General features: G+C 55.9%; 48 protein-coding genes, 1 tRNA gene, 1 other RNA gene and 1 pseudogene (1 of these 51 only partly in view). 33 read left to right on the top strand and 18 right to left on the bottom strand.

Features of this window, described 5'->3' with window-relative positions:
• Window positions 1-127 precede the first annotated feature (127 nt).
• The 4 genes from hisD to GGE09_RS15105 all read left to right on the top strand — a co-directional run bounded on the left by hisD (window position 128) and on the right by GGE09_RS15105 (window position 3,347).
• Window positions 128-1,435 (top strand): histidinol dehydrogenase, encoded by a 1,308-nt coding sequence (gene hisD, locus GGE09_RS15120; protein WP_309746989.1) that lies wholly within the window; start codon window positions 128-130, stop codon window positions 1,433-1,435.
• Between the two features lie 3 nt (window positions 1,436-1,438).
• Entirely contained in the window at window positions 1,439-2,425 is a 987-nt protein-coding gene (locus GGE09_RS15115) for an alcohol dehydrogenase catalytic domain-containing protein (protein WP_309746988.1), read from the top strand.
• 72 nt (window positions 2,426-2,497) lie between these two features.
• Complete coding sequence (locus tag GGE09_RS15110; RefSeq protein WP_309746987.1) at window positions 2,498-2,731, top strand: hypothetical protein; 234 nt, start codon at window positions 2,498-2,500, stop codon at window positions 2,729-2,731.
• A gap of 1 nt (window position 2,732) precedes the next feature.
• Complete coding sequence (locus GGE09_RS15105; RefSeq protein WP_309746986.1) at window positions 2,733-3,347, top strand: GNAT family N-acetyltransferase; 615 nt, start codon at window positions 2,733-2,735, stop codon at window positions 3,345-3,347.
• On the opposite strand, the gene GGE09_RS15100 is transcribed toward GGE09_RS15105, so the two are convergent.
• A complete protein-coding gene (locus tag GGE09_RS15100) occupies window positions 3,344-4,105 on the bottom strand; it encodes an IclR family transcriptional regulator (RefSeq protein ID WP_309746985.1) in 762 nt (253 codons plus the stop codon). The two genes, GGE09_RS15105 and GGE09_RS15100, sit on opposite strands and share 4 nt — an antisense overlap.
• A gap of 93 nt (window positions 4,106-4,198) precedes the next feature.
• Here GGE09_RS15100 and GGE09_RS15095 point away from each other — a divergent pair, with 93 nt between their 5' ends.
• The 6 genes from GGE09_RS15095 to GGE09_RS15070 all read left to right on the top strand — a co-directional run bounded on the left by GGE09_RS15095 (window position 4,199) and on the right by GGE09_RS15070 (window position 12,010).
• On the top strand, window positions 4,199-5,800 hold the full coding sequence (locus GGE09_RS15095) for an FAD-dependent oxidoreductase (RefSeq protein ID WP_309746984.1): 1,602 nt from the start codon (window positions 4,199-4,201) through the stop codon (window positions 5,798-5,800).
• The gene (locus tag GGE09_RS15090; protein ID WP_309746983.1) at window positions 5,797-6,465 is read left to right on the top strand and encodes a TerC family protein; all 669 of its coding nucleotides are present in this window, start codon (window positions 5,797-5,799) and stop codon (window positions 6,463-6,465) included. Before GGE09_RS15095 ends, GGE09_RS15090 begins: the two co-directional genes overlap by 4 nt.
• A 130-nt stretch (window positions 6,466-6,595) precedes the next feature.
• The gene (locus GGE09_RS15085) at window positions 6,596-7,702 is read left to right on the top strand and encodes a TRAP transporter substrate-binding protein (protein ID WP_309746982.1); all 1,107 of its coding nucleotides are present in this window, start codon (window positions 6,596-6,598) and stop codon (window positions 7,700-7,702) included.
• 106 nt (window positions 7,703-7,808) lie between these two features.
• Window positions 7,809-10,064 (top strand): TRAP transporter large permease subunit, encoded by a 2,256-nt coding sequence (locus GGE09_RS15080; RefSeq protein WP_309746981.1) that lies wholly within the window; start codon window positions 7,809-7,811, stop codon window positions 10,062-10,064.
• Window positions 10,065-10,134: 70 nt separating this feature from the next.
• Window positions 10,135-11,394, top strand: a complete 1,260-nt coding sequence (locus tag GGE09_RS15075; protein WP_309746980.1) for an aminotransferase class V-fold PLP-dependent enzyme — start codon at window positions 10,135-10,137, stop codon at window positions 11,392-11,394.
• 79 nt (window positions 11,395-11,473) lie between these two features.
• The gene (locus GGE09_RS15070; protein WP_309746979.1) at window positions 11,474-12,010 is read left to right on the top strand and encodes a VOC family protein; all 537 of its coding nucleotides are present in this window, start codon (window positions 11,474-11,476) and stop codon (window positions 12,008-12,010) included.
• A 590-nt stretch (window positions 12,011-12,600) separates the two neighbouring features.
• On the opposite strand, the gene GGE09_RS15065 is transcribed toward GGE09_RS15070, so the two are convergent.
• The gene (locus GGE09_RS15065; RefSeq protein ID WP_309746978.1) at window positions 12,601-13,467 is read right to left on the bottom strand and encodes an AraC family transcriptional regulator; all 867 of its coding nucleotides are present in this window, start codon (window positions 13,465-13,467) and stop codon (window positions 12,601-12,603) included.
• A gap of 105 nt (window positions 13,468-13,572) precedes the next feature.
• Here GGE09_RS15065 and GGE09_RS15060 point away from each other — a divergent pair, with 105 nt between their 5' ends.
• The 8 genes from GGE09_RS15060 (at window position 13,573) to argE (ending at window position 22,039) form a co-directional block, all read left to right on the top strand.
• Window positions 13,573-14,349 (top strand): phytanoyl-CoA dioxygenase family protein, encoded by a 777-nt coding sequence (locus GGE09_RS15060; protein ID WP_309746977.1) that lies wholly within the window; start codon window positions 13,573-13,575, stop codon window positions 14,347-14,349.
• Window positions 14,346-15,380, top strand: a complete 1,035-nt coding sequence (locus tag GGE09_RS15055; protein ID WP_309746976.1) for an ABC transporter permease — start codon at window positions 14,346-14,348, stop codon at window positions 15,378-15,380. The genes GGE09_RS15060 and GGE09_RS15055 overlap by 4 nt, the downstream gene beginning before the upstream one ends.
• Before the next feature lie 86 nt (window positions 15,381-15,466).
• On the top strand, window positions 15,467-16,438 hold the full coding sequence (locus GGE09_RS15050) for a substrate-binding domain-containing protein (RefSeq protein ID WP_309746975.1): 972 nt from the start codon (window positions 15,467-15,469) through the stop codon (window positions 16,436-16,438).
• Window positions 16,439-16,486: 48 nt separating this feature from the next.
• Window positions 16,487-18,013 carry a sugar ABC transporter ATP-binding protein gene (locus GGE09_RS15045; protein WP_309746974.1) on the top strand — a complete coding sequence of 509 codons (1,527 nt, stop codon included), beginning with the start codon at window positions 16,487-16,489 and terminating at the stop codon, window positions 18,011-18,013.
• A 9-nt stretch (window positions 18,014-18,022) separates the two neighbouring features.
• Entirely contained in the window at window positions 18,023-18,958 is a 936-nt protein-coding gene (locus tag GGE09_RS15040) for a ribokinase (RefSeq protein WP_309746973.1), read from the top strand.
• Window positions 18,955-19,419 carry a D-ribose pyranase gene (gene rbsD, locus GGE09_RS15035; RefSeq protein ID WP_309746972.1) on the top strand — a complete coding sequence of 155 codons (465 nt, stop codon included), beginning with the start codon at window positions 18,955-18,957 and terminating at the stop codon, window positions 19,417-19,419. Before GGE09_RS15040 ends, rbsD begins: the two co-directional genes overlap by 4 nt.
• A gap of 3 nt (window positions 19,420-19,422) precedes the next feature.
• Window positions 19,423-20,253: a 3-methyl-2-oxobutanoate hydroxymethyltransferase gene (locus GGE09_RS15030; protein WP_309746971.1), complete on the top strand. Its 831-nt coding sequence runs from the start codon at window positions 19,423-19,425 to the stop codon at window positions 20,251-20,253.
• Window positions 20,254-20,884: 631 nt separating this feature from the next.
• A complete protein-coding gene (argE, locus tag GGE09_RS15025) occupies window positions 20,885-22,039 on the top strand; it encodes an acetylornithine deacetylase (protein WP_309746970.1) in 1,155 nt (384 codons plus the stop codon).
• A gap of 32 nt (window positions 22,040-22,071) precedes the next feature.
• Here argE and ggt read toward each other — a convergent pair whose 3' ends face one another.
• The 4 genes from ggt to GGE09_RS15005 all read right to left on the bottom strand — a co-directional run bounded on the left by ggt (window position 22,072) and on the right by GGE09_RS15005 (window position 28,097).
• A complete protein-coding gene (gene ggt / locus GGE09_RS15020; protein ID WP_309746969.1) occupies window positions 22,072-23,808 on the bottom strand; it encodes a gamma-glutamyltransferase in 1,737 nt (578 codons plus the stop codon).
• Window positions 23,809-23,931: 123 nt separating this feature from the next.
• Complete coding sequence (locus GGE09_RS15015) at window positions 23,932-25,668, bottom strand: BCCT family transporter (protein WP_309746968.1); 1,737 nt, start codon at window positions 25,666-25,668, stop codon at window positions 23,932-23,934.
• 391 nt (window positions 25,669-26,059) lie between these two features.
• On the bottom strand, window positions 26,060-27,472 hold the full coding sequence (locus GGE09_RS15010; protein ID WP_309746967.1) for an amidase: 1,413 nt from the start codon (window positions 27,470-27,472) through the stop codon (window positions 26,060-26,062).
• Window positions 27,459-28,097 carry an XRE family transcriptional regulator gene (locus tag GGE09_RS15005; protein ID WP_309746966.1) on the bottom strand — a complete coding sequence of 213 codons (639 nt, stop codon included), beginning with the start codon at window positions 28,095-28,097 and terminating at the stop codon, window positions 27,459-27,461. Before GGE09_RS15005 ends, GGE09_RS15010 begins: the two co-directional genes overlap by 14 nt.
• A gap of 74 nt (window positions 28,098-28,171) precedes the next feature.
• On the opposite strand from GGE09_RS15005, the gene GGE09_RS15000 reads away from it, so the two are divergent.
• From GGE09_RS15000 to GGE09_RS14985, 4 genes are read left to right on the top strand one after another with little or no spacing between them, the layout of a single operon-like run.
• Entirely contained in the window at window positions 28,172-29,491 is a 1,320-nt protein-coding gene (locus GGE09_RS15000; RefSeq protein WP_309746965.1) for a TRAP transporter large permease, read from the top strand.
• A 34-nt stretch (window positions 29,492-29,525) separates the two neighbouring features.
• Window positions 29,526-30,506: a TRAP transporter substrate-binding protein gene (locus GGE09_RS14995; protein WP_309746964.1), complete on the top strand. Its 981-nt coding sequence runs from the start codon at window positions 29,526-29,528 to the stop codon at window positions 30,504-30,506.
• On the top strand, window positions 30,503-31,039 hold the full coding sequence (locus tag GGE09_RS14990; RefSeq protein ID WP_309746963.1) for a TRAP transporter small permease subunit: 537 nt from the start codon (window positions 30,503-30,505) through the stop codon (window positions 31,037-31,039). Before GGE09_RS14995 ends, GGE09_RS14990 begins: the two co-directional genes overlap by 4 nt.
• 22 nt (window positions 31,040-31,061) lie before the next feature.
• On the top strand, window positions 31,062-32,012 hold the full coding sequence (locus GGE09_RS14985; RefSeq protein WP_309746962.1) for an ornithine cyclodeaminase family protein: 951 nt from the start codon (window positions 31,062-31,064) through the stop codon (window positions 32,010-32,012).
• Between the two features lie 91 nt (window positions 32,013-32,103).
• On the opposite strand, the gene GGE09_RS14980 is transcribed toward GGE09_RS14985, so the two are convergent.
• From GGE09_RS14980 to GGE09_RS14955, 6 genes are all read right to left on the bottom strand, one after another.
• Window positions 32,104-32,180, bottom strand: a tRNA-Arg gene (locus GGE09_RS14980).
• An 86-nt stretch (window positions 32,181-32,266) separates the two neighbouring features.
• On the bottom strand, window positions 32,267-33,868 hold the full coding sequence (locus GGE09_RS14975; protein ID WP_309746961.1) for an ABC transporter ATP-binding protein: 1,602 nt from the start codon (window positions 33,866-33,868) through the stop codon (window positions 32,267-32,269).
• Entirely contained in the window at window positions 33,865-34,974 is a 1,110-nt protein-coding gene (locus GGE09_RS14970) for an ABC transporter permease (protein ID WP_405048558.1), read from the bottom strand. The genes GGE09_RS14975 and GGE09_RS14970 overlap by 4 nt, the downstream gene beginning before the upstream one ends.
• Window positions 34,971-36,050 (bottom strand): microcin C ABC transporter permease YejB, encoded by a 1,080-nt coding sequence (locus tag GGE09_RS14965; RefSeq protein WP_309746960.1) that lies wholly within the window; start codon window positions 36,048-36,050, stop codon window positions 34,971-34,973. Before GGE09_RS14965 ends, GGE09_RS14970 begins: the two co-directional genes overlap by 4 nt.
• Window positions 36,051-37,970 (bottom strand): extracellular solute-binding protein, encoded by a 1,920-nt coding sequence (locus GGE09_RS14960; RefSeq protein WP_309746959.1) that lies wholly within the window; start codon window positions 37,968-37,970, stop codon window positions 36,051-36,053.
• Window positions 37,971-38,168: 198 nt separating this feature from the next.
• The gene (locus GGE09_RS14955) at window positions 38,169-38,687 is read right to left on the bottom strand and encodes a cytochrome c family protein (RefSeq protein ID WP_309746958.1); all 519 of its coding nucleotides are present in this window, start codon (window positions 38,685-38,687) and stop codon (window positions 38,169-38,171) included.
• 153 nt (window positions 38,688-38,840) lie between these two features.
• On the opposite strand from GGE09_RS14955, the gene GGE09_RS14950 reads away from it, so the two are divergent.
• Window positions 38,841-39,683, top strand: a complete 843-nt coding sequence (locus GGE09_RS14950) for a prephenate dehydratase (RefSeq protein WP_309746957.1) — start codon at window positions 38,841-38,843, stop codon at window positions 39,681-39,683.
• A gap of 63 nt (window positions 39,684-39,746) precedes the next feature.
• Here GGE09_RS14950 and GGE09_RS14945 read toward each other — a convergent pair whose 3' ends face one another.
• Window positions 39,747-40,217: an SRPBCC family protein gene (locus GGE09_RS14945; RefSeq protein ID WP_309746956.1), complete on the bottom strand. Its 471-nt coding sequence runs from the start codon at window positions 40,215-40,217 to the stop codon at window positions 39,747-39,749.
• 48 nt (window positions 40,218-40,265) lie between these two features.
• A complete protein-coding gene (gene nudC, locus GGE09_RS14940; RefSeq protein ID WP_309746955.1) occupies window positions 40,266-41,228 on the bottom strand; it encodes an NAD(+) diphosphatase in 963 nt (320 codons plus the stop codon).
• Window positions 41,229-41,327: 99 nt separating this feature from the next.
• Between nudC and ffs the strand changes: the two genes are divergently transcribed.
• Window positions 41,328-41,426, top strand: an RNA gene (ffs, locus tag GGE09_RS14935) — signal recognition particle sRNA small type.
• A 95-nt stretch (window positions 41,427-41,521) separates the two neighbouring features.
• Here ffs and GGE09_RS14930 read toward each other — a convergent pair.
• Entirely contained in the window at window positions 41,522-42,007 is a 486-nt protein-coding gene (locus GGE09_RS14930) for a protein phosphatase (protein ID WP_309746954.1), read from the bottom strand.
• 50 nt (window positions 42,008-42,057) lie between these two features.
• Between GGE09_RS14930 and GGE09_RS14925 the strand changes: the two genes are divergently transcribed.
• Window positions 42,058-43,851, top strand: coding sequence for a DNA polymerase III subunit gamma/tau (locus GGE09_RS14925; RefSeq protein WP_309746953.1), 1,794 nt, complete (start codon window positions 42,058-42,060; stop codon window positions 43,849-43,851).
• 2 nt (window positions 43,852-43,853) lie between these two features.
• On the opposite strand, the gene GGE09_RS14920 is transcribed toward GGE09_RS14925, so the two are convergent.
• Window positions 43,854-44,846: a hypothetical protein gene (locus GGE09_RS14920; protein WP_309746952.1), complete on the bottom strand. Its 993-nt coding sequence runs from the start codon at window positions 44,844-44,846 to the stop codon at window positions 43,854-43,856.
• 65 nt (window positions 44,847-44,911) lie between these two features.
• A complete protein-coding gene (locus GGE09_RS14915) occupies window positions 44,912-45,880 on the bottom strand; it encodes an endonuclease/exonuclease/phosphatase family protein (RefSeq protein ID WP_309746951.1) in 969 nt (322 codons plus the stop codon).
• A gap of 507 nt (window positions 45,881-46,387) precedes the next feature.
• Between GGE09_RS14915 and GGE09_RS14910 the strand changes: the two genes are divergently transcribed.
• The 3 genes from GGE09_RS14910 to GGE09_RS14900 all read left to right on the top strand — a co-directional run bounded on the left by GGE09_RS14910 (window position 46,388) and on the right by GGE09_RS14900 (window position 49,138).
• Entirely contained in the window at window positions 46,388-46,537 is a 150-nt protein-coding gene (locus GGE09_RS14910; protein ID WP_309746950.1) for a hypothetical protein, read from the top strand.
• A gap of 492 nt (window positions 46,538-47,029) precedes the next feature.
• Window positions 47,030-47,986, top strand: a complete 957-nt coding sequence (gene rocF, locus GGE09_RS14905; RefSeq protein ID WP_309746949.1) for an arginase — start codon at window positions 47,030-47,032, stop codon at window positions 47,984-47,986.
• Between the two features lie 102 nt (window positions 47,987-48,088).
• Window positions 48,089-49,138 carry an ornithine cyclodeaminase gene (locus GGE09_RS14900; RefSeq protein ID WP_309746948.1) on the top strand — a complete coding sequence of 350 codons (1,050 nt, stop codon included), beginning with the start codon at window positions 48,089-48,091 and terminating at the stop codon, window positions 49,136-49,138.
• A 78-nt stretch (window positions 49,139-49,216) separates the two neighbouring features.
• Here the strand turns inward: GGE09_RS14900 and putA are convergent, their stop codons facing one another.
• Window positions 49,217-52,687 (bottom strand): bifunctional proline dehydrogenase/L-glutamate gamma-semialdehyde dehydrogenase PutA, encoded by a 3,471-nt coding sequence (putA, locus tag GGE09_RS14895; RefSeq protein ID WP_309746947.1) that lies wholly within the window; start codon window positions 52,685-52,687, stop codon window positions 49,217-49,219.
• Window positions 52,688-52,824: 137 nt separating this feature from the next.
• Between putA and GGE09_RS14890 the strand changes: the two genes are divergently transcribed.
• The 5 genes and pseudogenes from GGE09_RS14890 to pstB form a co-directional block, all read left to right on the top strand.
• On the top strand, window positions 52,825-53,295 hold the full coding sequence (locus tag GGE09_RS14890; protein ID WP_309746946.1) for an Lrp/AsnC ligand binding domain-containing protein: 471 nt from the start codon (window positions 52,825-52,827) through the stop codon (window positions 53,293-53,295).
• 160 nt (window positions 53,296-53,455) lie between these two features.
• A complete protein-coding gene (locus tag GGE09_RS14885) occupies window positions 53,456-54,490 on the top strand; it encodes a substrate-binding domain-containing protein (protein ID WP_309746945.1) in 1,035 nt (344 codons plus the stop codon).
• A gap of 129 nt (window positions 54,491-54,619) precedes the next feature.
• A pseudogene (pstC, locus tag GGE09_RS14880) lies at window positions 54,620-55,519 on the top strand (phosphate ABC transporter permease subunit PstC); the annotation flags it as partial.
• Entirely contained in the window at window positions 55,512-56,768 is a 1,257-nt protein-coding gene (gene pstA, locus GGE09_RS14875) for a phosphate ABC transporter permease PstA (RefSeq protein ID WP_309746944.1), read from the top strand. The pseudogene pstC and the gene pstA, both read left to right, overlap by 8 nt.
• Window positions 56,769-56,771: 3 nt before the next feature.
• Window positions 56,772-57,395: the 5' portion of a phosphate ABC transporter ATP-binding protein PstB gene (gene pstB, locus GGE09_RS14870; protein ID WP_309746943.1), read on the top strand. It continues 141 nt past the right edge of the window; the window shows 624 of its 765 coding nt (coding positions 1-624); the start codon lies at window positions 56,772-56,774; its stop codon lies off the right edge, out of view.

Below are 57,395 nucleotides of genomic sequence, written 5' to 3'. Positions count from 1 at the left end.
GGCAAAGGAAATCAGCACCAAAACGCAAAAGCCAGTTTCGTATTTACCTAAACTTCTGATGGCTGCTTGTATGACCTGCGCCGCATCGGCACTGATGGAGCAGCAACAAAGAGCAAGGACCCCCGAAATGGCGCGTGTATACCTGAAACAGGCCGAGAAAACTGCGAAAACGGACAGTGCGGCGGTGCATGATACGGTTTTGGGGATTCTGAACGATATCGAAGAGGGCGGCGAAGCTGCGGCGCAATCTTATGCGCAAAAGTTTGATCGCTATGACGGTCCGCTGTTGCTGGATGCAGCAATGATTGCAGCAGCCGTCGAAAAAGTGCCGCAAAAACTTAAAGACGACATCGCCTTTGCCCATGAAAACATTCGCAAATTCGCCGAGGCGCAAAAGGCATCCATGCAGGATTTCGAGCTGGAGGTTCGCCCCGGATTGATTGAGGGTCAGCGTACCATCCCAGTGCGCGCGGCGGGGTGTTACGTGCCGGGGGGGCGCTATTCCCACATCGCCAGCGCGATGATGACCGTCACCACCGCTAAGGTTGCAGGCGTGCAAAACATCACCGCCTGTTCGCCGCCCCAAGGTGCGGACGGTGTTTCACCCGCGATTATCTATGCGGCCCATTTGTGTGGCGCGGATCAGATCCTGTCTATGGGCGGGGTGCAGGGCGTGGCGTCAATGACGTTCGGGCTGTTCGGGTTGCCCAAGGCGGATATTATCGTAGGCCCTGGCAACCAGTTTGTGGCCGAGGCCAAGCGCATCCTGTTCGGACGGGTGGGCATCGACATGATCGCAGGGCCGACCGACAGTTTGATTCTGGCCGACGGGTCAGCGGACGCAGAAATCGTTGCGGTGGATTTGGTCAGTCAGGCAGAACACGGCTATAATTCCCCCGTTTGGCTGGTGACAGACGACAGGGCATTGGCTGAAACCGTGATGGCGCGGGTGCCGGAACTGATCGCCGATCTGCCCGAGTTGAACCGCGAAAACGCCACCGCCGCGTGGCGCGATTATGCCGAAGTGATCGTTTGCGCCGACCGTGAAGAGATGGCCGCAACGTCCGATGATTACGCCCCAGAACACCTGACGGTGCAGGCTGCTGATCTGGAATGGTGGCTGGACCGCCTGCAATGTTATGGCTCGTTGTTTCTGGGCGAAGAAACCACAGTATCCTACGGGGATAAGGCGTCAGGCACCAACCACGTGCTGCCCACATCAGGGGCTGCACGCTATACGGGCGGGTTGTCGGTACATAAATATATGAAGATCGTCACATGGCAGCGGGCCACCCGCGACGGGGCCAAACGGGTGGCAGAGGCCACAGCGCGAATTTCCCGACTGGAAGGCATGGAAGGCCACGCCCGCGCCGCCGATGTGCGGCTGCACAAATACTACCCGACTGAGAATTTCGATCTGTCGGTTGAAGGGTAAACCATGCAAGCGCTGGTTTACACGGGGCCAAAAACGCTGAAAATTCAGACCTGTGACGACTTGCAGGCATCAGGTGATGACAATTTGATCCGCGTGGATGCGGTGGGGATTTGCGGCTCGGACATGCACGCCTATCTCGGCCACGATGACCGCCGCCCCGCGCCGCTGATCCTTGGGCATGAGGCGGCGGGTCTGGTGCAGGACGGGCCGATGAAGGGCCAGCGGGTGACGGTTAATCCGCTTGTCACCTGCGGCCATTGCGATTTTTGCCGCGAGGGTCGCGAGAATATTTGCCAATCCCGCCAGATTATTTCCATGCCGCCCCGTCAGGGCGCTTTCGCACAACAGTTGGTGATGCCGACCCGCAATCTGGTTGCTGTACCCGATCACGTGGCCATCGAACATGCGGCTTTGGCGGAACCTTTGGCGGTTTGCTGGCACGCCGTGCGTCTGGGGGCGCAGGCGCTTTTTGGCCCGCTCGATCAGGCCCGCTGTCTGGTGCAAGGCGGCGGCGCGATCGGGGTTGGATCGGCGCTTAGCCTGTTGGCTATGGGCGCGCGGGATGTGACCATCGCAGAGCCGAACACCCTGCGCCACGGGATTCTGAACGCACTTGGGGCGTTTTCTGTCTGCGATCCAGAGCAGGTTTCAGGTGCGTTTGACCTGATCATAGATTGCGTTGGCATCAGCCACACCCGCCGTGCGGCCAGTGCGCTGGCGCGGTCGGGCGGGGTGATTGTACATGTGGGCTTGGGCGATTCAGATGCAGGTCTGGACACCCGTCGCCTGACCTTGCAGGAAATCACGTTCATCGGCACCTACACCTATACCGCCCAAGATTTCCGCGATACAGCGCAGGGGATTTTTGACGGGGTGTTCGGGCCGCTGGACTGGATTGAACAGCGCCCGTTGACGCAAGGCGCTGCCGCCTTTGCGCAGATATTAGCCGGGCAGGTGGCTGCGCCAAAACTGGTTCTGCGCCCCAATTGACAGGCTGTCGTTGCCCATTGCTGTAAGCCTCGTTAATGAATTGGCCTGACAGTACAGGCAATAGGCAGCAGCATGACCAAACAACGGTGGATTACAGTATTTGAAGTAGGCGGATCGGTGCTGGCCATGGTCTATGCGCTGCTGATCGCATCCAACACAGGAAACGAGATTTTGGGGTTCTCCCTGTTGCTTGTTTCCGCCCTGTTATTCGCGGCCTGGGGCTTTATGGACAAGCGCTGGGCGTTCTTTGCCTTGCAGTTTTTCTACGCGGCTTCGGCGATTATCGGGTTGATCCGTTGGGCCTAGTATGATCATCACCACAGGCACAGCAGATCAATACACCCCCGAAATTGCAGAATTAATCTGGGCCGAAGATCCCGCATTACTGGCTTGCGAGTTCGGCGCTCTGCCCCCTTTCGATGCAATTTTGCGTCAGGAATGGGCGTCGAAAGGTGCGGCTAATTCCCATGATACCATGCTGCTGGCTAGGGATGACACAGGGGTGGCGGGATTGATGACAGGGTATCCTGTCGATCAGATGGAGGCCCGCTTTGAAGCCACATGGCACCTGCGCCGCGACCAGATCGCCCGCAAGGACTGGCAGGACTGGGAAGCACGATCCGCCCTGATAGAGCGGCTGTTTCCACCCCCGCAGGCAGGTGATTTCTATGTGCTGGACTTGTCCATTGCACCGCGCAGTCAGGGCACGGGCCTTGGGCGGCGCCTGATCGGGATCGCTTTGGAAAATGCCCGCGCGGCAGGGTGCAAACGGCTGTGTCTGGATGTGAATGCGGATAATGACGCCGTCGGGTTTTACCGGCGGATCGGCTTGGACATCCAGATTGAATCCCGTGTGCCCTTGTTAAATGAACGCTATGGCGTCGGGCTGCACTATCACATGGTCATGCCCGTAACGGCCTAAGAAAACAGGATGCCCTGCAGCTTAAGCGCCCCGTCCTGTAAGGTGTCTTTCTGGGAAATAGCCTGTTCCACCGTCAAACGCGGCGCGGGGCCGTGAAAGGCCAGTGACGCCACATACCGCCCTTGCGGATCTGTGACAGGAACGGCCAAAGCGACCATGCCATCCATAAATTCTTCGTTGTCGATGGCATAGCCCCGTTTGCGGATTTCGGCCAGTTCGTCGAGCAAAGTGTTGGGCGACACATGGGTTTTCTCCGTCAACGGCTGCAAATCAAGTGCGGCCACAAAAGCCCGCCGTGCCGCAGGGGGCAGCGAAGCCATATAGGTTTTGCCACTGGCGGTGCAGTGAAACGGAACGTTTGATCCCACAGGCAGTTGGATGCGAAACGGCCAATCGGTATCCACGCGATCCAGATAATGCATGCCGCTTTCTTGGGGCACCACATAATTCACCGCCTCTTTCACCGCGCGGGCGATCTGTTCCAGCACTTGGTGGCGGCTGTAAAAATCCCGCCCCGATTGCAGCAATCCCGCACCCATATCCAGCAGGCGTCGCGCGGGTTTCATCCGTTTGCCGTCTTCGCTGCGGGTCAGGAAGCCTTCTTCTTCAAGGGTGGTGCACAGGCGGTGGACGGTTTGTTTGGGTAGGCCAAGAGAGTCGTTGATTTGTGTTGGCGTCAGGGGCTGATCGGCGCGGGCCAGAACCTCTAGGATCAGAAGCGTGCGTAGGTTGGTTGGAATACGGTCCTCGGATGCCATGTTTTTCCTTTGCAATCGCGCTGATTCTCTGTTTACCTCACTTTATACTAAAAACAAGACTATAAGTCTCATTTTTAATCAAAAGAGGTGGTTTTGGAGTTTGATTACCTTGTCATTGGCGCTGGTTCTGCTGGCTGTGCCACGGCTGCGCGGGTGTCCGAAAGCGGGCGCTACACGGTTGCGCTGATCGAGGCAGGGGGCAAAGACAGCAATCCGTGGATTCACGTGCCGGTCGGATACTTCAAGACCATGGGCAATCCCGAACTGGACTGGATGTATCGCACGCAGGCGGACCCGGGCCTGAACGGGCGCGATATTCCATGGCCACGGGGCAAAGTGTTGGGCGGGTCTTCGTCCATCAACGGTTTGCTTTATGTGCGTGGTCAGGCCGAAGATTTTGACGGCTGGCGTCAGTTGGGAAACGAAGGCTGGGGCTGGGACGATGTACTGCCCTATTTTAAAAAGGCGGAAACCTGGAAGGGGACGGCCCAGTCTGAAAACCGTGGCGCTGATGGGCCTTTGTCGGTGTCCCCGACGCGGTTAAAGCGGGATGTGGTGGATCACTGGATTACTGCGGCGGTGGCTGCGGGGTATAAACACAACCCCGATTATAATAGCGGCGATCAAGAAGGGGTCGGGTATTTCCAGCTGACACTTGATGGCGGGCGGCGCTGTTCTGCGGCCAAAGCCTATTTGAAACCCGCGCGGGGGCGTAAAAACCTAAGCGTGTTCACCCATGCCCAGACCGAACGGATTGTGATAACAGACGGGCGGGCCACTGGCGCGGTGGTGAACCAGAACGGCACCCCCAAAACCTTTACCGCACGGCGCGAGGTGATCTTATGCGCGGGGGCCATCGGGTCTCCGCAAATCCTAATGCTGTCTGGTATTGGCGCGGCCGAGGATCTGGCCACAAAAGGCATTCAAATAGTGAAACATCTGCCCGGTGTCGGTCAGAACCTGCAAGACCATCTGCAAGCGCGACCCGTGTTCAAAACAACACTTGGCACCATCAATGTGGAAATCAACAGCCTGTTCAAACAGGGGCTGATCGGGCTGCAATATCTTCTGTCCCAGACAGGCCCGATGACCATGGCGGCCAGTCTTGGAACGGGGTTTATAAAATCCGATGAACGGCTCGCGACCCCTGACATCCAGTTCCACATTCAACCGTGGAGCGCGGATAAACCCGCAGACGGGCCGCATCGGTTTTCCGGTTTTACCGCCTCGGTTCTGCAAATGCGCCCTGAAAGCACGGGGCATTTGAAACTGGCCAGTGCAGATTACCGTGACCACCCTGAAATACACCCCAATTATCTGGCTACAGACACCGATCAGCGCACGTTGGTCAAAGGTATCCAGATCGCCCGCCAAATCGCCAGAACCGACCCGCTGGCAGGTTATATTACAGAAGAACATGCCCCCGGCGCGGGTGTTGCCTTTGACGATTACGATGCCACGCTAAACTGGGCGCGCGACACGGCGGTGACCATTTATCATCCCACCGGCACTTGTAAAATGGGCCGTGATCCACTGGCAGTTGTTGATCCGCGCCTGCGGGTTCATGGCGTGTTGGGGTTGCGTGTGGCGGATGCTTCCATCATGCCCGTCATCACAAGCGGCAACACAAACGCCCCGTGCATAATGATCGGGGAAAAGGTCGCGGCAATGGTTTTAGAGGATGCAGGCACATGATGGATATGGTTTTGGATTTCGGCAAGATTATCATCGCAGATTTAATTCTGTCCGGTGATAACGCGCTGATTATCGGGATGGCAGCGGCGGGTCTGGCACCCGAGTTGCGCAAAAAAGCGATCCTTTATGGCATGATTATTGCTGCGGTTTTGCGGATCGTCTTTGCGGTGGCGGCCACTAAATTGCTGGGCATTCCGGGGATCCTTTTTGTCGGTTCCCTGCTGTTGTTCTGGGTCTGCTGGCGACTGTATCAGGAAATCCGCGAGGGGATGGACGCACAGGCAGAGCAATCGCTGCTGGATGCCAACAACCCTGATGCGGGTTATACGGGCGCGCCCCGTCGCACGCTGTTTGCTGCGCTGATTTCCATCACCATCGCGGATGTGTCCATGTCGCTGGACAATGTGCTGGCGGTTGCGGCCATTGCGGATGGCAACACCGAGATGCTGGTCTTTGGTTTGGGGTTGGCGATCGTTCTGATGGCCTTTGCTGCCACGCTGATCATGCATCTGCTGACGAAATTCCCGTGGATTTCATGGCTGGGCCTGATCGTGCTGGTCTATGTGGCCGCAGAAATGATGTATCGTGGATTTTTTGACGCCAGCACAGGGCTGGGGCCTATGCTCGGCCTGATTGACGGGTGGAGTTTAAGCAAGGGGCATTAGCCCCGTCACAAGGAATCTGTCCAACAGATGAGGGAGGGTCGCAGGATCACATCTGTTGGGCAAAAGCCGGATCAACTGCCTTCGCGGTTCGGTGCCAAGACGAGAAGGCTAAACTTTGGGAGGACATTTTATGTTCAATTTAAAAACCTTTACCAAGGGGGCTGCCGCCACTTTCGTCGGTGCCTCTTTATTTGCGTCTTCGGCATTTGCCGAAACAGTGATCCGCGTGCAGACGGTTATTTCTGCAAAAGCTGACGAAGTGGTGATGCTGCAAGATTTTGCTGATGATGTGACCGCGCTGACCAACGGCGAGGTGCGTTTTGAAATCATGCCTGCGGGGTCTGTTGTGGGCGTTGCCGAAACACTGGACGCAGTGGATGCGGGGTTGATTGATGGCGGCTTTGCCTGGACCCACTACTGGTCTGGCAAACACCCTGCCGCCATGCTGTTCGGTTCCCCCGTAGCAGGGGCTGGCGTTGGCATCGACAATATCGCCTTCTTGTCGTGGTTCCAGTTTGGCGGCGGCAAGGAACTTTATGACCAGCTTTGGGATGAAATGGGCATGAACGTGAAAGGCTTCATGCTGCAACCCGTCGGCCCCGAGGCTTTGGGCTGGTTCAAGGAACCCATCGAATCCATGGATGATTTCCGCAAATACCGCTTCCGGACACCTCCGGGTATTCCGGGTCAAACCTATAAGGATATTGGTGTCGCCTCAGTCGCCATGGGGGGCGGGGATATTCTGCCCGCGTTGGAAAAAGGCACAATTGATGCCGCGGAATGGTGCTGCCCCAAGCCGGATTCGGTCTTTGGGTTTCAAAAGGTGCTGAAACATTACTATCTGCAAGGCCTGCACCAAGTGGTGGTGAATGCCGATCTGTATCTGAACAAAGATGTCTACGACGGCCTGACCCCTTTGCAGCAAAAAGCGATTGAAGTGGCGGCAAATGCGTCCCTGTCAAAATCCATGTCTTATCGGATTTATGAAAACGGTAAAGCGTTGAAAGATTTGACGGAAAACCACGGGGTAATCCTGCATGACACCCCTGCGGATTACTTTCCAGCCTATATGAATGCGGCCAAAGCCTCGCTTGAAAAAAACGCGGCTGAGAATGAATTCTTTGCCAAAGTCTGGCAGTCCCAAAAGGATTTCGCCGCCATTGCCGTGCCCTATTGGGCAGGATCACAGGCGTCCAATGCGGCGCTGGGCAAAGCCTTTGCCGATCAGGTGAAATAACCCCTTCGAGGCGCGGACCCCCGCGCCTCGATTTGAAGTCTCGCTTTGATTATGTGCAAGCACCCCTAAGAGCGGGTGTTTTCACATAACCACGGGGGACAGCCGAATGGCCGACGAAGTAATTCCGGGTAAACTGGAAATCACCGATGAATTGATCGCGGAACGGAATGATTTCATTCCAGGGCAAACGCCTGACGATATGACCCCGTGGATGCGCCCGATTGTGGCTGGCATTGATGTGTTAAACCTGTGGGTCGGGCGGTTTGCCTGCCTGCTGGTGATCCCGATCATCGCGGTGATGGTGATCGAAGTGGTCAGCCGTAAACTGTTTCTGGCGCCCACCGATTATTCTTTTGAATACAGCCGCATGTTCGCGGGGGCCATGTTCATGCTGGGGGCGGGCTATGCCCTGATGCGCGGCGTGCATATTCGTGCGGATTTCATCTATCGCAACTGGTCAAAGGAAACCCAAATGACGGTGGACGGGCTGCTGTATCTGGCGTTTTACTTCCCTGCGATGATCTTTTTCCTATGGGTGTCTTATGAATATACCGCCAAGGCGTGGGTGACGTGGGAACGGTCTATGGACACGGCAATGATGGCGCCTTTGGCCCCTGCGCGTACCGCCATGCCGCTGTGTGCCCTGTTGCTGTTATTGCAAGGTATTTCAGAGCTATTAAAGACGCTGTACGAAATGACCGCCCCCCGCCGTCGCCTGTTTTTGCGCGTTCTGCCGGTCTATATCATCGGGCTGGCTGTGGTATTCGCCGCAACGGTTTATCCCAATGCCATACCGCTTGGGGATTGGTGGCGCGGGCTTGTTGGCGGCGTCGGTTTGGGCGGCGTATCCCAAGAAGCGATCGGTCTGATTATGATCGCGGTGATGCTGTTTTCGATCTTTGTGGGCTTTCCCATATCCTTCACCCTGATCTTTCTGGCCTTTGTCTTTGGCGCTTGGGGGTTCAAGGCCAAGATGGCGTTTTATTTGCAGACCTTCCAGTTCAATTCCACCATGATGGATGAACAACTGGTGGCGGTGCCGCTGTTTGTGTTCATGGGCATCCTGATGGAAAAAGCCGGCCTGATGGAACGCCTGTTCACCGCGATCCAGTTGATGTTTTCACGCACGCGCGGGGCGCTTTTTGTGGCGGTGCTGTTTGTGTCGATGATCTTTGCGGCAGCGACAGGGATTGTGGGGGCTTCGGTTACGATCCTTGGCATTATGGCAGAGCGCACCATGAATAAATCGGGCTATGATGTGCGGCTGGCGGCTGGCACGATCACCGCTGGCGGCACGCTTGGCATCCTGATCCCGCCGTCCATCATGTTGGTGGTGATGGGCCCTGTGCTAGAGGTCCCCGTGACCGAGCTGTTTCAGGCTGCCATAATTCCGGGCATCATGCTGGCGGTGCTTTATATGCTCTATGCGCTGATCCGCTGCTGGATCAATCCTGACCTTGGCCCGATCCTGCCAGTGGATGAACAGCCCGAAACCTCGCCCTATTACGCGATGGAATTTACATCGGTTTTTGCATCACTGGTGGTGATGATCTGGCTGATCACGCTGGGGATCAACGGCAGCCTTGCGGGGCTGTTTCCGCTGGCAGGGTTGATCGTGCCACTGGCTTGGGTCGGGCTGATGTGGGGCGTTTACACATGGGCGCGCAGGGTGCGGCCGGGCGGGTTTTATTATTCTGATCTATGGTATGAATTCTTTATGGGGCTGGTGCCGCCCACCACGCTGATCGCCTTTGCTCTTGGCTCGATCCTTGCGGGATGGGCCACCCCTGCCGAGGCTGCGGCCTGTGGTGCATTCGGCGCGCTGCTGCTGTCTTTGGCCTATAACAAGCTGACACTGGCCAGTTTCTACGATGCTTTGATCAAGACGCTGGAAATCACCGTGCTGATCATGTTCCTTGTGGCGGCATCCAACTTTTTCGGCGCTGTGTTCAGCCGTCTTGGCACACCCACCATGCTGACCGAGCTGTTGCTGGCGTGGGAACTGGCGCCTTCGATGATCCTGATCATCATTATGGCGCTGATCTTTCTGCTGGGCTGGCCGCTGGAATGGGTGCCAATTGTGTTGATTATCGTGCCCATTCTGGTTCCCACTCTTGAAGCGTTGGAAATCAACCTGACCTGGTTTGCCATTCTGGTGGCGGTGAACCTGCAAACCGCCTGGCTGTCGCCGCCCGTGGCCCTGTCGGCCTATTTCCTGAAAGGGGTGGTGCCGGAATGGGATCTGAAGGACATCTATTTCGGGATGATGCAGTTCATGTGTATCCAGTTGCTGGGACTGATCCTGATTTTCAGCTTCCCGCAGATTGCCCTGTGGTTACCCGCCTATTTCAACGGGCAATAACCCGCTGAATGGACTTGCGCTTGCGGCTCTGATCGGGTTTGAAATAGCCAACCCAACCAGAGGCGCAGCTATGTTTACTAAAGACGGTTTGATCGACGATATTCGCGGGCATTTCGCCCATGTGGACACCTGTCCGTTCCAGGGACCACGGGTGTTCTTTGAAAACGCAGGCGGGGCGCTGACCTTGAAATCGGCGGTTGAAACATCGACGTTTTATGCCTCGATTCCGGACAATCAGGGCCGTGACAACGTGGCCAGCGCAGAATTGATGCGGGTGATCGCCAAGGCCAAAGACGACATGGCGGTGTTTTTCAACGCGCCAAGCGGCCAGTTCTTTGTGGGGGAAAGCGGCACCGAACTGCTGTTCCGCATGATCCGCACGGCCGTTGTCGAAAGCGGCGCGGGCAAGGTTCTGGGCAGCACGCTGGAACACCCTGCCAGCCGTTCCGCTGCGATCCGCTGGGCTGGTATTGCGGGCAAAGACTATGTCTCCGTGCCCCATAACGACGAAACAGGGTCGGTCAGCGCGGATGATTATGCCCCCCATGTGACGCCAGATACGGTTGTGGCAACAATCCTGCACACCTCGCCCGTGACAGGGATGGCGGTGGATGTAAAAGGCATCGTCGAAGTGATCCGCGCCACAGCGCCTGACTGTTTGATCATCGTTGACGGCATCCAACATGCGGCCCACGGGCGGCTGGATATTGCGGGTTATGATGTGGATGGCTATGCGGTTTCCCCTTACAAAGTATTCTCGCGCCACGGCTACGGGGTAGCTTGGGTGTCTGATCGTTTGGGAAATATGAACCACGACATGCTGATTAATGGCCCGACGGACAATTGGGAATTTGGCACGCGCGACACAGGCGCCTATGCCACGTTTTCAGATGTGGTGGATTATTTTGACTGGCTGGGCGCGCAGGTTTGCGACAGCACAGATCGCCGCGAACGAATAGAGGCTGCGGGTGCGGCCATACATTCCCATGAAAAAGACCTTACAGATGCCATGTTGCACGGCGTCGGCAATCAGAAAGGTCTGGTTGAACTGGACGGGATCGGCATCATCGGTGGGGTGGACAATCCCTTGCGCGAAGGTCTGGTGTCTTTGACCGTTGAAGGCATGTCCGGCGCAGATGTTGTAACCGCACTGAACGCACAAAACATCCGCACCCATTTGCGCAAGGCAGATCACTATTCGGGCAATGTGCTGACCCCGCTGGGCCTGGACAGTTGCGTGCGCGTGTCCATGTGCCACTATAATACCGAACAAGAGGTCTCGCAGTTTCTGAGTGCGATGCAGGGTATTGTGGACGGTCGTTCGGCCTGAACGAACACTGAAGTGCGGTGCCGCGCGGTGACAAACTGCTGTCTTGGGCCTATGTTCAAGACAGCAAAAGGAGGCACCCATGACACCCGTACAAGTCCAAGGCATTCACCACATCACGCTGAACGGCGCAGACCGCCAGACCTCGGTTGATTTCTGGCAGGGCGTTTTGGGGATGCCGCTGATCTTTGAACAACCCAATCTGGATGCGCCCGAAATCAATCACCTGTATTTTGATACAGGCGACGGGCGCACCCTGACCGTGTTCACCGAGGAAGGCCGTCAGCCCCCAACCCAAAGGCTGGCCCAGCAACCCGGATCGCTGCACCACATCGCGTTTTGGGTGTCCCAAGCCACCATCCGTCTGGCAGAAGACCGGTTGAAAGACCAAGAGTTCGGATCCAGCGGGATTAAGGACCGCGGCTTCATGGACAGCCTCTATTTCCGCGACCCACTGGGGCTTCTGGTGGAACTGGCCAGCTATAAATTTGATCCACCACAGGGCAAAACCCACGGCGATGTACTAAACCTCGCCCATCAGATCCGGCTGGAACGGGACGGCTTGGCGATAGAAACGGCAGATGTAGCCGATGCACTGGCGCGGTTGTCAGAGCGGTGAGGCGACGGGAACTGTGCTTGCAACAGATAGTGCCGATGGAGGGTTCCAGCCCGAAGTGGACTCGTTCAGCCGACACATTTGGCGGTACAATCTTTCGATGTAAGCTGTAACGGCACCCCTTAATGTTGGTAAGCGGTGGCTCAAAAAGATGTTCGTAAAAATGACATGAACGTTCAAGTGGGGTTCACTGCTCGAACAATGAACATTTATGGCTATTGAGGTTAGAGCAACCAAACTTATCGTTCGTAATCGCGTATCGTTGTAAAAAATCCGTTCTGTTGAATTTTAGGCAGCATTCTCTTGTAGTGCGCTCATTCTCTAACAAAAAAGATAATTAAGATAAAAAAGGTGTCGGGCATTAAACCAGAAGAAGGCTTCAACGATAGGACAAAGGCCTCGATAAGGATCAGCCAAGAAATAGCTGACGTCCCGGTCCTATCGGTCGGGTTTGTGGCTTTTGATGGGCATAGTGGAAGCGCAAGAAGTGAACGCTGAATAAGCCTTGGGTCGAAATCGGTCAAAAAACCTGAAGGCACTGTTTTAGTGTGGGCCTTTTTCCGACTTTGCCAAAAATAACGGCGCGGTCTGTTTCAGACACCGATCTCCATCTCGCGCCATTCTTTTGGTGAACGCCCCACGAAACGTCGAAAGTCGCGGCTTAGATGATAGGCATCGAAAAAACCACATGTCTGTGCAATTTCGTACAACGGAGCTGTGCTTTCCAACATGATTGACTGTGCCATTGTGATCCTTTCTTGGCGCAAGAAATTTCGGGGAGTGGAAGCCATATGTTGCTGGAAAAGTCTGCGAATCTGCGATGCAGATATTTGGGCAGACTGAACCATTTCTTGCTCGGACCAAGGAAGATGCGGCGCGGCGCGAATCGCTTCCGTCAGCCTAAGCAAGGAAGGTGGAAGGCTTGAGCCTCCGGTTGGGGCGTTTTCGGAACTGATCAACTGCAAGAACCGTGCGACAGCCGAATGCAAATGCAGGTCAGTGTCGATTTCCCGTGAAGCCATGATGTCGAACACGTGTTGAAACCAGCCGATCAAATCCGAAGCTTGGCTGACTTCAATTCGTAATTGGCCTTCGCCCATTGCCCTGCTGCGAAATCCTGTAGCATCGCGGCACGCCAACCGAAACCACATGACCGACCAAGGATCTTCGCCATCTGAAAGGTGCCCATGTGGTTGGCTCCCGTCAATCCAGATCAACTGACCGGCCTTAACGCTATAGGTTTTGCCAGCAGTTTCCACTTGGCCGCGCCCTGACAGGCAGTAAAGCACGTCATCTCCTGGGCAGGTGTCGCGCCGGATACCACGGCGGGGGGAGGCTTCGACCCAACCTGCACGCAGGATTGAAGCAAGGCCGACACTGGCTTTCGGCCCCGGCGTGTAGTGCTGGGAAATGCGGACAACCGAAGATGAGCGAAGAGATGGCATGCGTGTTTTATACATGCTGCTGCTTGGTATGTACATTGAGAAAGCAACGTATTCTATGACAGATTGCCATAAGAGGAGGCTGGCGCGCTACGTCAGTCGCGGGAAATCGAGGAGGAATACATGCTGGTCCCCACCAAGGAAGAAATGCGTGCGTATGAGGCTGACGGCTATTTCATTCGCAAAGGTTTTTTGAAACCGGAAGAAGTCACAGACTTTCGTGAAAGCTCGCGTCGTCAGCTTGAAGAAGAAAGTAAAGGTGACAGTGTCATGAAAAAGGGCGACAAGGCGGGCAATGCCACCTTGTTGAAGCTTTGGAACACGGCTGGCGATGACAAATACGGTATGCTTGCGCGCGATGAACGTATGGTGCGTATCTCCGAAGCGCTCATCGGTGAAGAAATTTATCTTTACAGTCACAAGATGACAATGAAGCAACCGCGTGAAGGGGGTGCTTGGGAATGGCATCAGGACTATGGTTATTGGTATAACAACGGCTGTCTAAGCCCGGAAATGCTGTCAATCTATGTATCCCTTGATCCTGCAAACAAGGAAAACGGGTGCTTGCAGGTTCTTAAGGGCAGCCACATTGCGGGGCGTATCGAACACATCCGCGAAGACGGGCAAACCAATGTCGACAAACCTTATCTGGATGCTGCTATCGAGCGTTTCGAGCACGTTTATGTTGAGATGGAACCAGGCGATGCGTTGATCTTTCATTGCAACCTGTTGCACCGTTCAGACGCAAACAATAGCGATACCTACAGGTGGGGTTATATCTGTTCGTATAATGCTGTGCACAACGCGCCCTTTGTAAAGAACCGTGACTACGGTCATTTTCAAAAGCTGGAAACTGTGCCCGCTGGCAGCTTTATGACGGCCAAAGTGGCTGCGGAATGAGCGGACAGGTTGTCGGAACCGAAACCATGAGGCGGCGGGAGTTTTCCCGCCCCTCGTTGTGGTCTCGTGTCACTGCCCGCAAGGAGCTGGGGGTTTTTCTGGCCCTTGTTGTAATGTGCCTGTTTTTAGCCTTTGCAACGAACAGCTTTTTGAGTCCGCTTAACCTTTTGAACGTCGGACGGCAGGTATCTTTGTTAGGTATCATGGCCGTGGGTATGACTTTTGTTCTGATTTCAGGCGAAATCGACCTGTCTGTCGGGTCGACCTATGCGTTGTCTGGTCTTGGAAGCGGAATGTTGATTGTCATGGGGTGGGGGCTTCTTCCCGCGCTGACGGCGGGGCTGTTGCTGGGGGCCAGTATCGGTTTGATCAACGGATTGCTGTCAACTTACGGTCGCTTGCCCTCGTTGATTGCAACGTTGGGAATGTTGTCGATTGTGCGTGGCGTAGCGCTGCTTATGACGGACGGGCAACCGGTTACGGTAAACACCCGAAACGGCGCTTTGGAACAGGTTCTGGACCGGTTTGAATTCATGGGCCAGGGCTATCTGTTCGGAGCGATCCCGATGCAGCTTGTGTTTTTCGCTATTGTGGCGCTGCTGGGGTGGATCGTTTTGTCGGGCACCGCGTTCGGCTTTCGTGTCTTTGCTGTCGGCGGTAGCGCCAAGGCGGCGCGGGTTTCTGGCATTCACGCCGAAAGTGTAAAGATCTGGACCTTCGTTATCATGGGCGTTCTGGCTGCACTGGCGGGTATACTGTCTATGGCCTTTCTGCCTTCGGGGCAGGCGGGGCGAACCGGTTTGGGGCTGGAATTGGATGTGATCGCTGCGGTTGTTGTGGGCGGTGCTTCGTTATCCGGCGGGGTCGGTACTGTATTGGGTACGGTTCTCGGTGTGCTGATCATCGGTGTTCTGCGCAATGGTCTGGTCCTGATGGGCGTATCGCCATTCACCCAAGAAGTCATGATCGGCCTAGTGATCATCGTCGCAGTTGCCATCGACAAATGGAGTACTCGAAACCGGACGACGTAATCTACGACCAAACCCTGTTGCTTGAATTGAGGAGTTCCACAGCGGGGTGAAATTTTAAGACGAAAACCTAAAGGGAGGACTACACTATGTTTCGTACTATAACCGCCTTAGCTGGCGTTAGCTTTATCGCCTTCGCACCGATAGGTGTCACTGCCGAACCTGTAAATGTTTCGGATTTCAATCTTGCGCCGCGCATTGCGGAAAAGGTTGCTTCGGGTGAAGCGCTTAACATCATGGTAAGCTACCACGATGTATCAAACGAGTTTGCGCCGTTTGTGAAACAAGGTGTCGCAAAAGCAGATGCTGAGCTGAATGCAAATGCGCGTTTTATCGGACCCGTGGGGGCCGATGCTGACGGGCAAATCTCTGAAATCGAAACCTTGCTGGGTGAAATCGACGGTCTGGCAATCTCGGCTGTTTCGACCGATGCACTGTCACCTTTGATTGATCGCGTGATTGATGCAGGCATTCCGGTCATCAGTTATAACACAGACAACCCGGACTCTAAGCGTCTGGTGTTCGCAGGGCAGGACCTTGTGCAATCGGGCCGTGACGCGGGCGAACAGATGGTTAAGGTTTTGGGCGGTGAAGGCCGTGTTATGATCACAACCATAGATGCCGCAGCTCAATGGTCGCTTGATCGCGAAGGTGGCGCACGTGAAGTGTTGGAAGCCAGCGACGGGATCGAAGTTGTGCGTACGCTAAACACGGGCACGGACCCGCAAGAAATCTATGCAGCAATCGAAAACGCAATGCTTGCGGATCCGGGCATCACTGGCATCTTGTCTCTGGAATGCTGTTCGACGCCTGCCGCTGGTGAGTGGGTTAAGCGGAACGGACAAGCTGGCAAAATCAAAGTCGTTGGCTTCGATTTATTGGACCAAACTGTTGATCTGGTTGCAGATGAGGTGGTGCAGGTCACCATCGATCAAGCTCCTGCACGTCAAGGGTATGAGGCCGTAAACCTTTTGGTGCAGTTTCTGAATGGTGAAACGATTGACGATCTGGATACAGGCGTCGGTATCTTTACACCAGAAAACATCGACAGCGCGATGTAATGCCAGTGGGTTGGCCCGAATGGGCCAACCCCAGTATCAGGATCAACTATGACTCAGAAACCGTTTGTCGAATTGGTCGAAGTGACCAAAAACTATCCCGGTGTGGTTGCGATGGATGCGGTATCCATCCAATTTTTCCCTGGCGAGGTGCATGCCGTCATCGGAGAAAACGGTGCGGGCAAAAGCACTATGATGAATGTGCTGGCAGGGGAAATCCAGCCAAACGGCGGCCGTTTACGTCTGGATGATGTCGACAAGACGTTTCCAACTCCGCTGGCCAGCCAAGCGGCTGGTATTCGTGTGGTTTATCAAGAATTATCGCTGTGCTGGAACTTATCCGTAGGCGAAAACGTGATTTTGCCGGAGCTGGCCGGACGTAAAGCCCTGTCTCCTTTGGCCAGCTTGCGTGAAGGACGTGCAGCTGTCCCTGTACTAGAGCGATTGGGGCTGGGCAACCTTAGCCCGGAATCGCCAGTCGAAAAGTTGTCGGTTGCACAACAGCAGATGGTCGAGATTGCCCGGGCAGTTAACCAAAACGCGCGGATGTTGGTCTTGGATGAACCCAATTCGGCATTGTCGCCCGACGAGAGCGAAAAATTGTTTGAAGTTGTACGCAGCCTGCGTGCAGAGGGCGTTTCAGTTGTTTACGTGTCTCATCACCTAGAAGAAGTTCTGGCACTGGCCGATCAGATCAGCGTGATGCGCGACGGTAAACTGGTGAGCAGTTTCAAAAACACCCCGGATGTAACAACCGACACGTTGGTTGCACATATGGTGGGGCGGGATGTGTCCGCATCAGATCAATATTCGACCCGAGAAGGCGTAAATGTCCGAACCGGACCGGCGGTGTTGGAATTGCACAATCTGAACGTGCAAAACGTATTTGAGAATGTCACCTTTGACGTTTCCGCAGGTGAAATTCTTGGTGTTTCGGGCTTGCCGGACAGCGGCAAAGACCTGTTGGCAGATGCCATCTTTGGCATCGTCAGTCGCTCAGGAGAGGTGCAGATGAAGGGCATTCGCATCGCCCCGAACCGTCCTCGTCATGCCATAGCTTCTGGTATGGCCTATATCCCCGCAGACCGGCGCGGCGCAGGCGCGCTTTTGTCGATGTCGGTGGCAGAAAATACTGTGGCTTCCGCCCTTGGGAAATTCCTGCGACGGGGTTTCCTGAATGGCGGGTCGGTTCGCAAAACAACCGAAGAATACATCGCAAAATTCGACACAAAAGTTTCGGCGCTGGGGCAGGCGATTGCGACCCTGTCGGGGGGGAATCAGCAAAAGATCATTCTGTCACGCGGTCTTGTCACCGCGCCGGATCTTTTGATTTTGCACGAACCCACCCGCGGTATCGACGTTGGGGCAAAGGCGGAAATATACGATATTCTCAAGGATCTGGCATCTGACGGAATGGCTATCCTGATGATTTCATCAGAGCTGCCCGAGATTGTACTGCACACTTCGCGGGTACTGGTGATGGCAGATGGGCTGGTCACCGGGCAACTCTCCGGGGCAGAGATCACCGAGGAAAACATTATGGCGCTGGCAACGCGATCACGCCATCATGCTGCATGAGGAGATAGAATGACAAAAATTACAGTGGTCGGCAGTTTTGCTGTTGGCCTGACAATTCGGACTGGCACCATGCCGGTTTTTGGTGAAACACTTCGGGGCAGCGATTTCAACTTCGGCCCGGGTGGGAAGGGTTCAAATCAAGCGGTTGGCACTGCGCGGTTGGGCGCAAAATCTTCATTGGTTACATGTCTGGGGCAGGACCATCTGGCGGCTGTGGCGGATGATTTGTACAAAAGCGAAGGCGTTGACGGGTCAGGTATTCGCCGCACGGAACACAAAGCGACGGGTGCTGGTGTTATCGTGTTGAACGATGCTGGCGAGAATTTCATTATCCTTGATATGGGTGCGAATGATTTGATGGATGCGGCTTTTGTCGATGATCAGCAAGAGCGCATCGCCAACAGCGATATAGTTATGACCGTTTTGGAAATCCCTGTTGAAGCTGCAACCCGCGCAATGGAATTGGGGAAACGCGGCGGCGCACGAACGATTTTGAATCCAGCACCTGCCACGGCTTTGCCTGACAGCTTGTTTGCACATGTCGACTATCTAACCCCGAATGAAACAGAACTGCGCATTTTGATGGGCCTGTCACCAGATGATGCCACGCCAACGCGCGAACTGGCGGGGCGTTTGCGGGATCGCGGTATCGGGACTGTTATCGTGACAATGGGGCCAGGCGGTGCGCTGGTCCTGACGGACGAGATTGACGCGATGGTACGGACACCGCGCGTGGATGTGGTTGATACAACTGGCGCAGGGGATGCGTTTAACTCGGGGCTGGCGGTGGCGTTAGGAGAAGGGCGTGACTTGCTTGACGCTGTGCGCTTCGCGACCTGCTGTGGCGCCCACGCCTGCACGAAACTTGGGGTTATTCCCTCGCTCCCGTCTCGCGAACAGGCGGATGCGCTTTTCGACACTCATTGGACAAAGGAAAAATTATGAAACGCGGTGCTTTGCTGAACTCCGAACTGAACCACGCCATTGCCTCGATGGGGCATGGTGATTTGATGATTGTCTGCGATGCGGGCTTTCCGATTCCAAAAGATGCGTGGCGTGTAGATCTGGCACTTGCCAAAGACCTGCCGGACCTAAAAACAGTTCTGAGTCTAATCGCTCAGGAATTCATAACCGAAAAAGTGGCTTATGCTGACGATCTAACCGAACACAATCCTTTGCTTCTTGAAACAGTTCGGTCTTTGTTTGCAGAAGCTGATCATGAATTTGTGTCGCATGACACTATCTTGAGCGAGATGGCAGCAAAGGCAAAAGTTATCGTGCGCACAGGGGCATTCGATCCTTGGGGCAACGTATTGCTGTATTCTGGTGTCGACCCGAAACAATGGTTCAACAAGCCAGGTGTGAAACCGACCGACTATTATGCCGAGAAGATGAAAAAGGCCTGATTGATGTCAGAACGGATATTTAGTTTTGGGGCCAAGCCAGTCCGCCGGATGGCCACAGTTGCAAGTTTACAAGCGGCTAAGGGGCGTCACAGTGCCTTTGCACAAGTGACGGCGGAAACGCCCGAAGAGGCAGCCGCAGCCCAGGCTGCTGGAATCGAGATGATCACCTGTCGTGCAGCTAATGTCAGGCAAGTGCGGCAAGGGTCTGAAGGCGTATTCGTCACCGCCGCACTCGGGTTTGCCGAAGCGATCACCGACGATGAGATTATGCGTACAGCGTTTCAGGCACTGACCGACGGTGCGGATGCTGTCATCACAGGGCGCCGTTTGGAAATCGTGTCGCTGCTGGCTTCCGAGGATATTCCGGTAATGGGGCATCTTGGGTTCGTTCCACGCAAATCCACTTGGGTCGGAAAAGTGCGCGGTGTCGGCCGTACTGTGGAGGAAGCAGAAATGCTTTTTCACCGATTTCGCAGATTAGAGGAGGCAGGTGCATTTGCTGTAGAGGCAGAATTGGTTGCTGCGCCGCTCATGGCGGAAATTTCCGCACGTTCCAAACTTGTTACCGTGTCACTTGGTTCAGGACCTGCGGCAGAGGTGCAATTTCTTTTTACCGCCGATATTTGCGGTGATGGTGATTATAAACCCCGGCACGCAAGACGTTACGGTGACATTGGGCGTTTACGAAAGCAAATCGAAGTTGAAAGGCTTGCGGCATTAAAGGCTTTTCGCTCGGATGTGTCCGGGGCTAATTTTCCGGCTCGGAATGAAACTATAAATATTGACGACGCATTGGTAACAGATTTGCGCAGTCGTATTGAATATAATCGTTAAGTAGTCTGAAGAGGTCTTTCTAGCGCAGGAACCTGCTCAGGCAGAAAAAAGCAGCCAGTGCGGAAATAGCCGCGAGCTTTTAACAGCAAACCCCAAAGTCGGTCTTCAATCATCCTCGGCGGCGCTGTGGTGCGGCACGGCACATCAGACTGCACTTACAGTTGGTAGCGATCGCTGCAACTATGGTAGTCCGCCCATTGGAATTACATTAAGGCTTGAAGGAGTTTCCAAAGATAGAGATTGATCGACACGTGAACCAATCTACCAAGCTAAAAGCTATCGTGGCCAGCCAATTATTCGCTTTGATCAATTCACTTGTGATTGCAGTTATTGCGAACTGGGCCGCCGGCTTTTGGGAGCGACCGCTCTGGACCCTGAAAACCGGACCAATTTGAGTTAGAGTTTCCGACTGCTACTTTCCTGGCAGCAACGCAGCATTTGTAGTTATCGGTGAACCGCAGCTCAGGGCCGTTCACGTGAAACTGCAGAGCACACTCCTGTGCAAAGCTGTGGTTTTTCCTTTCTGGGGTATCTTCCCAAAACAGGCCGTAGCAGAAACCACCCTCCCATAATTCCCCCACTTTCCATTACCTTCCATTCCGCGTAGCGTTTCATCCATAAGGAGCCCCTGATGGACCGCATGGAAAAGACACTGGACATACTGGAACGGCTGATCGCCTTTCCGACCATTTCAAGCGAAAGCAATCGTGATTGTATCGACTGGATTGCCGACTATCTGAAACCCTTGGGCGCGCGCTGCCAGATCACCAGTGACACCGAGGGCAAGGCGAATATTTTTGCCACCATCGGGCCGGATGTGGACGGCGGTTTGATCCTGTCGGGCCATTTGGATGTGGTGCCTGTGGCGGGGCAAAACTGGTCGTCAGACCCGTTTATCCTGCGCGAGGATGCGGGGTTGTTATACGGGCGGGGCACCTGTGACATGAAGGGGTTTATCGCGGCCTGTCTGGCGCTGGCCCCTGAATTTGCTGCAGCCGACCTGTCACGCCCTGTGCATTTTGCCTTTACCTATGACGAAGAAGTCGGCTGTCTTGGGGCGCGGGTTCTGGTGGATGAAATGGTCAAGGCTGGGCTGAAACCCGGTGCGGCGATCATTGGGGAGCCGACCTCTATGCGGATCATCGAAGGGCATAAGGGCTGTTGCGAATACACCACCGAATTCACGGGCGTTGAGGGCCATTCCAGCCTGCCTGATCTGGGGGTGAACGCGCTGGAATATGCCACGCGCTACGTCACACGGCTGATGGAAATCCGGCAGGATTTGCCCGATTTCGCGCCCGTAGGATCACGGTTTGACCCGCCACATACCACGTTGCAGGTCTGTGAATTACATTCGGGCGTGGCCCATAATGTGATCCCCAACAAGGCCGCCGTGGGCTGGGAAATGCGCCCGATCCAGCAAAGCGATCGGGATTATGTGCGCGACCAGATCGACGCCTTTACCCGCGATGTCTTGTTGCCCGAAATGAAGGCAAAATCCCCGCTGGCTGATATTCAAGAGGTGTTTGCCAGCGAGGTTGCTGGTCTGGAACCCGATCCCCAAAGCGAAGCGGTGGCGATTGTGCGCGCCCTGACGGGGGGCAATGAAACCGATGTGGTGTCTTTTGGCACCGAGGCGGGTTTGTTCCAGCAAGGTGGCGTCAGTGCGGTGATTTGCGGGCCGGGGTCCATTGAGCAGGCCCATAAACCCGATGAATACGTCAGCCGCGACCAGCTTGCCGCCTGTCTGGATATGCTGGGGCGGGTTGCGGGGCAACTGGCGTAATCAGGTATTTAGGCTCTAAAGAAGCGATGGTGTTATTCGCCGAGAACGATGCCTTCCCGTCTGGGGTCTGCGCCGCCTTTCAGTACATCTGTGATGGCGATGCCATGCAGGCCTGATGTGATCTCGCGGCGCTTCACCTCAAATCCCATGTCGGTCAGGGGTTGGGCCAGGGGCTCTGATGCGGCGGTGTCCTCAATTTCATAGGTGCCAAAGCGATTGACCAGTCGCGGCATGGAAATGGCGGCTTGGACGTCCATGCCCCAATCCAATACGGCGATGATGGTTTGCGCGGTAAACCCGATAATGCGGCTGCCGCCCGGCGATCCGATCACCAGTACAGGTTTGCCGTCTTTTAGCACAATGGTTGGCGACATGGACGAACGGGGCCGTTTGCCCGGTTCTACACGGTTGGCGATAGGGATGCCGTCTGTGTGGCTGCGAAATGAAAAATCGGTCAGCTCATTATTCAGGATAAACCCACCCGCCATCAGGCGCGAGCCGAAGGTGTTTTCCACTGTGGTGGTCATAGACAGGGCATTGCCGTAGCTATCAACGATCGAAAAATGGCTGGTAGAAGGGAATTCGATCGCTATGTCATCCGCAAGGTTCAGCGCGTGATCAAACGTGGGATCGCCTGCGCTGACGGTTTCAAGGGCCGTGTCAGTGTCCAGCATCTTGGCGCGCTCGGCTGTGTATTTCGGATCCAGCAGGCCTTTGGTTGGGACTGGCACGAAATCACTGTCGGCCATATAGCGGCCCCGATCTGCAAAAGCGAGCCGTGAGGCATCGCCGATCAAGCGCCAGCTTTGCGGGCTTTCGGGGCCAAGGGCGGCGATGTCATAGGGTTCCAGCAGTTGCAGGATTTGCCCGACAGTCAGCCCGCCTGATGATGGTGGACCCATGCCGCAAACATCATATCCGCGGTAGCTGGCACAGGTCGGGGCGCGTTCTTTGACACGGTAAATGGCAAGATCCACAAGCGAAAGACCACCGGGGTTTCCCGTTGCCCCTTGGACGGTGGACACAATTTCCTGCGCCAGCGGGCCTGTGTAAAACACCGATGCACCGTTTTCCGTCATGGCCGTCAGGGTCTTGGCATAGGCGGGGTTTTTCAGCAGGTGGCCTGCGGGCAGCGGGGTGTCTTGGTCAAAGAAATAGGCTTTGGTTGTGGGGGCCGTGGCCAGTCGGTTCCCGTCTGCGGCTATGGAATTGGCAAGGCGGTCCGACACGGTGAACCCCTCTTGGGCGAGGGTCAGCGCGGGTTTTAAAAGGTCGCCCCAAGCTTGGTTGCCCCAGCGTTTATGGGCGGCTTCCATCAGGGCAGGGGTTGCAGGCACGCCCACAGAGCGCCCGCCGACCACAGCGTCAAAGAATTTAAGCGGCGCGCCGGTGTCGTCCTGAAACAGGGTAGGGGTGGCGGCCAAAGGGGCTGTCTCGCGTCCATCCAGTGTCGTGACAGAGCCTGTGTCGGCGTCATACCAGACCAGAAATGCCCCGCCACCAAGACCAGAGGATTGCGGTTCCACCAGACCTAGAACCGCTTGGACGGCGACCATTGCATCTGCGGCAGTGCCCCCCGCGCGCAGCACGTCAGCGCCTGCTTGAACCGCCAGCGGGTTGGCGGCGCTGATCATCCAGTTTTCGGATTGCACCGATTGGCCGGCATCCCTTGCAGCCAATGCCTGTTTGATTTCGGGCGCGTGATCCTGGGCGGCAACGGCTGTTGCCGTCAGGAACAGAGCGGTGGTGAGTTTGGTTAGGAAAGTCATGTGGCAGCCTTTCAAAAGTTTGCCCCACGATACGCAGCGGCGGGCCAGTTTCAAGGGGCGGAAACGCAAAAGGGCAACGCCGTGGTGCGGCGCTGCCCTTTGTGTTTGGTTTTGATATGCGGTTTATTCGGCAGGTTTGCCTTCCTGTACCACAACCGCCCGCTCGCTTTGCAGGCCTTTCCAGATGCAGACGCACAGCAACAACAGGACGACAGCAAAGGGCAGTCCGGTTGAAATCACCATGGATTGCAGCGATGCCAGACCGCCGACGGAAAGCAGCAGAACGATGGCAACCGCGCCTTCAAAAGTACACCAGAACACACGCTGGGGCATCGGTGCATCGACCTTGCCGCCTGCAGTAATCGTGTCAATTACCAACGAGCCAGAGTCAGACGAGGTGACAAAGAACACGATGACCAGAACGATCCCCACCAGTGAGGTGATTGCCGTCAGGGGCAGGGCCTCTAGCATGCGGAACAATTTCAGTTCCAGCGGCGCGTTTTGCACCATTTGGTAGCCGTCTTGTACAACTTGCTGGATCGCTGTGCCGCCAAAAACGCTCATCCATAGGACGCAGACAAGGGACGGGATCAACAGAACGCAGATCATGAATTCCCGCACGGTGCGGCCCCGGCTGACGCGGGCGATGAACATGCCAACGAAAGGCGACCAGCTGATCCACCACGCCCAATAAAAGGCGGTCCAGCCTTGTACAAAGTTGGTGTCTTCGCGGCCAAAGGGCATGGACAGTTGGGGCAGGTATTCGAAATAGGCCCCCAAGGCGCTGACAAACCCCGCCAGAATATCCATCGTTGGGGCGACAGCCAGAACAAACAGCACCAGCACGATGGCCAGTCCCATGTTGATTTCCGACAGGATTTTCACGCCACCATCAAGGCCGCGCAATACCGAAACCAAGGCGATCCCTGTGATGATCGTGATCAGCAATACCAGCAAGCTGCCAGAATTCGCCACGCCACTTTCGGCTGTATTGCCAAAGGACATGCCCATCAGGTTGCGGGTGCCTTCTTCGGCGACACCGCTGCCAAACAACAGGGTCAAACCACTTGCGGCTTGGGTTGCGCCAAAGCCAAGCGAGGTGGCAAGGCCGAACAGTGTGGCAAACACTGCAAGAATATCGATGATATGGCCGGTCCAGCCCCAGACACGTTCCCCGAACAGCGGGTAAAACGCGGATCGGATCGTCAGGGGCAGGCCCTTGTTATAGGAAAACAGCGCCAGCGCCAGTGCGACAACCGCATACATGGCCCAAGGGTGCAGACCCCAGTGATAGATGGTTGCAGCCATGCCCAGACGCACAGCTTCGGCTTGATCCCCCGCAGCGCCATTCAGCGGTGCCCAGTCGGTGCGCAACCCGTTTTCAAGGATTGGCCCGCCAAGAGAGCTGGAAAAATGGCTCATAGGTTCGGAAACGCCGTAGAACATCAAGCCGATGCCCATGCCAGCGGCGAACAGCATGGCGAACCAGCCGATATACCCGTAATCAGGGGTGGCATCTGCCCCGCCCAAACGCACGGACCCGATGGGCAGAACAATCAGCAGCAGGCAGAACAGCACAAAGATGTTGCCCGACAGCAAAAAGAACCAGTCAAAGTTCTTGGTGACCACACTGAACATGGTGGAAAACAGCGTCCCGGCCTGTTCGGGCAGGGCGAGTGTGTAAAAAACAAAGGCAATCACGGCCAGACCCGAGATTGCGAAAACCGGATTGTGGATGTCAAAGCCAAAGCGCCCGATGGAGCCGTCTACGTTGTTCTCCCCAATCTCGTAATTGGTATCAATAGGATGGTGTAAACCGTCCGGGTCTGGGATGCCCTGATCGTTGCTTACGTCCGTCATAGGAGTCTCCTTGGTTAAAGTTATCGTATTAGGAGACGCAATTCCTCCCGCTACATGGCAGGCAGCGGTTGGATTGCATCAAAAAACGACAATATTGTGATAATACGTGCCTAACAAATGGGCAGTAAATTCACAACAGCCGCTAGGTTTGACAGATTTTAGCAATAAATACCGCTGCGCGCCAGAAAACTGCGATTAGGCGGTGGCTGGCGGCAGTTATGGCCCGTGTGTGTTGGGATTTCGTAGGTCTGGCAGGCTGGGGCAGGCATCGCGCTGTGCCTGCAGCACTGTCGCATGAATGTCACGTTGGCCCCCCGATTGAACGGGGGACACGCTGCGGTGCGTTCTGTCGGTTGCCATTTGCAAAAGCAGGGTTCGCCTGTAACGGCTTTTAGGGTGCTACGGATTTCCAGGCAGATGCCTGTTCCATCTGTGCCGCCAGTTGCAACAGCAAACCGTCCTGCGCAAAGCCGCTGACAAGCTGCACGCCGATGGGCAACCCGTCTGCGGTCTGATGCACAGGCAGGGTGATTGCAGGCTGACCAGAGGCATTGAACGGCACGGAAAACGGGCTCATGTCCAGCACCAGATCAACGAAATCATCAAAAGGGATGTCCTGATCCAGATGCACTTTGCCAAGGGTATGGGCGGGGCCGTTGGTGGCTGCTGTCAGCAGGATATCGTATTGATCGAAAAAGCCGCTCATCTTACGAACTTCGGCGTTCACAATCGCTGCACGTTGCAAATACTGGTGCAGACCAACACCCGCCGCATAGCGCATTGTGGTCTGGGTCATGGGTTCAAACCCGTCCATCGGGCCTTGGCTGAACTCTGGCGGGAAGAACCCCGCAAGGGAGGCAACCAACAGGCGGAACGCGTTAGAACTGAGGGCGGCAAAATCGAAATCGGGGCGGGCCTCGGTTACAGTATGGCCAAGGTCGGCCAGCAATTTGGCTGTGGCTGTCACAGCGGCGGCACTGTCGGGGTCAATGGCGATGCCGTCAAAGCGATCGGTGATAAACCCGATCCGCAACGGAGCGGGTGCGCGTTTGATCAGCGCCTCAAAGCCCTCGGCGGGGGTAGGGGTAAAATAGGGGCAGCCTGCGTCCGGCCCTGCGGTGATGTCCAGCAAGGCGGCGCAATCGCGCACGCTTCGGGTGACGGCGTGTTCATGGCTCATGCCGTAGTTCGGATCGCCGCGATGGGGGCCTAATGCGTTCACACCGCGGGTCGGTTTCAGGCCGATCAAACCGTTATAGGCGGCAGGGATACGAATGGACCCTGCGCTGTCGGTGGCATGGGCGGCGGGCAGCATACCGCTGGCCACCGCAGCGCCTGCACCGCCACTGGACCCGCCAGCACTTCGCGCGTGATCCCAAGGGTTGCGGGTCACCCCCCAAGCGCGGCTTTCCGTGGTCATGGTCAGCCCGAATTCAGGCGAGGCCGTGCGCCCCAGCAACCCCAGCCCAGCCCCGCGCAGCCGCGAAACGGTAGTGGAATCAAACCCCATATCTGTACCGCGAAACTTTTCGCTGCCATTGGACAAGGGCATGCCTTTGACCGGCGCATGCAGGTCTTTCATCAGATAGGGCATACCGGTGAAGCGGTTGATTTCAGTGGTTTTATCCAGACTGTCCAAGGCGTCTTCAAAGCGGGTCAGGACCACGGCATTGATCGCCGGATTTTGGGTTTCGATTTCGCGGATCGCCGTTTGCAGAATTTCACGGCGCGAGATATCGCCTTTGGCGGCCAGTTCGGCGAGTCCCACAAGATCATGGGACAGCCATTCATCACGATTCAACATTCAAAAATTCCTTCTCCATAGAGGCACCTGATACGATGTTCAAAATAACCGCGTCCTCGTCGCTGACAGACACATAACAATGGGCCATCACCGCGTCGTAATATACGCTATCCCCCTGCTCGAGCCGGATCGGTTCATAGAGGTCGGAATGTAATTCGACCGCACCACTCAGCACGATCACCAGTTCCTCGCCAGCATGGCGGATCGGGGCTTCGAATTCGGTGACATGGCGGGCGCGCACGGTGGCGTAGGTCGCGTCGATCAGGCGGTTTTTCAGCTGGGTTGCAATGGGTTGGAACAGATAGTTCTTGGCGTCCAACTGTGGCAGATCGCCTTTGCGACAGACCGCCAGCCGCCCCGCTGGCGTGGGTTTGGGCTCCAGCGCCGAGGCCCCGTCCAGAATAGATACGATGTCGGTTCCCAAACCCTGCGCCAGTTTTAACATCACATCATAAGTCGGCGAGAGATGGGAGTTTTCGATTTTGGAAATGGTGGAAACCGCAAGGCCACAGGCCTCGGACACTTGTTGCAGGGTCAGACTTTGGGTGCGGCGCAGGTTTTGCACCATGGCACCAAAGGCCGCGCGTTTGTTTTCGAGCGCGCTGGTCGGGGCGGTTTTTGCCATTTGTTGTTTTTCCGATACGAAAATTTCTTGACATTTTTCCTATCGTAAAACCAACTGGTGCGCAAGGAGCGGATATGGGCTGGATCATTTTACTACTTTTTGCGCTGGGGGCTATCTTTTCGGGGGTGGCGATCAGCTATGTGGCTGGGGCGGCGGCGGTGCTGGCCTTTGTGCTGACCGATCATGGCGCCTATCTGGGGATTTTACCCCAGCGGATTTTCAGCCAGATTGACGTGTTTACCTTTCTGGCCATGCCCCTGTTCATTCTTGCAGGCGAGGCGATGACCAAAGGCGGTGTGACCCGCGTTTTGATTGATCTGGCCATGCTGGTGGTGGGGCGTCTGCAAGGCGGACTTGGCTATGTAAATATAGCGTCCAGCGTGTTTCTGGCGGGGATTTCAGGATCGGCTGTTGCGGATGCGGCGGCGACCACGAATACTTTGGTGCCTGCCATGGTGGACAAAGGGTATAAGGCGGATTTTGCTGCGGCGCTGACGGCGGCCAGTTGTGTGATCGGGCCGATCATTCCGCCCAGCATCGTTTTCATCTTTTACGGGGCCTTGATGAATGTGTCTGTCGCGGCTTTGTTCGCGGGGGGGATTGTGCCCGGTTTGCTGATGGCGCTGTTTCTATGTGCCTATAACTTTTACATCGCCCGCAAAGAGAATCACCCAGGCGGGGCCACGGATACCTTGCCCCCCGCAGGCCCCACAATGTTGCGCGCCCTGCCTGCGCTGCTGATCCCTGTGACCATTGTGTCGGGCATCGTGTTCGGTGTTGTCACCCCGACCGAGGCCGCAGGCATTGCCGTGGCGATCACGCTGGTTCTGGTGTTTTTCTATGCCCTGCTGGACCGTGATGGCATCGCAAAGGCGACGGGCAAAACCTTGCGCCTGACATCAGAGTCCATTGAACGCACAGTGATGCTGACAGGCTCGATCTTTATGATCCTGTTTGCAGCGGCGGTTTTCGGCTATCTTATGGGCATCCTGCGGGTGCCAGACCAGATCGCGTCACTGGTGCAAACAGCGGGTCTGAACAGCACCTCCTATTTTCTGCTGGCCAGTGGCATCATGTTTCTGGCGGGGATGGTGATGGATGTGTCCATGGCGCTGGTGCTGTTGGTGCCGGTGCTGATTCCTGCTGCAATCGCTGGTGGCGCAGACCCTGTGCATGTGGGGGTGGTCAGTTGCCTGAACCTGACGCTGGGGCTGATTTCGCCGCCATTCGGGGGCTGCTTGATGGTGATCTCAACTGCCAGCGGCGTAAATTACATGCGCCTTAGCCTTGCGATTCTGCCGTTTCTGGCGGTGCAACTGTTGTTACTGGTCTTGCTGATCCTTGTACCCGAATTAACCCTGATGCTGCCCCGCGCATTGGGACTCGTCCATTAACGAAACTAAAAATAGTCCAACTTAGGAGAACACGATGAAACATACCCTTATTGCTGCGGCCACCCTGCTTTTGACGGCGGCGCCGTCTTTTGCACAAGAAATCAAAATCGCCGTGGGCTGCCCGCCGGTGAACGCCTGTTCCGATTATGTCTACGCCGAAGATCTGGCGGCCAGCCTGAAAGAACAGGGCCTTGAGGCCAATGTTTTTGCAGGTGGTGCACTGGGCAAAGACCCCGAAGTTGTAGACCAGTTGAGCCAGGGTTTGCTGCAATTCGGTCTGACCAATTTTGTGATGATCAACGAAGTGGATAAAAACATTCTGGGCTTTCTGGCGCCCTATATGTTTGACGACATGGAACATTTCTTTCGCGCCACCCAAGATACTGACAGTGAATTGTTAACGGGTATCAAGGCATCAATGGAAGCCCAGGGCATCCGCATTGCGGGCCTGCCGGGTTTGGGCGGCACCATGGGTGTGTTCAATTCCAGCAAGCCGATCACCACAGTCGAAGACATGGCCGATCTGCGCCTGCGTGCGATTGATTCAACGCAAGTGGAACTGTTTAAAAAATGGGGTGTTCAGGGCGTTGTGGTAGACATGCCGGAATTCGCAGGTGCTGTGCAGCAGGGTATTGTAGACGGCTATTTCAACCCGCCCGTGGTGGCGTTGATCTTTCGTCACACGGAATTCCTGAAACACTACACTAACATCGGCGCAGGCACGCCGTTCCGGTCTGCTTTGATGTCGGCGGATTGGTATGCCGATCTGGATGCTGAAACCAAAGCCAAGGTGGATACCGCAGTGGATACCGCCAACACAAAGAACCGCGAATGGACCCTGAAAGCCGCTGCCAGCGAAGTGGAGGGTCTGAAAAAAGCGGGCGTGACCGTGTCTGTTTTAGCACCGGACGCTTATGCAGACCTGAAAAAGCGTAGCTCTGAAGCCTATGAGGCCTTGATGCCCGCAGGATCGGTTGACGCCTTTCGGGCCTTGGCCGAAGCGACCCGCAAATGAAGGCAATAGCCACGGCAAGCGCGGGGGTTGACCGCGCTTGTCTCTTTGGGGCGAAACTGGCGTTAGGCGGGATGGTCTTGACCGTCCTGCTGCAAATCTGGGCCCGTTACGGGTTTGATTTCCCGCTCACCTGGACCGAGGAACTGGCCCGCTATCTGATGATCTGGGCAGGCCTTCTGGGGGCCACTTGCGCGTTCAAGCGACGTCTCGACCCCACAGTTGTAGCCCCTGCTGCTGACAGCCAAGGCGTGCAAAGAATAGCTAAAATGACCTTCCTTGCGTTGACTGTTCTGATCTTTCTGATCCCGATCCTGTATTATTCATTTTATGGGCCGAATATGAACTTTGAACGGGGATTCATGTGGCGCAGCAGCAACCGCTTTTCGCCGGGGATGGGGGTGAATATGGCCATTGTGGGCAGCGTCGTTCCGTTTAGCTGTGCGACCATCCTGCTGCATCTGGCGGCGCAAATCACTGAGCGCAAGTCATCTAGCGTAAATCCAAAACCACAGACGAACGAACAGACGAATTAACAGCCGAAAGAAGCCCAGTTTAATGCCCGAGCCATTGTTCCTAAACGCGCAAGACATTGCACAAACCATCACCTTTCAAGACCTGTTCGAACCGCTGGAACGGGCAATGATTGCTGTGTCCAAAGGGGCCGCCACCCACCCCCCAAGGTTTGCCGCCCCGATTAACCCAGAGGGCCGTTTGGGGGTGATGTACGGCAGTCTTAGTGATCCCGCGATCCATGGTGCGAAAATCCTCAGCCTGTTTCCGGGCGCGCCTGCCATGGGCCTGTCCAGCCACCAGGGGTTTGTGATGCTTTTTGACAGCACCACAGGCAGCCCGCTGGTGATTTGCGATGCGGATCGGATCACCGCCTTGCGCACGGCTGCAATGTCGATGGTGGCCACAAAAGCGCTGGCCCGTCCGAATCCGAAAACCATCACCGTTTGTGGTGCCGGAGAGCAAGCCGAATGGCACACGCGCATGTCACTGTTCTGTTTTGAACAGGCAGAGGTCCGTCTGTGGGCCCGCCGCCCCGAGGCCAGCCACGCCCTTCGCGACAGATTTGGCGCGGAAAAAGAGAGGATTCTGGTGGTCGAGGACTTACCCGCAGCAATTTCCGGCGCGGACATCATCCACACCACAACCGCCGCCAAACAGGCGTTTTTGTCGGGGGCTTTGTTGGAACCGGGACAGCACATCAATCTGGCGGGGGCCAGCCTTGCCGACAGTCGTGAAATTGACAATGAAGCCGTTGCAAAAATCTGCGCCTTCACCGATTCACGCGAAAGTGCCAGCCGCGAAGCCGGAGAGTTCCTCGGTGCCCAAAAAGCGGGTGTTATCACCGCAGATTACCCACTGACTGAAATCGGAGAAGTGCTTGCTGGCACCAAAACCGGCCGTCGCAGCGATCAAGACATCACCGCCTATAAATCCCACGGCCTGATCGTTCAGGATCTGGTCACTGCCTATGAAACCTATCGACGGTACAAGTGAATTTTATCAGGCGTCCCGCAACAGTCTAAGCGACTTGGAACGCCAGCCATCAGGCGGCAAAGTAACTAGAAATACCAGTAAAAGGGGGAAGTGGCGGACCGAGGAGGATTCGAACCCCCGACCCCCTGATTCGTAGTCAGGTACTCTATCCAGCTGAGCTATCGGTCCGTGAGGGGCGGTTTAGCGGTGGGGCTGGGTGATTGCAAGGGGCAAAATGCAAGGTTTCGGGGTTAATCTGCTTTTGGGCTAAAGTGCTACAAAGCAACGCCTTCCAGGCTGGCGGCATCAAAGGCGGCGGCGATCAGGGCTTTGGCGTAATCGGTCTTGGGCGAGTCGAATATCTGCTGACCTGTGCCGGATTCCACGATGTCGCCCTGACGCATCACCAGTACCTTATGGCTAAGCGCGCGCACGACTTTCAAATCATGGCTGATGAACAGGAATGCCAGTTTATATTTCTGTTGCAGGTCACGCAGCAGGTTCACGATTTGCACTTGCACCGTCATATCCAGCGCGGATGTGGGTTCATCCAAAACCACCAGACGGGGCTTTAGGATCATGGCGCGGGCGATGGCGATGCGCTGGCGCTGACCACCGGAAAATTCATGGGGGTAGCGGTCGATGGTCGCCGGGTCCAGCCCGACCTCGACCATGATATCCTTGACCATTTGACGGGTGTCCATGCCACGGGTTGACCCGTGAACGCCCAAACCCTCGGCGATTATATGTTCAACGGTCATGCGCGGCGAAAGAGAGCCGTAGGGGTCTTGGAACACCATTTGCATATCGCGGCGAATGGGTTGCAGGGCTTTGTTTTTCAACCCTTGCACGTTTTGGCCCAGAAAGACCACGGGACCGTCCGATGAAATCAACCGCATGACCCCAAGGGCAAGGGTGGTTTTGCCCGAGCCGCTTTCGCCCACAACGCCAAGGGTCTCGCCCTCGCGGATGGAAAAGCTGGCGTCGTTCACGGCTTTGACGTGATCCACAGTGCGCCGCATCAACCCGCGTTTGACGGGAAACCAGACGCGGAAATTCTGGGTGGACAGGATTTCCGGGGCGTCCTCGGGAACGGGATCAGGGGTGCCTGTGGGTTCAGCTGCCAGCAGGGTTTTGGTGTAGCTGTGCTGGGGGTTGCCAAAAATCTCGGCTGTGGGGCCGCTTTCGACGATTTTACCGTGCTGCATGACACAGACTTTATCGGCGATTTTGCGCACGATGGTCAGGTCGTGGGTGATGAACAACATGCCCATACCCTCGGCTTTTTGCACATCGGCCAGCAGGTCTAGAATCTGCGCCTGGATCGTCACATCCAGCGCGGTTGTGGGTTCATCGGCAATCAGCAGATCAGGGCCGTTGGCCAGTGCCATGGCGATCATCACCCGCTGACGTTGGCCGCCTGACAGGGTGTGCGGGTAATCATTGAGGCGGGTTTCTGCATCACGAATTCCGACCTTGTTCAACAGATCCAAGATCCGTGTCCGCGCCGCCTTGCCTGACAGCCCTTGATGCAGGGCGAGACTTTCGGACAGTTGCTTTTCAATGGTGTGCAGCGGGTTCAGGGATGTCATCGGTTCCTGAAAGATGAAGCTGATGTCATTGCCGCGCACACGGCGCAGGGTGGGTTCATCGGCGTTAATCATTTCCGTGCCACGATAGGTGATTGACCCCGTGACCTTGGCGCTGGCGGGCAGCAGTTTGACCGACGACAGGGCGGTGACGGATTTACCCGATCCGCTTTCCCCCACAAGGGCCACGGTTTCGCCTGCGTGGACGGTAAAGCTGACATTATCCACCGCGGGGGTGTTGCTGCCAAAGGCGATGGTCAGGTTTTTGACGTTCAGGACTTGTTTCATTTGAACGTCTTTCTTGGGTCAAATGCGTCGCGGATGCCTTCAAAGACGAAGACCAACAAGGACAGCATTATGGAAATGCTGGCAAAGGCGGAAAAGGCCAGCCACGGGGCTTGGAGGTTGTTTTTAGCTTGCAGCGCCAACTCGCCCAAAGACGGATAGGTGGGGGGCAGGCCAAAGCCCAAGAAATCAAGGCCGGTCAGTGCGCCGATGGCCCCTGTAACCTGAAACGGCAGAAAGGTCAGGGTGGCGACCATGGCGTTGGGCAGCAAGTGACGGAACATGATTTTCCAATCGGTAACCCCAAGCGCACGGGCGGCGCGAACATATTCAAAGTTGCGCGCGCGCAGGAATTCGGCGCGCACTAACCCCACCAGCCCCATCCACGAAAACAGGATAATCAGCCCTGTCAGGATCAGGAAATTCATGGTGAAAATCGCCGACAGGATGATGATCACATAGAGCATCGGGGTTGAAGACCAGATTTCCAGAATACGCTGGAACACCAAATCCACCCAGCCGCCGAAATAGCCCATAACAGCCCCCGCCGCGATGCCGATGGTGGATGATACCACCACCACAATCAGCGCGAAAACGGTTGAAATGCGAAAGCCGTAGATGACCCGTGCCACCACGTCGCGGGTTTGATCGTCAGTGCCCAGCCAGTGGTTTGCATCCGGTGCGGACGGTGCGGTTTCCACGTCATAGTTGATGGTGTTGAAACTGTATTTGATCGGGGCCCAGATTAGCCAGCCCTTTTGGATCGCTTCCCCGTCAACCATGCCATCTGCGGCGTCGGCGTAGGTATCCTCGGGGGTGTCAAAACAGACCTCCAGCCCGCCGGATCGGATCAGGCAGGGGACGACGGGGTCCAGGTAATCGGCCTCGGTTTCATAATCGCCACCGAATTTTGTTTCGGGGTAGAATTGAAACGCAGGGGTGTGGAGTTCGCCCTGATAGGACACCAGCAGGGGTTTGTCATTTGCGATGAGTTCGGCAAAGAGGCACAGAATAAACACCACGCCGAAAATCCACGCAGACCAGACAGCGCGGCGGTTGGCGCGAAAGTTTGCAATGCGGCGCTGCGCGATGGAAGATTTGAAAATCATGTGTTGCGGCTTTCAAAATCAATGCGCGGATCGACGACCACATACATCAGATCGGAAATCAGCCCGACGAACAGCCCCATCAGGCCAAAGATATAAAGTGTGCCAAAGAACACCGGATAATCGCGGTTCAGCGCGGCCTCAAACCCCAGCCGACCCAGCCCATCGAGCGAGAAGACGATTTCAATGATCAGCGATGATCCGAAGAACACGCCGATAAAGGCACCCGGAAAGCCTGCGATGATGATCAGCATGGCGTTGCGGAACACATGGCCGTAAAACACGCGCCGTTCCGTCAGGCCTTTGGCCCGCGCGGTCATCACATATTGTTTGTTGATCTCATCCAGAAACGAGTTTTTGGTCAACAGCGTCAAGGTGGCAAAGGCCCCGATGGTAGATGCTGTGACAGGCAGAACGATGTGCCACAGGTAATCCATCGCCTGCGCGTACCAGCTGAGTTGGGCGAAATTGTCTGATGTCAGACCGCGCAAGGGGAACCATTGCACATAAGATCCGCCCGCAAACAGCACCAGCAGCAGGATCGCGAACAGGAAGCTGGGGATGGCATAGGCGGCGATGATGATGCCAGACGACCAAGTATCAAACCGAGACCCGTCCCTGACAGCCTTGCGAATACCAAGCGGGATGGAAATCAGATAGGCCAGTACCGTTGACCAAAGCCCCAGCGTAATCGACACGGGCATTTTTTCGAGGATCAGGTCCAGCACGGCGATGGATCGGAAATAGCTTTCGCCAAAATCAAACCTTGCGTAATTGCCCATCATCAACAGGAAACGTTCCAGCGGCGGCTTGTCGAAACCGAACTGTTTTTCCAAATCCTTGATGAAATCCTCGGGCAGGCCGCGCGCGCCTTGGTAGTTGTCATTCTGCCCGCCACTCGCCACCTCGGCACCGCCACCGGTGATCCGGTCTGTGGCGGATCCCTCTTGGGACATCTGCGCGATGATCTGTTCCACAGGGCCGCCCGGCACGAACTGGATCAGCGTGAAGTTGATAATCATGATCCCGATCAGCGTCGGAATCATCAGCAACAGTCGTCTTAGGATATACGCGCCCATTTAACGTAGCGCGCCTTTAGCTTTCAGGCTGTCCAGTTTTTCCTGATCCATCCACCACGTATCCATCACCCCGCGGCTGTATAGCGGTTTGGTGTCGGGGCGGCCAAACACATCCCAATAGGCTAGGTTGTGTTCCGGCTTGAACCAGTTCGGCACCCAGATGTGCAAGCTGCGCAAGACACGATCAAGCGCACGCACGGCGGTTTCCATTTCCGCACGGGATTTGGCCTGTGCCACCTTTACAATCAGCGCATCGACCACAGGGTTGGAAATGCCCGAGAAGTTAGAGCTGCCCGCTGAATTCGCGCCTGCGGTGCCAAAGGTGGTGGCCAGTTCTTCACCCGGAGACAAGGACATCACCAGTCGGCCCGGGATAATGTCAAAGTCGAAATCTTCCTGGCGTTGTTGGTATTGTGCCTGATCTATCAACGCGTATTTCGCATCAATGCCCAGCCGTTTCAGGTTTTCCACATAGGGGTTGATGATCCGTTCAAACGCGGGGCTGTCGTCCAGCAGTTCCAGCGACAGAACCTCACCCTTGTCATTGGTGCGCTTGCCGTTCACCACTTTCCAACCCGCATCATCCAGCAGTTTACCTGCCGCGCGCAGGGCTTTGCGGTCGGCCTGATCTATGCGGGAAATGGTCGGTGTGAAGGGCGGCTCGGTGAACAGGGTTTCAGGCAGTTGATCACGAAACGGTTCCAAAAGCGCCAGTTCTGCGCCCTGTGGCAGACCCTCGGCCTGCATGGGGGAGTTTTCCCAGAAGGAATCCGTGCGTTCATAGATGCCGTAAAACAGGGTTTTATTGGACCATTCAAAGTTGAACACCATGCCGATGGCTTGACGCACCCGCGGGTCGGCGAATTTTGCCTTGCGCATGTTGATCCAGAAACCCTGCGTGCCTGTGGGGCGGTTGTCAGGGATGCTTTCCTTGATTACCCAACCCTTGCTGAGCGCAGGAAAATCATAGCCCGTGGCCCAGATTTTTGAGAAGAATTCTTCGTGAAACAGGAACGCGCCTGCTTTGAAGGCTTCAAATGCCACTGTGCTGTCCGAGAAATATTCGTAGCGGTAGCAGTCGAAATTTCCTGTGCCCACATTGTGGGGCAGGTCTTTGGCCCAGTAATCCGCGATCTTGCAGTAAGTGATGGATTTGCCGGGTTTGATGTCTGATGCGGTATAGCCACCCGATGTGACGGGCACATCAATGGTGCTTTCGCCAAAGTCGCGGTCTTGGTAATAATGCTTCGCTAGGATGGTCAACCCGCCTGCTACGATGGGCAGATCACGGGTGTTTGCGCCTTCTTTGAAGGTGAATTTCACCCGATTGGGGGACAGGGCCTCGACCGATTCAATGTCTTTGTAGATTATCTTGTAAACGGGATGGCCCTTTTCCATCAGGATGTCGTAGGAAAAGACCACATCATCGGCGGTGATCGGAACCCCGTCGGAAAACGTCGCTTCGGGGCGCATGTTAAAGATCACCCATTGGCGGTCTGCGGGGTATTCAAGGGTTTCGGCGATATAGCCATAGGCGCTGTCGGGTTCGTCGCTGGAGCCGACCAGCAGGCTGTCATACATCATCCCCAAACCCTGTGCAGGTTCCCCTTTCAGGATAAAGGGGTTCAAGCTGTCAAAGGTGCCAGAGGCCCCTGTGCCGCGCAGGGAAATTGTGCCACCTTTCGGGGCGTCAGGGTTCACGTAATCCCAATGTTTGAAATCGGCGGGGTATTTCAATTCGCCAAAGGTGGAAATGCCATGGGATTTAGTGACAGTATCTGGGGAGGTTTCCTGCGCATTGGCCAATGTGGTCCATAGGGCCAGCAACAGGATGCTAAGGCTGGCCAGAAAAAGCGTCCGCGTCCCTGTCTGCCTGTCAGTCTGTGCCGCTGTAATTGCCCTGACCTGCGATTTACCCATTGTTCGACCCTCACTGTGAAGCACCTGTTGCCGTGCGTTATACACAGTAAATAGGTAAAATCCGCCATAGGTAAACAGCAACACGCAATAGTGTGAGGAATTGTTACGGAATAATGCCGAGCACAGTGTCGCGGTTGCTTATCACAATAAAAAAGGCCGCCCCGAAGGCGGCCTTTGAATTTCAAATCGCTGTCGCGCTTACTGAAGCGTTTGCAGATAGGCGATGACATTCGCGCGGTCTGTGGCTTTCTTCAGGCCGGCAAAGCTCATCTTTGTGCCGTTCACATAAGCGGATGGTTTGGTCAGGAAACCGTTCAGGTGTTCAACAGTCCAGTCGCCCCCATGGGACGCCATCGCGCTGGAAAATTCAAATCCGGCTTCTGTACCAATCGCACGGCCCACAACGGCGTGCAGGGTCGGGCCTGTGCTGTTCGCGCCAGCTTCGACTTTGTGACAGGCTTTACACTTTGAAAAGACTTTCGCGCCTTTTTCTGCGTCAGCCGATGCCATCAGTTCTTCGATGGTGACTTCGGGTTCGTCGCTGGTCGCGTCGGATGCTTCGGCTACTTCGATTGGATAGCCTGATGTGTGTTCACCGTCGCCATGTTCACTGGCACCGACGTGATACAGGGAATCACCAGCCCAGCCTAAAAGAAGAAAAACGAGCAAAGCACCACATGCGCCGCCTACAATCTTGGTTGTTTCCATTGTGTCCATGGTTTTACCTACCTTGAGGAGCGGGAGGGGACTCCCGCACATTCTTTTCCGCGCCTCTTCTAGCGCCTTCCCCTATCCACTTGCAAGGTGTACAAGCCGCGACGAAACGCCCTTGGGCCGGAAAAATGATGCTTTTCAGGGAGTAATTGCAAAATGGTACGAAAAGCAGGCAAAATTGCCTTTCAAGGAGAGTTGGGTGCCTATTCCCATCAGGCCTGTCAAGCGGTCTATCCAAAGGCCGAGGCTGTGGCCTGTAAGACCTTTGAAAGCGCTATTGCGACAGTAAAACGCGGCGATGCGGATGTGGCGATGCTGCCGGTGGAAAATTCCACCTACGGGCGGGTTGCGGATATTCACTATCTGTTGCCGGAAAGCGGGCTGCACATCATCGGGGAACATTTTGAGCGGGTGCATATCAATTTAATGGGTGTGCCCGGGGCCAAGCTGGAGGACGTGAAATCCGCCAAAAGCCATACGGTCCTGCTGGGCCAGTGCCGCAAGTTCCTCAAGGAACACAAACTGACCCCGATAACCGGCGCAGATACCGCAGGGGCGGCTAAAGATATCGCAGCGCTGGGCGACAAAAGCCAAGGGGCGCTGGCAGGCGATCTGGCGGGGGAAATCTACGGCCTAGAGGTTCTGGCCCATCACATTGAGGACAACCAGAACAACACCACACGCTTTTTGATCATGTCCCCCGAACCGGTGGAAACGCCGCAATCTGACGAGGAACTGATCACCACATTTGTGTTCCGCGTGCGGAACATTCCTGCGGCTTTGTACAAAGCCATGGGCGGGTTTGCCACCAACGGGGTCAATATGGTCAAGCTGGAAAGCTATATGATCGGCGGCTCGTTCACTGCGACGCAGTTTTATGCGGATATTGTCGGCCACCCCGATGATGCACCCGTGCGCCGTGCGCTGGATGAATTGGGCTATTTCACAACCCATCTGGAAATTCTGGGGGTCTATGCCGCAGATCGCTCGCGCGGGTAAACCGCGCGGGGGTAGGGCGTTAGATCAGCGCAACAGCCCAAAAACACCACGCAAAGCGGCGCCTTAGCGGGCCGCTTTGTTGTAGTTGTTTTCAATATAATTCGCATAGGTCCAAAAGCGATGGTTGTACTTGCGGTTCATACTGCTTTTCGCCAGTTTCGCAGATTGCAGGATCAACCGCGCGGAAATGCTTTTGGGGGTCAGGACGGTGGTCACTTTGATGCGCGATTGTTTGCGCGTCAGGGCCATAGCCTCCATGCTGGCGGTTGCTTCGATGCCAGAAGCGATCACAATGAATTTCAACAGGTTATCGGGGCGATATTCTGTCAGTTGGATGTCAAACTTGCGCTTCTTGCCGCGAAAATCACCGTCAATGCTCCATCGCAGGCCCGCGCCTTTTTGGGTCAGCTGGTCCGTACGTTTGACGTCCGCGCCAATCCGCATGGCATAAGACTCGTAGCTGTCAAAGTCTGACAGTTGCTGGAACACAAAGTCTAAAGGCGCATTGACGTCTTGGACACTGGAAAACTGCATGGGGTTCTGCCTGTTTATAGTTTTTGCGGTTTCTCGAATCGATGGGCGTCAATCTAATGTGTCTGACAGCCAGTTGTGAATTAGAAAATGGGCGATCGAGCCTTTACGTGCAGGTTTAAGGTTCGGATTTTCACCATGTGTTGCTGCAAAGACCTCTTCGCGGGTGAACCAACGGGCGTCTTCTATCTCTTTGGGATCAATGATGATTTCGGTGTTTTCAGCTTCGGCAGCGCAGCCGATCATCAGGCTGGATGGAAAGGGCCAAGGCTGTGACGACAGGTAGCGTACGGCCCCAAGGCGGATGCCGCTTTCCTCGAAGACTTCGCGCCGTGCGGCGGCTTCCATGGTTTCGCCGGGTTCCATAAACCCCGCCAGCAGGGAGTACATGCCGTCCGGCCAGCCATGAGAACGCCCCATCAGGACCGAATTTCCCTTTGTTGCCAGCACGATAACCACCGGATCAGTGCGCGGAAAATGAGAGGCTTTGCAGCTGGGGCAATCCCGCTGCCAGCCCGCCTGCGCCAGTTCCGAGCGTGCCCCGCATTTCGCGCAATGTTTGTGATGACGGTGCCATTCAAACATGCCCCGCGCGGTTGCGGCCAGCTCTGCGTCCCGTGGCGACATTTTGGCCATGATTCCCCGCAGCTCGGTAAAAACCTGACTGTCTTCAAAGCCGGGGTAGTGATTTTGCGATGGATCAAAGAAATTCGCCAGCGCCGCGGCGTCCAGTGCCGGGTCTTTCCAAGGGGAAACATCATGGGCGAACAGGGCAGTGCCGTCGTCCTCGACACCAAGGAAAATCGTTGGGTCGGTGGCTTCGGATAGAACAGGGTGATCGGGGTTTAGACGCATCAACTGTTTGGTTTTGAAGTCAAAAAGTGGTTTTCCCCGCCAGAGGGCAATGGCCTGACCTGCAACGCGCAGCTGTTCCAGTTTGTCGGCATCCCCGCGATGTTCAGCGGTGCGGTTTAGGCCAGAGCCCCCGAAAGTAACCTGTTCTGCGTTCAACATAGTGCGTCCCGTTCTTTGTTTGCGGGTTTTGTGGCATGGCAGACAAAGGGTTGCAATCGTGACCTTGGCAAACGAGGGAATAGACCCTATATAGCCGTTCGAGAGGTTGGCGCGGGCAAGCGCCTCGCCAACCCGGCCAGGTCCGGAAGGAAGCAACCGTAACGAGCCCCGTTTGGGTCGATGTCCAGCCTCTCACCTTTCCCTCCCCCCGATTTGTCCAGTTCCTTTTACCTTGACAGTTCCGCCAGTAGGGGCGGTTTTTCAGGTATTTATGCTCGAAAGAAGCTGTAGGGTCAGAGCGCGCGGCTGGCCCATTTTTGTTGTTCGGCGGTTTCCACGGCATGGGGGCGTATGGCGCGGATTCGGCTGAGGGCGTCTTTGGGGGGATAGCCCAGTTCGACCATAATGCGCATCACCGCCATGCCAGAGCGCCCTTGACCACCGTAACAATGGGCCAGCACGCGGCCACCGTTTTGCAGGATGTCGCGGGCGGTTTGGCTGGCGTTGGCCCAGTTAGCGGCGGTTTCGCCGTCAGGTGCGCCAAAGTCGGGGATTGGCAGGTGCAGCCATTTGGTGCCTGCATCCTGCAATCTGGTCGGCAGGTCACTGGCTTTGGCGTGGTGCAACTCTTCGGTTGTGGTCATGGTCAGAACCAGATCGGGGTTCCAGCGCAGCAGGGTATTGAGGTCGGCGTCAAATCTGCCGCCCCGCCCGGGGATCGGCGCAATCGCCAGAGTTCCGCTGGAAAGGGGGATTGGGTATATGGCGAAGTCGGGCATGATGCTTTAGGGTTTATCTGGGATACGAATCTAACGGGTGCAGGCAGTTTATGACGCAAGAGGCAAAAACAGGCTATCAGGTTCTGGCGCGAAAGTATCGCCCTGCCACCTTTGAAGATCTGATTGGTCAGGATGCCATGGTGCGCACCCTGAAAAACGCCTTTGCCGCGGACCGGATTGCCCATGCCTTTGTACTGACGGGGATTCGCGGCACGGGTAAAACCACCACGGCGCGGATTGTGGCCAAGGGGATGAATTGCATTGGTCCATACGGGCAGGGCGGGCCGACAACCGAGCCCTGCGGTGTGTGTGATATGTGTGTTTCAATTTCCGAAGGGCGTCATGTTGATGTGATGGAAATGGACGCCGCATCCAACACTGGCGTGGCGAATATCCGCGAGATTATCGACAGTGTGCATTACCGTGCGGCCTCGGCGCGGTTCAAGATTTACATCATCGACGAGGTGCACATGCTGTCAAACGGGGCGTTTAACGCACTGTTGAAGACGCTGGAAGAACCCCCCGAGCATGTGAAATTCATCTTTGCCACCACGGAAATTCGTAAAATTCCGGTTACGGTTCTTAGCCGTTGCCAGCGGTTCGATCTGCGCCGGATTGAACCCGAAGTGATGATCACCCATCTGGAAAAAATCGCCGGGCTGGAAGATGCACAGGTGGCCGATGATGCGCTGGCGCTGATTGCGCGGGCGGCAGAAGGGTCTGTTCGGGATGCCATGTCGCTGCTGGATCAGGCGATTGCCCACGGGGTCGGGGAAACCAGCGCGGATCAGGTGCGGGCCATGTTGGGGCTGGCGGATCGCGGGCGGGTGTTGGACCTGTTTGATCTGATCATGAAAGGCGATGCAGCGGGCGCTTTGAACGAATTGTCGGGGCAATATGCCGAAGGGGCTGATCCCCTTGCGGTGCTGCGCGATCTGGCTGAAGTGACCCATTGGGTATCGGTTATCAAGATTTCCCCAGAAGCCGCGGATGACCCGACTGTTTCGCCCGATGAACGCACGCGCGGCATCACAGCGGCAGAGGCCCTGCCCATGCGGGCGCTGACCCGTATGTGGCAGATGTTGTTGAAAGCATTAGAAGAAGTCTCTGCTGCGCCAAACGGGATGATGGCGGCAGAGATGGCGATTATTCGTTTGACCCATGTGTCCGAACTGCCCAGCCCCGAGGAATTGGTCCGTCGGTTACACGCCAATCCGCCGCAACTGCCAAGCGGTGGTGGCGGCAGTGGTGGTGGGGACGGCCCACCGATGCCAGGTGGCGCCGTGTCCCAAGGTGGGAATATGGGTGGAAGTATGGGTGGGGGAGCACCTTCGGGTGGGCCTGTTGCAATGATCGCGGGGGGCGGCGCGGTGCATGCGGGGCAGCCTGACAGTGCGCAAGCATTGGCGCGGTTTGTGCGATTCGATCAGGTGGTCGATCTGATCCGTGCACGGCGCGACATGAAGTTGCTGGTTGAAGTGGAACACCATCTAAGGCTGGCCAAATACACTCCCGGTCGGATTGAATTCCAACCCACGGATGATGCGCCAGCGGATCTTGCCTCGCGTTTGGCGTCACGCTTGCAGACATGGACAGGTGTGCGCTGGGGTGTTTCGGTTGTGTCGACAGGCGGGGCTGAAACGGTCACCGAACAAAAAGCCGCCCATCGCAGTGATTTGCAAGGACGTGCCTTGCAGCATCCGCTGGTGGTTGCCGCAATGGCGCGGTTTCCGGGGTCAGAAATCCGCGATATTCGTTCGCTTGAAGACATCACCGCTGATCCAGAGGACGAACTGGAAGCGCAAATGCTGGAAGACGACTGGGACCCGTTTGAGGACGATTAATCCTAGCTTGATTTCCAACGGGTAATGATCTGTTCTACGATCGGGTTCGGGGCCATGTGGCTGACGATTTCAACGTCAAGGCCGCTGAATTCGACTTGGAGCAGAGCGCGCAACAGGGCTTGGACGATCCATTCCCGATCATTCCCAAAAGCACCGCCGCCCAGCAGGGTGAGGTAGGTTTTGCGGTTTCCCGTGGTTTGTGCGTTGATTACGGCGGCCCGCAAAGTTGCCTCATATGCGGCCTCTAGCACCAGTGTGGCGATGGGCTGCCAGAGTGGTTTTGACCCTTCTCCATAGGCGACAGGCATTGCGCTGCAATAGATTTGCGTGACGCAGTGGCCTCCCGCTGGCAGGGTGACTTCGGTGTGGGATTGCACGCCGATTTGCAGCAGTCCGCGAAGGTGATCCAGTTGTTCTGGCGATTTTGCGGCCAGCACTGTGTTCAGTCGAATGAAACCGTCGTCGGTGGGCAGCGCGTAGCCGTTTTTCATTTCCCAGTAGCGGTGTGTGGAATTGTCCAGCGCCTTTGCCAGCGCGCTAAGGCAGTCAATTTGACGATGTTCGGTCTGACCAGAACTGCCGCCAACGGGTGCGAAATAGTTGCGATAAATCGTGCCAGCGCCGCAAGCGATGGCACAGGCGGGGCCTTGGGTATGGTCGTTTTCGTAAATCCCGACACCCTGTTCAGGTGTGACGTTGGGCGCGACCATTTCAAGAAGGTTAAACTGCGAGGCGACCTGAAACACCGCCCCTGCATTGCTTGGATCAAGGTGCAAATCCTGCACATCTGCAACTCTTTCGCGCAGGGTCGTCCTTGGCCCATTCGGTACGGCGTGCGCGCGCAGGTCTTGCAACTGGGGCAGGGTCAGGGTGCCGATCTGCGGGCGATTTAACGCGTGTTTTGAAACCAGCCGCGCCCCTTGCACGGAGAGCCCGCGCGCCACGTTTTGGGGCGTTTCAGGGGCAATGCCTGTGAGATCGGAAAACCATGTCATACTGGGAGTGTACTGTTCCAGAAAAACAACGCAATTGGCATGTTATTAAACGTTTGTGGATTGCGTTAAGGGTCGATGAACAGTGTCGCCATCATGGGGAAATGATCAGAGCCAACGTTCGGACCGCGGCCAAAAGACACCAGTCTGGCACCTTTGGTCACATACATCTGATCAATCGGAAAGCGCAGCAGCGGATGGGTGGCGTCAAAGCTGGAAAAGAAACCCCGCCCGACCCGGGGATCCGAAAATTGCCCCCTCTTTTTCACCATCTTGGACGTGCGCGACCAAGCCACATCATTGAAGTCGCCCATGCAGACCACCGGTCGATTCAGTTTGTGTGCTATGGTGGCCGAGGTGTGGATTTGCTCGTCCCGATCCGTGGTGTCCACACCTGGCACAGGGGGGCGTGGGTGCAGGCCGATAAAGCTGAAATCCGCGCCATTTGGGGCGATTAGTCTGGCCACAGCGGTGGGGGTGTCGTCATCGCTGAAGTGCTTGAAATCAAAGGCCACGACTTCAAGATTTGTGGCAAAAATCATCCCGTAATGATCCTCTCTCGGGGAGGATTTCACGGTTTTAAAGGTGGCAAGCGCGGTTTCTAGTGCGGCATCCCATGACCTGTCAGTCTCCATCAAAAGCAGGATTTCCGGTTTTTTGCTTAGGATCAGGTCGGAAATTTTGCTGGGATCTTCGTTTTCTTTTAACACATTTGCGGCAAGGATCAGGAAGCTGGCATTTTCAGGAGGGGTCGGGTCTAGGGTGATTTCTGTGGGATAAAGCGGCGTGTAGGGCAGGATCTTAGTTGTTTGGAAAGCTAAGAACCCCGCGCTGATGATTGTGATCCACAAATATGCAGGTGGTGTAAACCAAAGCGCCAAGCCGCAGCAGACGACGCATAGGACAGCGATATGGACGCGGGGAAAATCCCAGCAGCGAATCCACCATGCCTCGGTTCGGGTAAAGGGCATGAGGGTTGTGAAGGCTAAAAGAAAGAATAACAGCCAGATAAAGGAATTGAGGAAAATATCCAACATTTCAGGCCCCTGCGGCAGCTGTAGCGGTGCGTTTGTAGGAAATATCTAATCTAGGTCCGCGCCTTTGGGAAGGCTGGTTCTAGAAAAACGCAGACTGTAGCGGCATGGCGATGGTCAGTCTGCCGTCGACAGTTTTGTATTGCCCGTTGATAATCACCGCTTGGGTCGAGACAAGCTGAAGCACCGTATCGGCGAGGTCTTGGGCTTGGCCAAAGCGGCCTGAAGGGTGCAGGCAAAGGCGTCTTTTTGTGCGGCCTCGGGGGCTTGGGTGGCTATGGTCTAGCCGGGGTTTGAGGGCGCTGCAGCAAATCTTAGAGCCGTGATCCACTGCGATAAATCGGGTCGGCCTGTGAACGAAGGATTTGGCCTGTTGTCGTCCTGACGGCCAGCGCGATCTATGCGGCCCATCTAATGGCGTGCAACGTGTTGTTAGGGGGCGGGTCAACTAAGATATTAAAGAAGCCGCAATCATGTCGGTAGGGCACTTGCACGCAACAAATGTTTTTGATGGAATTACCCAACGCCTTGTCGCAAATCATGGTTGGCGTGAACCAGTGCCTGATGCCGGCCTATACATCCGGCCTATACATGGTGATCATCGCCGCTGTAATTGGAACCACGCCGCAGTGGTTGGAACCACATGGCGGCTTCATCTAAATCCCTTTGGGCCATTCGCTTGGCTTGTAATCAAAATGCGCCCCGCTGTCTAAGCAACGCGAAACCCTTTGCGAAGAAGGACGGCGGGGCGGCTTCTTTGTCGACGGTCATCGGCTCCTCAGCCTGTACCGCGCTTTGGATTAAACGCTAAAATCGTTTCTTTTGAGTTAAAATACCTGAAATCCAACGCCACCAAAGCCACAACGCCCCAAAATACTCGGTTTAACAGAGTGTTTACTTGAAAGCCTATTCCTATATAGAGACCTCAGGAACAGCGATTGCGTGCACGGCATGGGCGTTGGTTCCCGACGGGGGATGGCCCTCGACCATGAGCGAAGACGGGATGACACGGGCTGTTAATACAGCTGCTGAAGCCTCTCTCCAGAACCGCCGCCCACAAGATGGGGGGTAAATCGGATCAGATGTTTGCGGCCCTGACGAACCAGTCGGGAGAGCGGGGCATCTAGAACACGTTTATGAAAGGACCATTTTATGGAAAGCAAATCGTGTATTTTGATCGGCGCGCCAGTGGATTCAGGCAAGCGCCGTCAGGGATGTTTGATGGGGCCGGACGCCTATCGGGTGGCTGGCTTGGCCAAAACCCTTGGCGAGTTGGGCTTTGAAGTCGAAGACCGTGGCAATGTGCCAATGGGGCCAGTTGAACCCGCCCACAGCAGCAACCCCGAGGTCTATGCGCTTGGCGAAACAATCGCTTGGACAAAATCCCTGTCACAGGCGGCACAATCCGCTATGGCGGATGGAATGCCGATTTTTATGGGGGGTGATCACAGCCTGTCCCTTGGTACGGTTTCAGGGGTGGCAAATTATGCACAGGCGCAGGATCGGCCTTTGTTTGTGCTGTGGCTTGATGCCCATTCGGATTATCATTCCCCATTGACCACCGCGTCAGGCAATTTGCACGGCACGCCCGTGGCTTATGTGTGCGGGCGCGACGGGTTTGACGGCTTTCCCGAATTGAAGGCGCCTGTCCCCACGGATCAGGTTTGCATGATCGGCCTGCGCTCTGTTGACGGGGCAGAAAAGGCAGAACTGGCCCGCCAGAAATTTATCCTGCACGACATGCGCGCCATTGACGAAAACGGGATTGCCCCCTTGCTGCGTGGGTTCTTGCAAAAAGTTGCGGATCAGAACGGGCTTCTGCATGTCAGTCTGGACGTGGATTTCCTTGACCCGTCGATTGCGCCCGCTGTGGGCACCACTGTGCCGGGCGGTGCCACGTTTCGTGAGGCCCATCTGGTAATGGAGATGCTTTGTGACAGTGGCTTGCTGAGTTCGCTTGATCTGGTGGAACTGAACCCGATTCTGGACGAGCGGGGCAAAACCGCCAGTCTGATGGTGGATCTTGTGGCCAGCCTGATGGGGCGGCGGGTGTTTGATCGCCCCACCGAAAGTTTCTCTGGTCTGGACACAGGTCCGGGTGTGCATTGAGGACTCCGCTATGATTTTGAACACCACAGGCTCGCCCCGATGCGCTGGGCCGGTGATCGCTGGCATCCATCTTAATAAACGTATCAATGAGGGAGAAAACTCATGACGAAACCGAACCCATCCACCTTGGCCATGGTGCCTTTTGTCAGCGTCCATAACATGATGCGGCTGATCCATTTTGTCGGGCTGGAAACCATGCTGACCGAGATCGCCCAATATATCGAAGAAGATTTCCGCCGTTGGGAATTGTTTGACAAGACGCCCCGCGTGGCCAGCCATTCGTCCGAAGGGGTGATCGAGTTGATGCCCACATCTGACGGGGAAGTCTATGGTTTTAAATATGTAAACGGTCATCCAAAGAACACCAAAGAGGGGCTGCAAACCGTGACGGCTTTTGGTTTGCTGGCCAATGTGGGCAACGGTTATCCGGTGTTATTGTCTGAAATGACTATCCTGACCGCCCTGCGCACTGCGGCTACCAGTGCCATGGTCGCGAAATTTCTGGCCCCCAAGGGCGCGAAAACCATGGCGATGATCGGCAATGGGGCGCAATCCGAATTTCAGGCGCTGGCGATGAAGGCTATTGTCGGGATCGAGCGTTTGCAAATGTACGATATCGACAGCGCGGCCACCGCCAAAGCTATGAAAAACCTTGAGGGCATGGGGCTGGAATTGGTCGCCTGTAAAACGCCGGAAGAGGCGATAGAGGGTGCGCAGATCATCACCACCTGCACAGCAGACAAGCAATGCGCGACGATTTTGACCGATAACATGGTTGGCGCAGGCGTGCATATCAACGCGATTGGCGGAGATTGTCCGGGTAAAACGGAACTGCACGGTGATATTCTGAAACGATCTGACGTCTTTGTGGAATACCCGCCACAAACCCGCGTCGAGGGTGAAATCCAGCAGATGCCCGAAGATTTTGCCGTGACCGAGATGTGGCAGGTGATCAACGGCACTGCCAAAGGCCGCGTGAATGAGCGCCAGATCACCCTGTTTGACGGGGTCGGTTTCGCAATCGAGGATTTCTCGGCGCTGCGTTACGTTCGGGACCGCTTGAAAAACACCATGTTTTATCAGGATCTTGATATGTTGGCAGACCCTGATGATCCACGGGATCTATTTGGTATGGTTTTACGGGCTGGCTAAGGAAAATCCCCCTCTGATCAGAGGGGGATGCCTGCGGCGCGGATATTTCTAGAAAATGGATGTGGGGCAGATCCGAGATTACCCTTCAACCGAAGCGAGTAGGGCGGCGTTGCCGCCTGCGGCGGTGGTGTCGATGCAGATGTGGCGTTCCATTGTGCAGCGTTCGGCCAGATCGTCGCCAGTGACCAGCGGGATCAGGCGGCCTGTGCGTTTGGCGAGGGCTTGGCGCGCTGTGCGTTGATCCTCGGGTGTGGACCAGAGTGCGACGAGGTCGAAATTTTCCAGTGTTTCCAAGGCGGCTATCGGCAGGGTTCCGTCGATACCGTTTGTCACATTCGGAGCGACCTCTAGGGCGGCGCAGCCGTTTTGGCGGGCGGTGCGGGCTTGCTCTGCTGCGGCTGCGGCGGTGGGGCCAAGGCACAGGACTGTGCCGCGCCCGAAGGTGGACAGTTGGTTGCTTTCGCCTGTGGGACCAGGCAGCAGTTCAGAGGACAGGCGCGGGCGGCGGGTGGCCGTCATGGTGTCGAGTGCGGATTGCACGGCAACCACATCCGCTGGCGTGCCAGTGTCAGCCGCATGGGTTTGGGCTGTGGTGGCAGTAAAGCGTTTCACGTAGTTCGGGCCGCCCGCCTTGGGGCCGGTGCCGGACAAGCCTTCGCCGCCAAAGGGTTGCGAGCCTACAATCGCGCCGATCTGGTTGCGGTTGATATACATGTTGCCCACGTTCAGCCGCGCGGTCACCTGATCAATCCGGTCATCAATGCGCGAATGCATGCCAAAGGTCAGGCCGAACCCCGTGGCGTTGATGTCATCGACAATCTGATCCAACTGACTGGCGCGGTAGGTGGCGATATGCACCACCGGCCCAAAGATTTCGCGGGTCAGGTCAGCGATGCCGTTCACTTTGATCACTGTCGGGGCGATGAAAGTGCCTGTGTCAGGGGTGCGCAGTTCTTTTAGCACGCGGCGTTCCTTGCGGGCCTTGGCGATATGGTCGCGGATACCTTGGGCGGCGGATTCATTGATCACGGGGCCGACATCCGTGGTGTAGTCCCACGGGTTGCCGAGCACCAATTCATCCATCGCACCGAACAACATTTCAAGGAAGGGTTCGGCCACGTCCTCTTGGACGTAGAGCAAGCGCAGGGCGGAGCAGCGTTGGCCTGCGGATTGAAAACCCGAAGCGATAATGTCGCGCACGGCCTGTTCTGGCAGGGCGGTGCTGTCTACGATCATGGCGTTCAGGCCGCCGGTTTCGGCGATCAGCGGTGCATCGGGGCTGGCGTGATCGGCCAGTGCGGTGTTGATGGTTTGCGCCGTTGCGGTGGAGCCTGTGAAGCAGGTGCCGTTGATTTGCGGGCTGCTGGTCAGTGCCGTGCCGATCACGCGGCCTGCACCCGGCAACAGTTGCAATGCGGCGGCGGGCACGCCGGCTTTATGCAGGAGTTCCGTGGCGATGCAGGCAGTAAGGGAGGTCGGCTCGGCCGGTTTGGCCAGCACGGCGTTGCCAGCGGCCAATGCGGCTGCGATCTGGCCTGAAAAGATCGCCAGCGGGAAATTCCACGGCGAGATGCAGGTGAAAATGCCGCGCGGGGCGGTGTCTGACAAGCGCTCGGCTTCATCTGCATAAAAGCGTAGGAAATCGACAGCCTCGCGCAGTTCGGCGATGGCATCCATTGGGGTTTTGCCTGCTTCGCGGGTCAGCACGGCGAAAAGTTCACCGAAATTGTCTTCATACAAATCAGCCGCTTTGCGCAGGGTGGCAGCGCGGGTGGTGGCGGGTGCGTCCCAGATGGTTGCATTTTGGATTGCGGTTTCGGCATCCGCTTTTGTGGCTTGCAGCACGGTGCCCACGGCGTCACTGGGCAAGGCCGGATTGATGACATCCAGTGTTTCTGTGCCAGTTGGGGCGGCCACGGTCAGCGGTTTGCCTTGCCACTTTGTGTTAAGGAACGGGGTGCGGGCAGCTTCGATTTCGGCCAGATCCTCGATGCAATGCAGATCCCAACCACGCGAGTTTTTGCGCGGTGCAAAAATATCGGCGGGCAGGGCGACAGGGCTGTGTGGGGTGGTTTCCAAGGCCGCGAACGGGTCGGCGGCGACTTCGGCGGGGGGGACGGATTCGTCGATGATCTGGTTGACGAAACTGGAGTTTGCGCCGTTTTCCAACAGGCGGCGGACCAGATAGGCCAGCAGATCGCGGTGCGCGCCAACGGGGGCGTAGATGCGGCAGCGGGTGCCTTCGGATTTCAGGACAATATCGTGCAATGCTTCGCCCATGCCATGCAGACGCTGGAATTCAAAGACCGATTTGTCAGTGGCTATTTCAAGGATGGCTGCAACCGTATGGGCGTTGTGGGTGGCGAACTGCGGGTAGATGCGATCGGTCATGCCCAGCAGCTTTTTCGCGTTGCAGATATAGGCCACGTCGGTTGCGACTTTGCGAGTAAAGACAGGGAAGCCTGTCACGCCTTCCACTTGGGCGCGTTTGATTTCAGTGTCCCAATAGGCGCCTTTAACCAGACGCACCATGATTTTGCGGTCCAGATCGCTGGCCAGTTGGTGCAACCAGTCCAGCACGGGGGCGCAGCGTTTGCCAAAGGATTGCACCACCACGCCAAACCCGTCCCAGCCTGCCAGATCGGGGTCGCGCAGCACGGCTTCGATCACGTCGAGCGACAGATCAAGGCGGTCTGCTTCTTCGGCGTCGATGTTGAAGCCCATGCCAGCCTTGCGGGCCAGACGCGCCAGACGTTTGGTGCTGGCGGTCAATTCGCGCAACACGCGGTCGCGTTGGCCGACTTCATAGCGGGGATGCAGGGCGGAGAGTTTGATGGAAATGCCGGGGTTTTCGCGGATGTCATCGGATTTGCAATGCTGTGCCAGTTGTTTGATCGCATCGGCATAGCTGTCATAGAAATGATCGGCGTCTTTGGCGGTTAGGGCTGCTTCGCCCAGCATGTCATAGGAATAGGTAAAGCCTTTGCGGGCTTTGCCATTGCCACGGGACACGGCCTCTTTGATGGTTTGGCCCAGTACAAATTGTGCGCCAAGTTCGCGCATGGCGCGTGATACGGCGGTGCGGATGACGGGTTCCCCCAAACGGCGCACAGCGGATTTCAGGGTGGCGGCGATGCCAGGTTCTTCGTCGTGCAGCACCTTGCCTGTCAGCATCAATGCCCAAGTAGAAGCGTTGACCAGCGAGGAGGAGGATTTTCCAAGGTGACTGCCCCAATCCGAGGGGGCGATTTTATCTTCGATCAGGGCGTCTACGGTATCGGCATCGGGGACGCGCAACAGGGCTTCGGCCAGACACATCAGGGCAATGCCTTCGTCTGTGGACAGGCCGTATTCGGCCATAAAGACCTCCATCATGCCGGATGCACCTTCGGCGCGGATTTTTGACACCAGTTTGCTGGCGCGCAGGCTGGCGGCGGTTTTTACCGCCTCGGGAATCGCGGCTTTGGCTTGCAGATCGGCAAGGAGTTTATCCTCATCTGCTAGGTGCAATTTACGGATGTCGGCGCGCAGGGCAGAGAGAGCAGTCATGGCAAAACTCGCAGTTTTAAAGGGGCATGTGAATTGAATATCACATCTGGAAAAGGCAAATTGCCTATTGTTGTTGTGTTCGGATTGGTTTTGGATCAATTTTGTGGGTGAATTTAGGCTAATGGGTAAAAAGTGCTATGGCAGATGGGCAACTCGACGATTTTGACCGCAAGATTCTGTCGGCGTTGCACCGCGACGGGCGGATGGCGATCACGGAACTGGCGGCTTTGGTGGGCTTGTCCAAGACGCCCTGTCAGTTGCGAGTGAAGCGGCTGCGCGACACGGGGTATATTCGCGGCTTTCGTGCAGTTCTGGATCTGGACAAGCTGGGGCTGGATCATATTGCCTTTGTCGAAGTCACCCTGTCCGACACCCGAGAGGCCGCGTTGCAGGCGTTCAATAGGGCAGTGTCCAGTGTGACCGAGATTGAAGAATGTCACATGATTGCGGGGGCATTTGATTATTTACTGAAAGTGCGCACGGTGGATATTAAATCTTACCGCGCGGTTTTGGGGGAAGTGATTTCCAATTTGCCCCATGTGGCCAACAGTTCAACCCATGTTTCTATGGAATCCGTAAAGGATGCAGGCCAAAACCCCGCGATCTAGCCCCGTTTGGCCAAAATCATTCCCGCAGGCTGTGTCACAGTGCTGTTACATAACTGCGCAACAAGTGTCACAAAACTGAAATATGACCGTCACACCAGGCGCCTATCACCGCCTTATCCGAGACGAATCGGACCGTATGAAAAAAATGGGAATGGACCTCATGTTTACAAAAACGCTTTGCGTATCCGCGATTGCACTGGCAACCGCTGCTGCTGCTCCAGCATTCGCCCGCGACCAAATCAATATTGTTGGATCTTCCACAGTATTTCCGTTTTCAACAACTGTTGCTGAACGTTTTGGGAAATCCACCGAGTTCAAAACTCCCGTTGTAGAGTCCACAGGCTCCGGCGGCGGTTTGAAACTGTTCTGTTCCGGTGTTGGTGAAGATACACCAGACATCACAAACGCATCCCGTCGGATCAAAGAATCCGAAGTTAAGACCTGTGCTGAAAATGGCGTGACTGAAATCGTCGAAGCCAAAATCGGTTTTGACGGCATTGTTCTGGCCAACTCTAAAGAATCCGGCCAAATGTCGATCACTTTGGGCGATCTGTACATGGCGCTGGCCAAAGACGTTCCAATGGAAGACGGCACAACCAAAGCCAACCCATACACAATGTGGAACGAGATCAACCCAGAGCTGCCTGCGGTTAAGATCGAGGTTCTTGGCCCCCCACCGACATCCGGTACACGGGACGCATTCGTAGAGCTGGCCATGGAAGGCGGTTGTAAGGCTGTCGATTGGGTTAAAGAGCTGAAGAAATCAGACGGGTCTGCCTATAAGGCGCTGTGCCACACAATTCGTGAAGACGGTGCCTTCATCGAAGCGGGTGAAAACGACAACCTGATCGTGCAAAAACTGCAAGCCAACCCGGCTGCTTTCGGCATCTTTGGCTTTTCCTTCCTTGAGCAAAACTCTGACACGGTTCAAGGGTCTTTGATCGACGGCGTTGCGCCAGAATTCGAATTGATCGCTGAAGGCGAATATCCTGTGTCTCGCTCTTTGTACTTCTATGTGAAAAAAGCCCACGTTGGCATGGTTCCAGGTATCGAAGAATATCTGGCTGAATTCACATCCGAAGACGCTTGGGGTTCCGAGGGGTATCTGGCAGACAAAGGTCTGATCCCAATGACTGATGACGAACGTGCCGAAGGTGCAAAAGCCATCACCGGTTTGATGAACCTGTCGATGTAATCGACGAAACTATAAGATCGGGATGCCCGCAATCGGGCGTCCCACCACCAAGACCGAAAGTACCGGCAGATGACCAATACCGACACCACGACGATTGATCTGGTTCATTCCCAACGCAAAAAAGGGCTTGAGCTGTTTGTAATGGGGCTGCTGATTATGTGCTCGCTTGTGGCGGTTGCCGTCACGGTGGGCATTGTTCTGTCCCTGCTGTTCGAAGCCTATCAGTTTTTTGAACGTATCCCGCTAACCGAGTTTTTGTTTGGTACAAAGTGGAGTCCGCAAACCGCCATGCGGGCGGATCAGGTTGCGGCAGAAGGGGCCTTTGGCGCCATCCCGCTGATCACCGGCACTTTGCTGATTTCGTTTATTGCCATGTGTGTGGCCACGCCGCTTGGGTTGTTATCCGCGGTTTACCTGTCTGAATATGCCAGCAAGCGCACCCGTGATCTGGTGAAGCCTGCTTTGGAAATTCTGGCGGGTATCCCCACAGTTGTTTACGGTTTTTTCGCCGCGCTGACCGTTGCACCGATGTTGCGGGCTGGCGGAGAAAGCGTTGGTTTGTCTGTGTCATCCGAAAGCGCGCTGGCGGCGGGGTTGGTGATGGGGATGATGATCATCCCGCTGATTTCGTCCCTGTCTGATGATGTGATTAACGCGGTGCCACAGGCCATGCGGGATGCGTCTTTGGGCATGGGGGCCACCCATTCGGAAACCATCCGCAAGGTTGTGCTGCCCTCGGCTATTCCGGGCATTGCGGGTTCGTTGTTGCTGGCCGCAAGCCGGGCGATTGGCGAAACCATGATTGTTGTGATGGCAGCGGGTCTGGCGGCAAATCTAACAGCCAATCCGCTTGAAGCCGTGACAACCATTACTGCGCAAATCGTGGCGCTGCTGACTGGCGACCAAGAATTTGACAGTGCAAAAACCCTTTCGGCCTTTGCCTTGGGACTGGTGTTGTTCTTTACCACTTTGGTTTTGAATATCGTCGCACTGCGTATCGTAAGAAAATATCAGGAACAATATGACTGATCTCATCACTCCTTCGGCCCAGCTGAAACGTCGTAACGCGTCGGAATCGCGGTTTCAGTGGTACGGGCGCGGCGCTATCTTTGTGTCCCTAGCTTTTCTTGTGGTGATGGTCGGGTCGATCATCTACAAAGGCTCTGGCGCGTTCACCACCACCGATGTGGCGCTGGTTATTGACCTTGGGCCAGAAGCGGTTGATCCCGCGGCACCCACGGATGCCCGTGTGGAAAAAATCGTTAAAGACGCACTGAAAGCCCGCTTTCCCGAGGCCACGAAACGGGCCGAACGGCGGATGCTTTACGGTCTTATTTCCAATGATGCCGGTTTCGAACTGGAACGTTTCATCGCCGCCAACCCCGATGCCATCGGAACGAAGGCCAAAGTCTGGTTCCGTGCTTCTGATGATTTTGACATCCTGATGAAGGGATCAATGGATCGCGAGGCCCCAGAATCCGAGCGGCGACTGAGTGATTTGGAAATCAGCTGGATTGATAGTCTGGTTGCGGACAATGATGTAAAACGCGGCTTTAACTGGTCGTTCTTTACCAACGGGGACAGCCGTGAACCGGAACTGGCGGGCATTCTCAGCGCGCTGACGGGCTCTGCCCTGACGTTGCTGGTGTGTTTCTGTTTCTCTTTCCCGGTGGCGATTATGGCGGCGATCTACCTTGAGGAATTCGCGCCGAAAAACCGCCTGTCCGATATTATCGAGGTGAACATCAACAACCTTGCGGCTGTGCCCTCGATTGTATTCGGTCTGTTGGGGCTTTCGGTGTTGCTGAACACGTTTGGGATGCCGCGATCCTCGCCTTTGGTGGGCGGGTTGGTGTTGTCACTGATGACCCTGCCGACGATCATTATTGCTGCGCGGGCCAGCCTGCGGGCGGTGCCCCCGTCGATCCGTGAAGCTGCCCTTGGTATGGGGGCAAGCCCCGTGCAGGCGACCTTTCACCATGTCGCACCGCTGGCTTTGCCCGGTATCCTGACAGGGACGATTGTGGGTATGGCACAGGCGCTGGGCGAAACCGCGCCGCTGTTGATGATTGGTATGGTGGCCTTTATCGTTGATGTGCCCCATTCCATTCTGGAACCGGCCACAGCCCTGCCAGTACAGATCTTTTTGTGGGCCGATGCACCCGAGCGGGCCTTCCTTGAAAAAACATCAGCGGCGATCATTGTGTTGTTGCTGTTCCTGATAACGATGAACCTGCTTGCGATTGTGTTGCGGCGCCGGTTCGAGAAAAGGTTCTAGAGTATGTCCAAGACTGCCATCATCACTGCCAAAGACGTCGATGTCTTTTACGGGGAAAAACAGGCGCTGAATAAAATCGCGCTGGATATTCCTGAAAATAAGGTCACCTCGTTGATCGGGCCGTCAGGCTGCGGCAAGTCCACCTTTTTGCGCTGCATCAACCGGATGAACGATCTGGTGGATATTTGCCGCGTTGAGGGCAGCATCCAGATCAAGGATCAGGATATTTACGCCCCCGAAGTGGACGTGGTTGCCCTGCGCGCCAAGGTCGGCATGGTGTTTCAGAAACCGAACCCGTTTCCGAAATCCATCTATGAAAACGTGGCCTATGGCCCGAAAATCCACGGTCTGGCGAAATCCAAAACCGATATGGATGAACTGGTGGAATGGTCGCTGCAAAAGGCGGGTCTGTGGAAAGAAGTCAAGGACCGTCTGGATCAACCCGGCACCGGTCTGTCAGGCGGGCAGCAGCAGCGTTTGTGTATTGCACGCACCATCGCGGTAAAGCCCCAAGTGGTTTTGATGGATGAACCCTGTTCTGCATTAGACCCGATCGCCACCGCGATCATCGAAGAATTGATCGACGAATTGCGCAGCAATTTCACCATCGTCATTGTGACCCATTCG

It is taken from the genome of Roseobacter sp. N2S, assembly GCF_031454055.1.
Taxonomy (GTDB): Bacteria; Pseudomonadota; Alphaproteobacteria; order Rhodobacterales; family Rhodobacteraceae; genus Amylibacter.
This window is presented reverse-complemented; position numbering and strand designations above follow the sequence as displayed.

Excerpts from the sequence above, each read along its gene's own strand:
- hisD (WP_309746989.1), top strand. The coding sequence starts at position 128 with ATGGCGCGTGTATACCTGAAACAGGCCGAGAAAACTGCGAAAACGGAC.
- GGE09_RS15115 (WP_309746988.1), top strand. The coding sequence starts at position 1,439 with ATGCAAGCGCTGGTTTACACGGGGCCAAAAACGCTGAAAATTCAGACC.
- GGE09_RS15110 (WP_309746987.1), top strand. The coding sequence starts at position 2,498 with ATGACCAAACAACGGTGGATTACAGTATTTGAAGTAGGCGGATCGGTG.
- GGE09_RS15105 (WP_309746986.1), top strand. The coding sequence starts at position 2,733 with ATGATCATCACCACAGGCACAGCAGATCAATACACCCCCGAAATTGCA.
- GGE09_RS15100 (WP_309746985.1), bottom strand. The coding sequence starts at position 4,105 with ATGGCATCCGAGGACCGTATTCCAACCAACCTACGCACGCTTCTGATC.
- GGE09_RS15090 (WP_309746983.1), top strand. The coding sequence starts at position 5,797 with ATGATGGATATGGTTTTGGATTTCGGCAAGATTATCATCGCAGATTTA.
- GGE09_RS15085 (WP_309746982.1), top strand. The coding sequence starts at position 6,596 with ATGTTCAATTTAAAAACCTTTACCAAGGGGGCTGCCGCCACTTTCGTC.
- GGE09_RS15080 (WP_309746981.1), top strand. The coding sequence starts at position 7,809 with ATGGCCGACGAAGTAATTCCGGGTAAACTGGAAATCACCGATGAATTG.
- GGE09_RS15075 (WP_309746980.1), top strand. The coding sequence starts at position 10,135 with ATGTTTACTAAAGACGGTTTGATCGACGATATTCGCGGGCATTTCGCC.
- GGE09_RS15070 (WP_309746979.1), top strand. The coding sequence starts at position 11,474 with ATGACACCCGTACAAGTCCAAGGCATTCACCACATCACGCTGAACGGC.
- GGE09_RS15065 (WP_309746978.1), bottom strand. The coding sequence starts at position 13,467 with ATGTATAAAACACGCATGCCATCTCTTCGCTCATCTTCGGTTGTCCGC.
- GGE09_RS15060 (WP_309746977.1), top strand. The coding sequence starts at position 13,573 with ATGCTGGTCCCCACCAAGGAAGAAATGCGTGCGTATGAGGCTGACGGC.
- GGE09_RS15055 (WP_309746976.1), top strand. The coding sequence starts at position 14,346 with ATGAGCGGACAGGTTGTCGGAACCGAAACCATGAGGCGGCGGGAGTTT.
- GGE09_RS15050 (WP_309746975.1), top strand. The coding sequence starts at position 15,467 with ATGTTTCGTACTATAACCGCCTTAGCTGGCGTTAGCTTTATCGCCTTC.
- GGE09_RS15045 (WP_309746974.1), top strand. The coding sequence starts at position 16,487 with ATGACTCAGAAACCGTTTGTCGAATTGGTCGAAGTGACCAAAAACTAT.
- GGE09_RS15040 (WP_309746973.1), top strand. The coding sequence starts at position 18,023 with ATGACAAAAATTACAGTGGTCGGCAGTTTTGCTGTTGGCCTGACAATT.
- rbsD (WP_309746972.1), top strand. The coding sequence starts at position 18,955 with ATGAAACGCGGTGCTTTGCTGAACTCCGAACTGAACCACGCCATTGCC.
- GGE09_RS15030 (WP_309746971.1), top strand. The coding sequence starts at position 19,423 with ATGTCAGAACGGATATTTAGTTTTGGGGCCAAGCCAGTCCGCCGGATG.
- argE (WP_309746970.1), top strand. The coding sequence starts at position 20,885 with ATGGACCGCATGGAAAAGACACTGGACATACTGGAACGGCTGATCGCC.
- ggt (WP_309746969.1), bottom strand. The coding sequence starts at position 23,808 with ATGACTTTCCTAACCAAACTCACCACCGCTCTGTTCCTGACGGCAACA.
- GGE09_RS15015 (WP_309746968.1), bottom strand. The coding sequence starts at position 25,668 with ATGACGGACGTAAGCAACGATCAGGGCATCCCAGACCCGGACGGTTTA.
- GGE09_RS15010 (WP_309746967.1), bottom strand. The coding sequence starts at position 27,472 with ATGTTGAATCGTGATGAATGGCTGTCCCATGATCTTGTGGGACTCGCC.
- GGE09_RS15005 (WP_309746966.1), bottom strand. The coding sequence starts at position 28,097 with ATGGCAAAAACCGCCCCGACCAGCGCGCTCGAAAACAAACGCGCGGCC.
- GGE09_RS15000 (WP_309746965.1), top strand. The coding sequence starts at position 28,172 with ATGGGCTGGATCATTTTACTACTTTTTGCGCTGGGGGCTATCTTTTCG.
- GGE09_RS14995 (WP_309746964.1), top strand. The coding sequence starts at position 29,526 with ATGAAACATACCCTTATTGCTGCGGCCACCCTGCTTTTGACGGCGGCG.
- GGE09_RS14990 (WP_309746963.1), top strand. The coding sequence starts at position 30,503 with ATGAAGGCAATAGCCACGGCAAGCGCGGGGGTTGACCGCGCTTGTCTC.
- GGE09_RS14985 (WP_309746962.1), top strand. The coding sequence starts at position 31,062 with ATGCCCGAGCCATTGTTCCTAAACGCGCAAGACATTGCACAAACCATC.
- GGE09_RS14975 (WP_309746961.1), bottom strand. The coding sequence starts at position 33,868 with ATGAAACAAGTCCTGAACGTCAAAAACCTGACCATCGCCTTTGGCAGC.
- GGE09_RS14970 (WP_405048558.1), bottom strand. The coding sequence starts at position 34,974 with ATGATTTTCAAATCTTCCATCGCGCAGCGCCGCATTGCAAACTTTCGC.
- GGE09_RS14965 (WP_309746960.1), bottom strand. The coding sequence starts at position 36,050 with ATGGGCGCGTATATCCTAAGACGACTGTTGCTGATGATTCCGACGCTG.
- GGE09_RS14960 (WP_309746959.1), bottom strand. The coding sequence starts at position 37,970 with ATGGGTAAATCGCAGGTCAGGGCAATTACAGCGGCACAGACTGACAGG.
- GGE09_RS14955 (WP_309746958.1), bottom strand. The coding sequence starts at position 38,687 with ATGGACACAATGGAAACAACCAAGATTGTAGGCGGCGCATGTGGTGCT.
- GGE09_RS14950 (WP_309746957.1), top strand. The coding sequence starts at position 38,841 with ATGGTACGAAAAGCAGGCAAAATTGCCTTTCAAGGAGAGTTGGGTGCC.
- GGE09_RS14945 (WP_309746956.1), bottom strand. The coding sequence starts at position 40,217 with ATGCAGTTTTCCAGTGTCCAAGACGTCAATGCGCCTTTAGACTTTGTG.
- nudC (WP_309746955.1), bottom strand. The coding sequence starts at position 41,228 with ATGTTGAACGCAGAACAGGTTACTTTCGGGGGCTCTGGCCTAAACCGC.
- GGE09_RS14930 (WP_309746954.1), bottom strand. The coding sequence starts at position 42,007 with ATGCCCGACTTCGCCATATACCCAATCCCCCTTTCCAGCGGAACTCTG.
- GGE09_RS14925 (WP_309746953.1), top strand. The coding sequence starts at position 42,058 with ATGACGCAAGAGGCAAAAACAGGCTATCAGGTTCTGGCGCGAAAGTAT.
- GGE09_RS14920 (WP_309746952.1), bottom strand. The coding sequence starts at position 44,846 with ATGACATGGTTTTCCGATCTCACAGGCATTGCCCCTGAAACGCCCCAA.
- GGE09_RS14915 (WP_309746951.1), bottom strand. The coding sequence starts at position 45,880 with ATGTTGGATATTTTCCTCAATTCCTTTATCTGGCTGTTATTCTTTCTT.
- GGE09_RS14910 (WP_309746950.1), top strand. The coding sequence starts at position 46,388 with ATGGAATTACCCAACGCCTTGTCGCAAATCATGGTTGGCGTGAACCAG.
- rocF (WP_309746949.1), top strand. The coding sequence starts at position 47,030 with ATGGAAAGCAAATCGTGTATTTTGATCGGCGCGCCAGTGGATTCAGGC.
- GGE09_RS14900 (WP_309746948.1), top strand. The coding sequence starts at position 48,089 with ATGACGAAACCGAACCCATCCACCTTGGCCATGGTGCCTTTTGTCAGC.
- putA (WP_309746947.1), bottom strand. The coding sequence starts at position 52,687 with ATGACTGCTCTCTCTGCCCTGCGCGCCGACATCCGTAAATTGCACCTA.
- GGE09_RS14890 (WP_309746946.1), top strand. The coding sequence starts at position 52,825 with ATGGCAGATGGGCAACTCGACGATTTTGACCGCAAGATTCTGTCGGCG.
- GGE09_RS14885 (WP_309746945.1), top strand. The coding sequence starts at position 53,456 with ATGTTTACAAAAACGCTTTGCGTATCCGCGATTGCACTGGCAACCGCT.
- pstA (WP_309746944.1), top strand. The coding sequence starts at position 55,512 with ATGACTGATCTCATCACTCCTTCGGCCCAGCTGAAACGTCGTAACGCG.